The organism is Mucilaginibacter jinjuensis (assembly GCF_028596025.1).
In the GTDB taxonomy this organism is placed as follows: Bacteria; Bacteroidota; Bacteroidia; order Sphingobacteriales; family Sphingobacteriaceae; genus Mucilaginibacter; species Mucilaginibacter jinjuensis.
Genome location: NZ_CP117167.1, coordinates 5,994,322 through 6,051,992, shown reverse-complemented (window position 1 = coordinate 6,051,992; position 57,671 = coordinate 5,994,322). Strand labels below are relative to the sequence as shown.

At 42.7% G+C, this 57,671-nt stretch carries 51 protein-coding genes (2 of these 51 only partly in view); 27 read left to right on the top strand and 24 right to left on the bottom strand.

The window, feature by feature from the left end; genetic code table 11:
* Window positions 1–1,203: the end of an outer membrane beta-barrel protein gene (locus tag PQO05_RS26205; RefSeq protein ID WP_273630474.1), read on the top strand. It extends 1,761 nt beyond the left edge of the window; 1,203 of the gene's 2,964 nt are visible here — the last part of the coding sequence; its start codon lies off the left edge, out of view; the stop codon is at window positions 1,201–1,203.
* A gap of 73 nt (window positions 1,204–1,276) precedes the next feature.
* On the opposite strand, the gene PQO05_RS26200 is transcribed toward PQO05_RS26205, so the two are convergent.
* Both PQO05_RS26200 and PQO05_RS26195 read right to left on the bottom strand, forming a co-directional pair.
* Window positions 1,277–1,648, bottom strand: coding sequence for a response regulator (locus PQO05_RS26200; RefSeq protein ID WP_273630472.1), 372 nt, complete (start codon window positions 1,646–1,648; stop codon window positions 1,277–1,279).
* A gap of 154 nt (window positions 1,649–1,802) precedes the next feature.
* Window positions 1,803–2,357, bottom strand: a complete 555-nt coding sequence (locus PQO05_RS26195; RefSeq protein ID WP_273630471.1) for a biliverdin-producing heme oxygenase — start codon at window positions 2,355–2,357, stop codon at window positions 1,803–1,805.
* Between the two features lie 367 nt (window positions 2,358–2,724).
* Between PQO05_RS26195 and lspA the strand changes: the two genes are divergently transcribed.
* Window positions 2,725–3,246 (top strand): signal peptidase II, encoded by a 522-nt coding sequence (lspA, locus tag PQO05_RS26190; RefSeq protein WP_273630470.1) that lies wholly within the window; start codon window positions 2,725–2,727, stop codon window positions 3,244–3,246.
* A 152-nt stretch (window positions 3,247–3,398) separates the two neighbouring features.
* Here lspA and pdeM read toward each other — a convergent pair whose 3' ends face one another.
* Window positions 3,399–4,061: a ligase-associated DNA damage response endonuclease PdeM gene (gene pdeM, locus PQO05_RS26185; protein ID WP_273630469.1), complete on the bottom strand. Its 663-nt coding sequence runs from the start codon at window positions 4,059–4,061 to the stop codon at window positions 3,399–3,401.
* Window positions 4,062–4,576: 515 nt separating this feature from the next.
* Window positions 4,577–6,133, bottom strand: a complete 1,557-nt coding sequence (locus tag PQO05_RS26180; RefSeq protein ID WP_273630468.1) for a trypsin-like peptidase domain-containing protein — start codon at window positions 6,131–6,133, stop codon at window positions 4,577–4,579.
* Window positions 6,134–6,319: 186 nt separating this feature from the next.
* Between PQO05_RS26180 and dapF the strand changes: the two genes are divergently transcribed.
* The 4 genes from dapF to PQO05_RS26160 all read left to right on the top strand — a co-directional run bounded on the left by dapF (window position 6,320) and on the right by PQO05_RS26160 (window position 13,443).
* On the top strand, window positions 6,320–7,111 hold the full coding sequence (gene dapF / locus PQO05_RS26175; RefSeq protein ID WP_273630467.1) for a diaminopimelate epimerase: 792 nt from the start codon (window positions 6,320–6,322) through the stop codon (window positions 7,109–7,111).
* 109 nt (window positions 7,112–7,220) lie between these two features.
* Window positions 7,221–9,158, top strand: a complete 1,938-nt coding sequence (locus tag PQO05_RS26170; protein WP_273630466.1) for a T9SS type B sorting domain-containing protein — start codon at window positions 7,221–7,223, stop codon at window positions 9,156–9,158.
* Between the two features lie 96 nt (window positions 9,159–9,254).
* Window positions 9,255–11,303 (top strand): T9SS type B sorting domain-containing protein, encoded by a 2,049-nt coding sequence (locus PQO05_RS26165; RefSeq protein ID WP_273630465.1) that lies wholly within the window; start codon window positions 9,255–9,257, stop codon window positions 11,301–11,303.
* A gap of 97 nt (window positions 11,304–11,400) precedes the next feature.
* A complete protein-coding gene (locus PQO05_RS26160; protein ID WP_273630464.1) occupies window positions 11,401–13,443 on the top strand; it encodes a T9SS type B sorting domain-containing protein in 2,043 nt (680 codons plus the stop codon).
* Between the two features lie 456 nt (window positions 13,444–13,899).
* Here PQO05_RS26160 and PQO05_RS26155 read toward each other — a convergent pair whose 3' ends face one another.
* On the bottom strand, window positions 13,900–15,798 hold the full coding sequence (locus PQO05_RS26155; protein ID WP_273630463.1) for an alpha-amylase family glycosyl hydrolase: 1,899 nt from the start codon (window positions 15,796–15,798) through the stop codon (window positions 13,900–13,902).
* Between the two features lie 300 nt (window positions 15,799–16,098).
* On the opposite strand from PQO05_RS26155, the gene PQO05_RS26150 reads away from it, so the two are divergent.
* From PQO05_RS26150 to PQO05_RS26065, 18 genes are all read left to right on the top strand, one after another.
* On the top strand, window positions 16,099–18,993 hold the full coding sequence (locus PQO05_RS26150; RefSeq protein WP_273630462.1) for a DEAD/DEAH box helicase: 2,895 nt from the start codon (window positions 16,099–16,101) through the stop codon (window positions 18,991–18,993).
* Window positions 18,994–19,091: 98 nt separating this feature from the next.
* Window positions 19,092–19,370 (top strand): hypothetical protein, encoded by a 279-nt coding sequence (locus tag PQO05_RS26145; RefSeq protein WP_273630461.1) that lies wholly within the window; start codon window positions 19,092–19,094, stop codon window positions 19,368–19,370.
* A gap of 1,279 nt (window positions 19,371–20,649) precedes the next feature.
* Window positions 20,650–21,501 (top strand): dienelactone hydrolase family protein, encoded by an 852-nt coding sequence (locus PQO05_RS26140; protein WP_273630460.1) that lies wholly within the window; start codon window positions 20,650–20,652, stop codon window positions 21,499–21,501.
* Between the two features lie 78 nt (window positions 21,502–21,579).
* Window positions 21,580–22,539 carry a lysylphosphatidylglycerol synthase domain-containing protein gene (locus PQO05_RS26135; protein ID WP_273630458.1) on the top strand — a complete coding sequence of 320 codons (960 nt, stop codon included), beginning with the start codon at window positions 21,580–21,582 and terminating at the stop codon, window positions 22,537–22,539.
* Entirely contained in the window at window positions 22,536–23,669 is a 1,134-nt protein-coding gene (locus PQO05_RS26130; RefSeq protein WP_273630457.1) for a glycosyltransferase family 2 protein, read from the top strand. The genes PQO05_RS26135 and PQO05_RS26130 overlap by 4 nt, the downstream gene beginning before the upstream one ends.
* A gap of 80 nt (window positions 23,670–23,749) precedes the next feature.
* Entirely contained in the window at window positions 23,750–24,988 is a 1,239-nt protein-coding gene (locus tag PQO05_RS26125) for a PP2C family protein-serine/threonine phosphatase (RefSeq protein ID WP_273630456.1), read from the top strand.
* 44 nt (window positions 24,989–25,032) lie between these two features.
* Entirely contained in the window at window positions 25,033–25,629 is a 597-nt protein-coding gene (locus tag PQO05_RS26120; protein WP_273630455.1) for a ribonuclease HII, read from the top strand.
* Window positions 25,630–25,686: 57 nt separating this feature from the next.
* Complete coding sequence (locus PQO05_RS26115; RefSeq protein ID WP_273630454.1) at window positions 25,687–26,901, top strand: glycosyltransferase family 4 protein; 1,215 nt, start codon at window positions 25,687–25,689, stop codon at window positions 26,899–26,901.
* Between the two features lie 37 nt (window positions 26,902–26,938).
* The gene (gene gcvT, locus PQO05_RS26110) at window positions 26,939–28,015 is read left to right on the top strand and encodes a glycine cleavage system aminomethyltransferase GcvT (protein WP_273630451.1); all 1,077 of its coding nucleotides are present in this window, start codon (window positions 26,939–26,941) and stop codon (window positions 28,013–28,015) included.
* Between the two features lie 168 nt (window positions 28,016–28,183).
* Window positions 28,184–28,915: a 2-phosphosulfolactate phosphatase gene (locus tag PQO05_RS26105; RefSeq protein WP_273630450.1), complete on the top strand. Its 732-nt coding sequence runs from the start codon at window positions 28,184–28,186 to the stop codon at window positions 28,913–28,915.
* 113 nt (window positions 28,916–29,028) lie between these two features.
* Entirely contained in the window at window positions 29,029–29,520 is a 492-nt protein-coding gene (locus PQO05_RS26100) for a hypothetical protein (RefSeq protein WP_273630449.1), read from the top strand.
* A gap of 8 nt (window positions 29,521–29,528) precedes the next feature.
* Entirely contained in the window at window positions 29,529–30,428 is a 900-nt protein-coding gene (locus PQO05_RS26095; RefSeq protein WP_273630448.1) for a hypothetical protein, read from the top strand.
* A 5-nt stretch (window positions 30,429–30,433) separates the two neighbouring features.
* Window positions 30,434–31,579, top strand: a complete 1,146-nt coding sequence (darB, locus tag PQO05_RS26090) for a dialkylresorcinol biosynthesis protein DarB (RefSeq protein WP_273630447.1) — start codon at window positions 30,434–30,436, stop codon at window positions 31,577–31,579.
* Between the two features lie 17 nt (window positions 31,580–31,596).
* Window positions 31,597–32,004, top strand: coding sequence for a flexirubin biosynthesis protein DarG (DarG, locus tag PQO05_RS26085; RefSeq protein WP_273630446.1), 408 nt, complete (start codon window positions 31,597–31,599; stop codon window positions 32,002–32,004).
* Window positions 31,994–33,004 carry a BtrH-related acyltransferase DarH gene (gene darH / locus PQO05_RS26080; RefSeq protein WP_273630445.1) on the top strand — a complete coding sequence of 337 codons (1,011 nt, stop codon included), beginning with the start codon at window positions 31,994–31,996 and terminating at the stop codon, window positions 33,002–33,004. Before DarG ends, darH begins: the two co-directional genes overlap by 11 nt.
* Before the next feature lie 2 nt (window positions 33,005–33,006).
* Complete coding sequence (locus PQO05_RS26075) at window positions 33,007–33,756, top strand: ABC transporter ATP-binding protein (protein ID WP_273630444.1); 750 nt, start codon at window positions 33,007–33,009, stop codon at window positions 33,754–33,756.
* Complete coding sequence (locus tag PQO05_RS26070; protein ID WP_273630443.1) at window positions 33,756–35,033, top strand: ABC transporter permease; 1,278 nt, start codon at window positions 33,756–33,758, stop codon at window positions 35,031–35,033. Before PQO05_RS26075 ends, PQO05_RS26070 begins: the two co-directional genes overlap by 1 nt.
* Before the next feature lie 13 nt (window positions 35,034–35,046).
* Window positions 35,047–35,310: a phosphopantetheine-binding protein gene (locus PQO05_RS26065; protein WP_273630442.1), complete on the top strand. Its 264-nt coding sequence runs from the start codon at window positions 35,047–35,049 to the stop codon at window positions 35,308–35,310.
* A 563-nt stretch (window positions 35,311–35,873) separates the two neighbouring features.
* Here the strand turns inward: PQO05_RS26065 and PQO05_RS26060 are convergent.
* From PQO05_RS26060 to PQO05_RS26010, 11 genes are all read right to left on the bottom strand, one after another.
* Window positions 35,874–36,242, bottom strand: a complete 369-nt coding sequence (locus PQO05_RS26060) for an ApeI family dehydratase (RefSeq protein ID WP_273630441.1) — start codon at window positions 36,240–36,242, stop codon at window positions 35,874–35,876.
* Entirely contained in the window at window positions 36,236–37,276 is a 1,041-nt protein-coding gene (locus tag PQO05_RS26055; RefSeq protein WP_273630440.1) for a beta-ketoacyl synthase chain length factor, read from the bottom strand. Before PQO05_RS26055 ends, PQO05_RS26060 begins: the two co-directional genes overlap by 7 nt.
* On the bottom strand, window positions 37,273–38,472 hold the full coding sequence (locus PQO05_RS26050; RefSeq protein WP_273630439.1) for a beta-ketoacyl-[acyl-carrier-protein] synthase family protein: 1,200 nt from the start codon (window positions 38,470–38,472) through the stop codon (window positions 37,273–37,275). The genes PQO05_RS26055 and PQO05_RS26050 overlap by 4 nt, the downstream gene beginning before the upstream one ends.
* A 123-nt stretch (window positions 38,473–38,595) precedes the next feature.
* Complete coding sequence (locus PQO05_RS26045; RefSeq protein WP_273630438.1) at window positions 38,596–39,051, bottom strand: ATP-binding protein; 456 nt, start codon at window positions 39,049–39,051, stop codon at window positions 38,596–38,598.
* A gap of 177 nt (window positions 39,052–39,228) precedes the next feature.
* Window positions 39,229–40,365, bottom strand: coding sequence for a beta-ketoacyl-[acyl-carrier-protein] synthase family protein (locus PQO05_RS26040; RefSeq protein WP_273630437.1), 1,137 nt, complete (start codon window positions 40,363–40,365; stop codon window positions 39,229–39,231).
* Between the two features lie 7 nt (window positions 40,366–40,372).
* Complete coding sequence (locus tag PQO05_RS26035; protein WP_273630436.1) at window positions 40,373–40,795, bottom strand: hotdog family protein; 423 nt, start codon at window positions 40,793–40,795, stop codon at window positions 40,373–40,375.
* 5 nt (window positions 40,796–40,800) lie between these two features.
* A complete protein-coding gene (flxB, locus tag PQO05_RS26030) occupies window positions 40,801–41,529 on the bottom strand; it encodes a flexirubin biosynthesis SDR family reductase FlxB (RefSeq protein WP_273630435.1) in 729 nt (242 codons plus the stop codon).
* A 4-nt stretch (window positions 41,530–41,533) separates the two neighbouring features.
* Window positions 41,534–43,087: a flexirubin biosynthesis tyrosine ammonia-lyase FlxA gene (gene flxA / locus PQO05_RS26025; RefSeq protein WP_273630434.1), complete on the bottom strand. Its 1,554-nt coding sequence runs from the start codon at window positions 43,085–43,087 to the stop codon at window positions 41,534–41,536.
* 632 nt (window positions 43,088–43,719) lie between these two features.
* On the bottom strand, window positions 43,720–44,487 hold the full coding sequence (locus tag PQO05_RS26020; RefSeq protein WP_273630433.1) for a DUF1835 domain-containing protein: 768 nt from the start codon (window positions 44,485–44,487) through the stop codon (window positions 43,720–43,722).
* A gap of 173 nt (window positions 44,488–44,660) precedes the next feature.
* Window positions 44,661–46,283, bottom strand: a complete 1,623-nt coding sequence (locus PQO05_RS26015; protein ID WP_273630432.1) for an ATP-dependent DNA ligase — start codon at window positions 46,281–46,283, stop codon at window positions 44,661–44,663.
* Complete coding sequence (locus tag PQO05_RS26010) at window positions 46,280–47,374, bottom strand: ligase-associated DNA damage response exonuclease (RefSeq protein ID WP_273630431.1); 1,095 nt, start codon at window positions 47,372–47,374, stop codon at window positions 46,280–46,282. The genes PQO05_RS26015 and PQO05_RS26010 overlap by 4 nt, the downstream gene beginning before the upstream one ends.
* Before the next feature lie 123 nt (window positions 47,375–47,497).
* On the opposite strand from PQO05_RS26010, the gene PQO05_RS26005 reads away from it, so the two are divergent.
* Entirely contained in the window at window positions 47,498–48,001 is a 504-nt protein-coding gene (locus tag PQO05_RS26005; RefSeq protein ID WP_273630430.1) for a DinB family protein, read from the top strand.
* 130 nt (window positions 48,002–48,131) lie between these two features.
* Window positions 48,132–48,821 carry an outer membrane beta-barrel protein gene (locus PQO05_RS26000; protein WP_273630429.1) on the top strand — a complete coding sequence of 230 codons (690 nt, stop codon included), beginning with the start codon at window positions 48,132–48,134 and terminating at the stop codon, window positions 48,819–48,821.
* 75 nt (window positions 48,822–48,896) lie between these two features.
* Here the strand turns inward: PQO05_RS26000 and PQO05_RS25995 are convergent, their stop codons facing one another.
* The 4 genes from PQO05_RS25995 to PQO05_RS25980 form a co-directional block, all read right to left on the bottom strand.
* Window positions 48,897–51,041: a carboxy terminal-processing peptidase gene (locus PQO05_RS25995; RefSeq protein WP_273630428.1), complete on the bottom strand. Its 2,145-nt coding sequence runs from the start codon at window positions 51,039–51,041 to the stop codon at window positions 48,897–48,899.
* Between the two features lie 198 nt (window positions 51,042–51,239).
* Window positions 51,240–51,851 (bottom strand): hypothetical protein, encoded by a 612-nt coding sequence (locus PQO05_RS25990; RefSeq protein WP_273630427.1) that lies wholly within the window; start codon window positions 51,849–51,851, stop codon window positions 51,240–51,242.
* Between the two features lie 193 nt (window positions 51,852–52,044).
* Window positions 52,045–52,677 carry a DNA-3-methyladenine glycosylase family protein gene (locus PQO05_RS25985; protein WP_273630426.1) on the bottom strand — a complete coding sequence of 211 codons (633 nt, stop codon included), beginning with the start codon at window positions 52,675–52,677 and terminating at the stop codon, window positions 52,045–52,047.
* Window positions 52,678–52,912: 235 nt separating this feature from the next.
* Window positions 52,913–54,064 (bottom strand): alginate lyase family protein, encoded by a 1,152-nt coding sequence (locus PQO05_RS25980; protein ID WP_273630425.1) that lies wholly within the window; start codon window positions 54,062–54,064, stop codon window positions 52,913–52,915.
* A gap of 362 nt (window positions 54,065–54,426) precedes the next feature.
* Between PQO05_RS25980 and PQO05_RS25975 the strand changes: the two genes are divergently transcribed.
* A complete protein-coding gene (locus PQO05_RS25975; protein ID WP_273630424.1) occupies window positions 54,427–55,707 on the top strand; it encodes a replication-associated recombination protein A in 1,281 nt (426 codons plus the stop codon).
* A gap of 157 nt (window positions 55,708–55,864) precedes the next feature.
* Here PQO05_RS25975 and PQO05_RS25970 read toward each other — a convergent pair whose 3' ends face one another.
* The 4 genes in view from PQO05_RS25970 to PQO05_RS25955 are tightly spaced (at most 42 nt apart) and all read right to left on the bottom strand, a layout consistent with a single transcriptional unit that may run on beyond the window.
* On the bottom strand, window positions 55,865–56,068 hold the full coding sequence (locus PQO05_RS25970) for a KTSC domain-containing protein (protein WP_273630423.1): 204 nt from the start codon (window positions 56,066–56,068) through the stop codon (window positions 55,865–55,867).
* Window positions 56,069–56,110: 42 nt separating this feature from the next.
* Window positions 56,111–56,827: a 4'-phosphopantetheinyl transferase family protein gene (locus PQO05_RS25965; protein ID WP_273630422.1), complete on the bottom strand. Its 717-nt coding sequence runs from the start codon at window positions 56,825–56,827 to the stop codon at window positions 56,111–56,113.
* Window positions 56,824–57,084 (bottom strand): acyl carrier protein, encoded by a 261-nt coding sequence (locus PQO05_RS25960; protein ID WP_174312380.1) that lies wholly within the window; start codon window positions 57,082–57,084, stop codon window positions 56,824–56,826. Before PQO05_RS25960 ends, PQO05_RS25965 begins: the two co-directional genes overlap by 4 nt.
* On the bottom strand, window positions 57,084–57,671 hold the 3' portion of the coding sequence (locus PQO05_RS25955) for a beta-ketoacyl-[acyl-carrier-protein] synthase family protein (protein WP_273630421.1). 684 nt of this gene lie beyond the right edge of the window; the window shows 588 of its 1,272 coding nt (coding positions 685–1,272); its start codon lies beyond the right edge, outside the window — the gene reads right to left on this strand; it ends in the stop codon at window positions 57,084–57,086. The genes PQO05_RS25960 and PQO05_RS25955 overlap by 1 nt, the downstream gene beginning before the upstream one ends.

Below are 57,671 nucleotides of genomic sequence, written 5' to 3'. Positions count from 1 at the left end.
ACATTAGGTTTGGGTGTGCAGCCATCTACTTTAGATGGACACTCTGTTACCACCGGTACAGACACCCGCGTAACTACGGTTAACTTTGCACCAACCGCACGTTTTGTTTACAACTTTGCGCGAAGCAACACCTTAAGCATTAACTACAGCGGTACCAGCAACCAGCCAACATTTAGCCAGTTGCAACCGGTAACCGATTTCTCAAATGCCTTATACCCTGTAGAAGGTAACCCGGATTTAAAGCCCGAGTTTGCCAACAACATCTCTATCCGTTATAATAAGTTTAACTTCCAGACCAACGATATCATCTTTACCAACTTATCATTCACCCAAACGGATAATAAAATCTCTACAGATGTAATTACGGTTCCTAAAAGTGCAGCCTTGGCAGCAAGCCCTATTTATAACAAACTACAAAATACCATTTTAACCAGGTACCAAAATGTTGATGGTTATTATACCGCCAATGGTTTTGTTACGTACGCTAAGCCATGGGCTAATCGTAGATACACTTTGTATTTAAACGGTACTGTTACTTACACCAACAACATTAGTTATGTTGGTAGTGTAGATTCTACTACAACTGCTTTGAACCTGCAAAAGAACGTTGCGAAAAACTTAGTGTTTACGCCGGGTGCCCGTTTCAGACTTGATATAACTGATATTGTTGATGTGCAGTTTTTAACCAGCTACTCTATTAACAAAACAGATAACTCTATTAAAAACGATTTAACCAATGCCAGCTCAAATGTGCGTGCATTTACATTGGGTGTAAACGGTAAAAACTACTTCTGGAAAGATTGGACTGTTAGTTATGATTTTAGCCGCGTAATGAACTCTGGTTACACAGTTGCTGTTACTAACCCTAATATCTTGAATGGTTATGTAGAGCGTCGTTTCCTTAAAAATAACGCAGCTACAATACGTGCATCTGTCTTTGACGCATTTAACCAAAACACAGGTTATAGCAGTACAACAAGTGGTTCATCTATTACCCAAAGCAGCGTTAACAGATTAGGACGTTACTACTTGCTGACCTTTACACTTCGCTTGCAAAAATTTGCAGGTCGTGCACCAAATCAAGGTGATCAGGGTGGCGACAGAGGTTTCCGCCGTGGTAATGGTGGTGGTGGCCCGGGTGCTGGCGGCCCTCCTCCGGGTGGTGGCGGTGGCGGCTTCCCAGGCGGTGGCCCTAACGAATAAACCGAAAGATATAAAAAGAGAAAGCCTCATCGTTATGCGATGAGGCTTTCTCTTTTTATAAGTAAAAAATCTTTTATTTAACCAGTACAGTATTGATAATCTGCTCCAGGTCTTCCAGGTCAAATGGTTTGGCCAGGTAGGTTTCGGCGCCTGCATGCTCTGCCAGGAGCTGAATATCGCTATTGGCAGAAAAGTAGATGACAGGGATATGCTTTAACTCTTCAGATTTTTTGAGCGTTTGGGTGGCGATAATACCACCTGCATCCGGGATCCAGTTATCCATCAGGATAACAGCCGGATTTACGCTGCTTACCTTCTCTACAATATTATTGCAATCGGTAAATGTATGTACCTCCCAGCCTTGTTCTTCCAGAATGTAAGAACAGATAGAAAGAATATCTTCATCGTCATCAAATATGATGATCTTTTTTGTAGAAGCGTCCATTGGTGGTTTTAAGCGGAAACAAAACTAATTATTAATTATAAAAAACGTTAATTTTTTTTAGATCATGGTAAACGAAATCTAAAAGCTTAAATCATTGTTTTACTTGGTGTTTAATTGGCTTTTCCGGTTACAAATCATTGTCCGGAAAAACGCATTAATCATGTTGTTCTATCCAGTTTTTAAATTTTAAGAAAGTGTTATTAGCAGCTTCTGTTATTGCCGCTTCAATTTCTGCGGGCTGTTTGTTAAGGACAGCCTTAAAGGCATCCCACATTTGATGGGTATTTTCGCCATAGCTGTTAAAAAAGCTTAACCCGGTTGTAAGCCCCAGTTTCCCCGAAATCATTTTACTGATAATACTGCCGCCAAGTGTAGAGCCCTCAATTACATACATGGCGCCTAAAGCCTGGTCTGCATTATTTATTTCTGGCAGCGCATCACCGGTTGCTTTGGTTACAGGTTCGCCACCCAAAGCCAGTATATCATCGGCAATGGCACCCGTTTTGCGTCGCTGGGCATGGTCTGGCAAAATGTTTTGGTCTATAAATAAATTGATACGATCTTCCAATCCGCCAAAGTAACCATAAAACAACTGTAGCAGTTGCAGGTAATCTTCTTTGGTGTTAAGCCCTTTGATCTGGCTAACCAGCTTTTTTTCGAGCTGTTGGTGATACGTAAGCGTTTGTTCTTTTAAATTATCGGCAAGCATAGAAATAGATAGATGTAACACTAAAGTAGGGGAATATGTTTAATTAATAGAAAATTATTTAGAGGAGAAAGGTTTAGGCACGACATGAGAGGCTGTATTGAGTTGTAACACTAAAAGTGAGTTTCAAATTTGTCATTGCGAGGAACGAAGCAATCTCGTAGCTATACAGACCGAATAAGCATTGGCGACGAGATTATTAATGATGTATTTGTTTTCATCGGTATTAATGAGCTCCCTACGGTCGGTTGTCCACGCTATCACTCGCAATGACAAAATTTTAATAGTTTCAGAAAGTACTTTTGGGACTGCTGCTAATCATCTCAACTTTTACCCCATCTTTCGTATCATTGCAAACTGTTAAACGTGAATGAAAACAAATAAACTGGTAAGAGCGGCTATTATTATAGCTATAGTGCTGTTGAATATAGCCTGCGACCAAATATCTAAATCAATTGTGCGCAGCCATGTAGAAGCATACAGTAGTTTGCGCCTGCTAAACGGTCATTTTATGCTTACCAGGGTTGAGAACACCGGTGCGTTTTTAAGCCTGGGCGATCAGATCCACGGTATTTGGCACAACATACTGCTTTCCATTATTCCCGCCGCGTTTTTGGTGGCCGGTATCTGGTACTTAGTCCGCACTACTTCGTTATCTAACTTAACCTTAATTGGCATTTGTTTTATGATTGGCGGCGGTGCCGGAAACGTGTTCGACCGTATTATCCACGGTTCGGTAACCGACTTTTTGTACGTAGAGTTTGGCCCATTGCACTCCGGTGTATTTAATGTGGCCGATCTGTCAATATCTACAGGGGTTATTATTATTTTGATTGATATGGTGAAGCAGAGGAGGAAAGAGAAGATGGGGGTGGAGCATACAGAAGTATAAAAGTTATTTTTTTGTCATTCTGAACATAGTGAAGAATCTTCTTCGATAAGCAGAGCAGCTCAGCAGGGCGAAGAAGATATTTCGCTGTCGCTCAATATGACAAAAAGTGAAAGCCCATCTTGTTTCCTGGCTCTCGTTTCTTGCCTCTATTCTCACACCCTTATCACCCTATTCTCCAACACCCCAAACACATGATCATCGCCTTTGTGCCTGATGGCCACCTTGCCGGTAAATTTCCCGAATGAAGGTAGAATGGCTTGCCGTTCACCAAAGGTAAAGCAGGGTAGGGTTAAGCTTTGACGGCCCTTGCCCTGCAGGCGCACGCCGGGGTGGATGTGTCCGCACATTACATAACCAATTGCTGTTGCTAATTGTGCCTCTGTTTGCGGGTGATGCAGCATTAAAAACGGGCCGATACTGTATTCCATTGGAGTTTCAATATCGAGCTTATGATAGTGGGCATCGTTAATAATATCGTGATTGCCTTTTACCAAAATGATCTGAAGTTTGGGGAATTGCTCGCGCCATAAGGCAAACCAATCCCAATCGGTATTAAGTGTGCTGTGGAACAGATCGCCTAAAAAAATGAGTTTAGCGGGCTTGTACTGGGCAATAAGATCTGATAATACGGCCAGGTCTTCCTGCGCAATATTTTGCGGTATGGCAATGCCGGCTTTGCGGAAGTGGCCCGATTTACCCAAATGCACATCGGCAGCAATAAGCGCTTTTTCCTCCTGCCAGTAAATAGCTTTTTCGGGAAGTAATAAAAGGGTTTGTTCTAATAAGTTAAGCTCAGCTTCTGCACATATCTTCATTACAGCAAAGATAGTGCTTTGCTATAGAAATTAGCAAGCCGTATTGTTTCTGTTCGTCTTTTAAAAAGGCCGACTCTTAAATCTGTTTTGCACGGGTGTTGTGCAATTAGGCGTTATGCATAGCCAATGCTAATGCCATCATTACCCCAGCTGTCAAAAACTGAAGTACTAAGTATTTTAATGGTGGATATTTCATAGTGATATTCATTAGTTATATAAAGATAACGAAGAAGTGCCCATAATGGTTGTACTTGTAACATTTTTAGTATAATGTTAAAATTCTAATAACAAAAGGGTCTTCTTTTTGAAAAATCGATTTTATGGCGCATTCTTTTTAGGAATATTGCCTGCCACATAGTGTAAAAAATACACCAAAATCAAATTTAACCCCCGGGAAAAAATGTAGTTTTAAGTTAAATTTTGCCTGAAATTAAGAATGAGCTTTAAAGAATGATTGGTACAAACAAAAAGACCCGGCTTATGGCCGGGTCTTTTTATGTTATTAGTTTCCAGTTTTAGTTTTGTGCCTGAAAAGTATTGTTAAAGCTGGTACCATCCGGGTAAACACCGGTAATGGTAACCATGCCATTGTGGGTATTGGTTATGGCTTTATCAATATCAGCAATGCCGTTTATCGGCTGTTTGTTGATACTGATAATTACAGAGCCAACAGGGGTTTCGGTCTCATCAAAGAAACCACCCGCGCGAACTTGTGTTACCACCACACCGCTGCTTACATGCAGTTTGCTTTTTTCCTGAGGGCTTAGTGGTTTAAAGCTTGCACCTAGTTTGTTGTAAAGCTCTTCTGCAGATTTTGTACGGGCAACAGTAGTTTTAGCTGCTACAGCATCACCTTTCAGCGTTACGGCAATCTCTTTGGTAGAGCCATCGCGCAATACAGTAAGCTTAACTTTATCCCCGGGTTGTAAGCGGCCTACACGCTCCTGCAAGTCTGATGATTCGTAAATGGTAGTACCATCAACCTTGGTAATAATATCGCCTTTGCGGATGCCGGCCTGCTCGGCACCACCACCTGCAACTAAATCATTAACATATAAACCATTGGTTGTTTTAATGTTTAATCTTTCGGCAGCATCTTCATTTAACTCAAGGAAGTTTACACCGATGTAACCACGTTTTACACTACCATATTTCTCAATATCATCCAGCACCTTTTTAGCCAGGTTAATCGGGATGGCAAAACCATAGCCTTCGTATGATCCGGTGTGTGATGCAATGGCAGAGTTAATACCAATCAACTCGCCTTTAGTGTTTACCAATGCACCGCCGCTGTTACCTGGGTTAATGGCAGCATCCGTTTGGATAAATGATTCAATGGCTTTATTAACCTTAGGTGTAGCCGGTTGGTTACGTGTAGGGCCAAATGGGTTTTGATCCTCATCGTCGCCATTATCATCGCTGCCAATAATGCCGATGTTACGGCCTTTGGCGCTGATAATACCGGCAGTTACGGTTGATGTTAAGTTAAAAGGGTTACCTACGGCCAGTACCCACTCGCCAACGCGTGCGTCATCAGAGTTGCCCATTTTTACAATAGGAAGGTTGGTTGCGGTAATTTTAATAAGGGCTAAATCTGTATTAGGGTCTGTACCTATTACTTTGGCTTGGTAGGTACGGTGGTCATTTAAAGCCACGGTAATTTTATCGGCTTTCTCTACCACGTGGTTGTTGGTAACAATATAGCCATCCGGCGAAATAATTACACCCGAGCCCGAAGCCATTTGAGGCTGTGAAGAACGTGGACGGGCGCGCTGGCCAAACATCTGGCCAAACAGATCTTCCATTTGCTGATCGCGGCCGCTGCTTGCGGTAGCCGAATAAGTAGTACGGATGTAAACTACAGCTGGTGTTACCGCTGCTGCTGCTTGTGTAAAATCAACCTCACCGGCCGATGATGTAATGGCCGCAGATTTGTTGCTGGCGAAATATACTTTCTGGCGATCTTCGAAGCTCATGCTGTTGGCAGTTTTGTCTTCAAATACCTTATAGGTACCGATCGCCATTGCCCCGCCAACGAAGGCAGTTAACAATGTTAAACCTATCTTTCTCATATAATTATATTACTTTATTACTTTGGATGAACTAAATATTCAAATTTAATACCATTAAGACGGTATGAACAATAAGAAGTTATTCGCAAATTTGTTAAAAAATGTTAAAATCAGTTTATATGTCAAACTGCTTATTGTAAAGCATGTTTGGCCTGGCTATTGCAACGTTACTATTTTAAATTTAAAGTGAAATTACATTTCTATAAATATCAGGGAGCCGGTAACGATTTTATACTGGTTGATAACCGCCAAAATATTGTAAATCATCATAATCCGGCATTTGTAGCCGGTTTATGCGACCGCCGCTTTGGTGTTGGGGGCGATGGTGCTATGTTTCTGGAGAACGAACCCGGATACGATTTTAAGATGGTTTACTACAATGCCGATGGCCAGCCCAGTAGCATGTGCGGCAATGGCGGGCGTTGTATTGTTGCTTTTGCTAAATACCTGAATGTAATTGATACCGAAACGAACTTTTTGGCAGTGGATGGCCCGCATTATGCCAAAATTTCAGAAAGTGGCGACTGGGTAAGCCTGCAAATGATAGATGTTGATGATATTAACCGCGATGCTGAGGCGTACGTTTTAAACACAGGTTCGCCGCACTATGTAACGTTAACCACTGGTTTAAAGGATAAAGACGTTTATCACGAAGGCCACGCCATCCGCAATAATGCAACTTATGCCGAAAAAGGCATCAATGTAAACTTTGTTGAACCTGCCGATAACGGCGGGTACTTTGTACGCACCTTTGAGCGTGGGGTAGAAGACGAGACCTATGCCTGCGGTACAGGTGTTACGGCAGTTGCCCTGGCTATGGCAAAGCATAATGGGCAAACAGGTACTATCAGCACCCCGATTAAAGTTTTAGGCGGCGATTTAAACATCCGTTTTACTAACGAAGATAATCGCTTCACCAATATATTTTTAGAAGGCCCGGCTGTGAAGGTGTTTGAAGGGGATCTTGTAATAGATTAATTAGGAATAATTGGTTAAATACCAATTATTTGGTGGATAAAAATATTTCATCAACCGATGAAATTATTACATTTATGCCCGGCGTAAGATTTCTGCGCTCAACTCCTAAATGCGCCACTTATTTTTATTCTTATTATTTGCAGGCTGTACAGCTATTGCCTTAAATGTTGATGCACAAAGCCTGGGTTTACCGGTTGTTAACGAAACATTTGGCGCAGGGCCTAATCCCGGCCAACCCCTGGCTTCGGGAATTACAAACCTTACTTACACGTCTGATAGCTGTCCCGGTGATGGTTTTTATACAATAGTAAACGCATTAACTCAAAACTGCTTTAATTCCTGGTTTAATACAACAGACCATACCGGCGATCCTAACGGATACTTTATGGTTATTAATGCATCGCAAACCCCCAGCGTTTTTTATACCCAAAGAGTACCAGGCAACACACTATGCCCCGGTACAACCTATTTATTTAATGCTTATGTGATGAATATTTTAAGGCTTCAGTCCAGCACAATGGGTTACAGCCAGCCCGATATTGTATTTAGTGTAGAAAAACCCGACGGAACACCTTTGGGGAGCTTTGAAACCAACACCATTCCATCAACACCGGATGCCAGGTGGCGATCTTTTGGTTTTACGTTTGTTTCTCCGGCAGATGGAGAGGATGTTATTATTAAGATGACTAACAAAGCACCGGGTGGCAACGGTAACGATTTGGCTATTGATGACATTACTTTTAGCCCATACGGCCCGACGATAGAAAACGGATTTGCCACAGTTGGCAATGTAAGTCCACAAAGCAAGTGTGCAGGCGAGGATGTAAGTTATACTTTAACCGCCAGGCAAACGGGCTATACCAATGCTACATACCAGTGGCAGGTAAATAAAAATGATGGTAGTGGTTGGGCTAATATAGCAGGACAAACCACTACAACATTACCCGTTAATATACCCGGTGCCGCCACCGGAACATATCAATACCGTATTGGTGTTTTAGATGGTACCAAAACATCGCCAAACTGCATTATCTACTCAGATCCTTTAACTATCAACGTGTATCCTTACCCGGTTAACCCGCTTTCGGCTACTACAAGCGCCTGCGTTGGTACACCCTTGCAGCTCAGTGCTACAGGCGGCGATACTTATAGCTGGACAGGCCCTAATGGCTTTACATCTACAGACAGTAACCCTATCATTACCCAGAGTGCTACTTTAAATGATAAAGGCGAATATGATGTAATCATCACTAAAAACGGTTGCCCCACTTTTGCAAAAACAACAGTTACCATTTATTCAACCCCAACGGTAGATCCAATACAGCCTTTGTATATATGCGAGGGCTCCAGCCAGCAAATTATAATTAATGCCGCTAATGCAACACATTATAAATGGACGCCATCTATAGGATTAGATCATGATGATGTTGCTAACCCCATAGCCAGCCCAACTCAAACAACTACCTACCAGGTTACGGCAAGTAATGATGGCTGTTCGGGCGTAACGGCAACCCTGCAGGTTACTGTTACGGTTTGGAAAAAGCCGCAGGCCAACGCCGGGCAAACCATCAAAATATTTGCCGGGCAAACTGCTAAATTAAACGGCACAGCCAAGGGCGACCATGTGCATAGTTATTGGACGCCCTATTTTTATCTCGATAACTCATTATCCCTTACACCAATAACCAGTACACCGCAGGATCTTACGTATACCCTGCATGTGGTATCAGACGAAGGCTGCGGCGAAAGTACCAGCAGTGTTTTTGTGAGAGTGTACCAGCAGTTAAGTATACCTAATACTTTTTCGCCCAACGGTGATGGTGTAAATGATAAATGGAATATCAGGAACCTCAATACCTATCCTAATGCACTGGTAAGCATCTACAACAGAAATGGCCAGCCTGTGTTTCAAAGCCGGGGTTACCCATCACCATGGGATGGCACTTTTAATGGCAGCCCGCTGCCGGTAGGTACTTACTATTATGTGATAGATTTACAGGAAGACGATTTGCCCAAACCAGCCGGCTGGGTGCTGATTGTGAGATAACAATTAAATATTGACTGTTAGGTATTTAAATGATGGTTTATCTGCCGATGAAATTGCTATTTTTACAAATAGCGTATCCTTGCGCTTATAAACTTAATGCGCCAATTTGCTTCCTTTTTGTTAATAGCCGCCGGTTTGCTTAGCGTACGTATTGCTAATGCGCAGCAATGCACGGGTACGCTTGGCGGGCCTGTTTTTAGCGAAACATTTGGGCACGGCACACTTTACGAATCCGGGCCACAACCCCAGCAACTGGTTACCGAGTTAACTTATTTTAACGCCACATGTGGCGGGGGAACCGGCGGGGTGCCCAATCATCCCATAAATGGCTATTATACACTGGGATCTTTTCTTAGTGAAACATGTAATAATGGTACCTGGCAGGTTGTAAACAGTGACCATACCGGCGACCCACATGGCTACATGATGATTATTACGGCTAAAGAATACCCTCCAACCCTTTTTACAGAAAAGGTGAGCGGCGACCTGTTATGCCCCGGAACCACTTATTATATGGGCGCATTTATTATGAACCTTTTAAGGGGCGATTTACCCGGCTCGCAGGATGCTACAAAGCCCGATGTAACTTTTAATGTATGGAATGAAGATAAAACGCTGCTGTTGGGTACAGGTACAACCGGCCCAATATCTGCAGATCCGGGTACGGGGATCTGGACACCGGTTAGTGCTTTATTTATATCGCCTACAGACGGAAAAGGTGTATTAATAGAACTTGTTAATAATGTAGTTGGAGAAAAAGTGTTTCATATTGCTTTGGATGATATTACCATCAGGCCTTGTGGCCCCACAATAAAAACAGGTTTTGGGACGATTAACGGGCCGGCAACAGAAAACATTTGCGAAGCCACGAATGTCAACTACATACTTGCATCACAGGCATCGGGCTATAGTAACCCCAGCTATAAATGGCAATACCGTAATGCAACTTATGGCGATTGGCAGGATGTGACAACGCCGGGTTCGAACACAGCAAATTTGCCAGTTAATATCATCAATGCGGCCGTTGGTATCTACCAGTATAGGGTGGGGGTTTTAGGCGGGGCTACTACTAATGAAAGCTGCCGAATTTATTCAGATCCATTAACTATCAATGTTTTCCCGAACCCGGTTATTGAACTTGATGCAGTAACCGGCGGTTGCTTAGGTTACCCGGTGCAACTTAGTGCGAATGTTACAACTCTTTACCCGCCCGGTTTGAGCTTGCCTGATGATCCAACTTTTGAATGGACCGGCCCCAACGGGTTTACATCAACAGACAGCAGCCCCTTTATTAGCTATAACGGCGACCCTAGCATAAATGGCACGTACACGTTAAAGGTAACCAAGAATGGCTGCTCAAATTTTGCACATACAACGGTAAGTGTTGTACTTCCGGCTGTTATAAATTCAACCAGCGTTAATAATGTAAATGTTTGCGAGGGCGATGCAACACAATTGTCGGTTGATGCAAGTAATGCAACGCATTATAAGTGGGTACCCTCAACAGGTTTAGATCATGATGATGTAGCCAACCCGATAGCCAGCCCCAAAGAGACTACTATTTATGAGGTTACTGTTAGTAATGATGGCTGCGCCGATGTTGCTCCCTATACCAATATCACCGTAAATGTTTTAAAAAAACCGCAGGCAGATGCCGGTCAGGAAACCCGGATCTTTGCCGGGCAAAACGCCAAATTAAATGGAACTGCCCAGGGTGATGACGTGCACTATTTTTGGACACCGGCAAATTATTTGAGCGATCCTTCTTCGCTTACACCAATTGCTACTCCTCCACAGGATATAACTTATACGTTGCATGTTGCCTCAAACACAACCTGCGGCGAAAGCACCAGCAGTGTTTTTGTAAGGGTATACCAGCTATTGGGTATCCCTAACACATTTACACCCAATGGCGATGGTGTAAATGATAAGTGGGAAATTAAAAATATAAGTACTTACCCCAATGCCCTGGTAAGTATTTATAACCGTAACGGGCAGCAAGTATTTCAAAGCCGGGGTTATGCTACGGCATGGGATGGTACTTATAATGGATCGCCGCTCCCTACAGGTACTTATTATTATGTAATAGATCTGCAGGATGGTGATTTACCCAAATCATCCGGCTGGGTATTAATAGTGAGATAAACAATTAAATACTGAGTATTAGGTAGTTGGATAATGTTTCATCAATGAATGAAATTGCTATTTTTACAAACCGCGTGTCCTTACGCTTATAAACTTAATGCGCCAATTTATTACCGTTCTACTAATTGCAATATTTATTGCCTGTGCACAATTTGTTTGTGCGCAGCAATGTACAGGTAATTTGGGCGCACCTGCATTTAGTGAAACATTTGGGCATGGTACACTTTATGAGCCCGGTCCCGCTCTGCCTGATGGCGTTACAGACCTGTATTATTTTGCTGATAATTGCGGCGGTCCCGATTTAGTTCCAAATCACCCGGATGCAGGTATGTATACGCTGCAATCAGTTATGGGGCCTACTTGTAAGGGCGGCACGTGGCAATCTCTTAATCAAGACCATACCGGAGACCCGCACGGTTATATGATGATTATTAATGCCGGGGCCCAGCCTGATGTATTTTTTACAGAGAGAGTGCCTGGAAATACGTTGTGCCCTGGAACAACCTATTATTTCGGAGCTTTTATAATGAACATATTGCGCGATTTGCCCAGCACCCAGGGTTATGTAGAACCAAATATAACGTTCAATATCAGGGATGCGACGACTAAGGCCATTATCAAATCCATTAATACTGGTAATTTAAAGGCTACAGATTTACCGCAATGGATACCGGTGGGAACATTGTTTACCTCACCTGTTGATGGGGCTGACGTAATTATTGAGATTGCAAATAATTCATACGGAAATGGCAACGGGAACGACCTCGCCTTGGATGATATTACCCTCAGCCCCTGCGGGCCAATGATAACAAACGGGTTTAATGTGATAGGAGATGTTACACCAAAAAGCGTTTGCGAAAACACCAATATCAATTATACACTGGTATCTCAGCAAACAGGTTATACTAACCCAAGTTATCAATGGCAGTTTAGAAACGAAACCTATGGCGACTGGCAAAATGTGACTACTCCCGGCGCTCAAACATCCAGTTTGCCGCTTAGCATCCCCAATGCGGCTATTGGTATTTACCAGTACCGGGTTGGTGTTTTAGCCGGTACAAGCACTTCAGAGAGTTGCCGTATTTATTCAGATCCGTTAACAATTAATGTATATCCCGACCCGGTTCTTAAAATTGATGCAGTAACCAGCGGTTGTATAGGTTATCCTGTGCAGTTAAGTTTGGACGTTATTACCGTTTATCCGCAGGGTTTGAGCTTGGCCGGCGACCCCACTTTTGAATGGAGCGGCCCCAGTGGTTTTACATCAACAGAAAGCAGCCCTTTTATTAGTTATAATGGCGATCCAACCCTAAATGGTGTATATACGGTTAAGGTAACTAAAAATGGGTGTTCTACTTTTGCACATACTATCGTGAATGTTAGTTTACCGGCAACTATAAATTCAACAAGTGCCACAAATGTTGATGTTTGTGAGGGCGATGTAACCCAACTGTCGGTCGATGCAAAAAATGCAACCACCTATAAATGGGTCCCAGCAATAGGGCTCGATCATGATGATATTGCGAACCCTATTGCGAACCCGGCTGTAACCACCACCTATGAGGTAACTGTAAGTAATAGCGGCTGCCCCGATGTAGCACCCTATACACATATCACCGTAAACGTTTTAAAAAAACCACAGGCTGATGCCGGGCAAACTATCAAAATATTTGCCGGCCAAAGCGCACAGCTAAATGGAATTGCTAAAGGGGATAAGGTAAATTACTATTGGACACCAAATCTCTATTTAAACACCAGCACTTCTTTAACACCAACTGCCACACCCCCGCAGGATATAACTTATACCCTACATGTAGTATCAAACACAATCTGCGGCGAAAGTACCAGCGATGTGTTTGTAAGGGTTTATCAACTACTAACCATACCCAATACATTTACGCCCAATGGTGATGGTATTAATGATAAATGGGAGATTAAAAACCTGATCACTTACCCCAATGCTTTACTAAGTGTATATAACCGAAACGGCCAGCAGGTATTTCAAAATAAAGGTGGTTCAACTGCGTGGGATGGTACTTATAATGGCAGCCCTTTACCGGTGGGGACATATTATTATATAATAGATTTACAGGATGATAATTTACCCAAACCAGCAGGTTGGGTATTAATTGTTAGATAAAAAGAAAGCCAGGTTGCAAACAACCTGGCTTTCTTTTATATGACTTTCCGTCTCACGGACTTTCGGACTATCTTACATCTTCAACGCCGTATTACTAAACACATGGTACTCACCCGGCGCAAGTGTAATGCTGTAGGCTGTTGATGATACGTTCCTCCGCCGTTGTTGGTGTTGTCACCAACAACTTTGTTTAATTGAAATATCGTATGATTGTTGGTGACAACACCAACAATGACACAGAGAAATCTTATACTGTACACCTTAAAGCTGGGCGCAAAAGATTTCTCCTCACCCCAACTACACAATCCCCTACCGGTTCGTTCGAAATGACAAACGCTTAATTCATTTATATAATTAAACTTCTTTTCTCTCCGCCGTTGTTGGTGTTGTACCGACAACTTTGTTTAATTGAAATATTTTATGATTGTTGGTGACAACACCAACAATGGCGCAGAATTACATCTTCAGTGCAGTACTGCTATAAACATGATATTCACCCGGTGCAAGTGTTAGGCTATATGCTGTTGATGGCACATTAATAGCAGCGCCGGTAATATTATCATACCAGTTACCTGTTGACGGAAAGGTAACTGTGGCGGTTTGATTAACTACATCAAAATTACTTGCAATAACCACATTGTTATCTGTGCCGGTTAAGGCAGCCCATTTTATAGCGCCGGTTAAACTGTATTTATAGCTAGTAGTGCTAAATACTGCATTCTTGGTTTTCCATTTAATTAAATGCGAGTAGGTAGCGTATAGGTGATGGCGATTGGCATCATTCATATATTCCCAATGCGGTGGCTTATCGCCTAAACGGCCGCCATTATCAATGCTTATGTCGTAGCCGCGTTCTTCAAACTCCCAAAGCATTTTCGGTCCGGGTGATGAAATGAGCAATGCCGCTAAAGCCTCTTCGCGTTTTAGTGCGGTAGGGATATCTTTAGTACTGTAACTGCCGCTGGCATTGCCGTAAGCCTCATTTTTAAACATGGTACGCTCTTCGTCATGGCTTTCGAAATAAGCAACCAGTCCGTAAGGGTTGGTAAATCCATATTGATCATAAAACAAGCCCGACAAATCCCAGCTTGGTCCGCTTGGGTAACCCATGGTAGCTTGTTGTGCAGGTGTGCTTAAATTGGTCCAGCTCATCATGCCTTGTGCGGCCAGTTCAGATTCTTCCTGATTATTAGAAAAGTATTCGAGGATCACATAAAAATTAGGGTCGAGGCTTTTGATATAAGTATTATAGCTTTTCCATAAAGCTACACGTGTTGCATCATAAGCAGCCCAGGCATCTTCTGTAGTCGATTGTTTTTGGGTAAAGCCTTTAGCCTGGTCGAAACGGAAACCATCGATGTGATATTCCTGCATCCAGTATTTCACCACGTTTTTAAAATAATATTGTGTGGCTGCAGCTTGGTGGTTCATCTGGTAACCAACCGCATCGGGGTGCATATTCTGTGTATCGAACCAGGGGTTACTTGCTGATGGCGAACCGCTTGCAGTTGCATACATCTGCACCATTGGTGATGATCCGAACTGATCTTCCAAAACAATATCCTGAATTACCGCAATGCCTTTAGCATGGCAGGCATCAATAAAAGCTTTATAGTCGTTTTTAGTGCCATAATACTTATCGAGCGCCATACCGAAGTTGGTATTGTAACCCCATGAATCATTGCCTTCAAACTCGTTAACCGGCATTAGCTCAACAGCGTTAACACCTAAGTTGGCAATGTAATTTAAAGTATCAGTTAGAGTCTTATAGCTATGTGTGCCGATGAAATCACGAACATGCAGTTCATAGATTACCAGGTTTTTAGGATCGGGGCGGGTAATGGTTGCATTTTTCCAGCTGTAAGCTGTCGGGCTGCCCTGCATTACACTTACAATGCCGGTTGTTTTGCCAGCAGGGTAGGCCAGTAGGTTAGGGTAAACGGTTGATGGGATACTGCTGTCGTTATCCGGATCGAGTACCTTTTCGGTATAGGGGTCGGCTACCTTAATGGTATTGTCGATGTAATATTGATAAGCGTATTCTTTAGTAGGGTCGATGTTATCAACCTGTACCCACCAGCGGGTACCGTCGGTTGATTTGGTCATGGCGGTAGGCTGCCAGTTATTAAAATCACCGATTACAGATACCGAAGTTTTATTGGGTGCATACAAATTAAAAATGGCCGACTTGCCACTGTTAATAAACGTAACACCATCATTAGTTCCGGTAGGCACATCTTTGCCGGTACCGTTCCCGGTAACGTTCCCGGAAAGATCGTCAGAAGAAGATTTTTTCTTGCATCCGGTACCGCCTATTACAAGCAGTGCCATCAGCAACACGTAAATGTTTCTCATTTAATATGGGGTTTTAAGAGTATTAGAGGCCATATTTCAATTGTAAAAAGACTTTTTTGTGTGCTTTAAAATATTGATAGTATGGTTGTTTAATAATTGGTTTTAGTAAAAGTAGCGCTTAATCCGGATATTTTGCAAATGTTAAATCAAATATTTATTTGGGCGAAATAAATTTTCGACATAACAAGTTATTAACATTGTTTACAAAAAAAATGGCCTAAATGCTTTTACTTGCTATAATTTCTAACTACGTTTGAATTTTTTCTTACTTAGCTTACATAAATTTTTTACCTGAAATTTATGTTGCGCGTAGACAGTACCAAACCCTGCCAGATTATTTATTCCCTCGCCAGGCACGAGTACCTGTCTTATGTTATTGAGCCGCACATTGTTCAGCTTAATCCCAACGGCGAATTTTCGCTCACTTACCAACGCCTTTTTTCTAATACTGCATCAGAATTTGCCAACTGTTTAAACGAAAGCGATTTTAAACTGATTAAAGTCTTGGAAGATATTGAGCAAGGCAACATCATCAAAAAATACTACAAAAAGCCGATACGCCCGTATGAGTTTTTTGCCAAGGTATTTAATGAAACGATGTTTGATGTAATAAGGCCGAAGATTGAGAAGAAAATGGCTGATGTGCTCAATACCATCCGCGATAAAGAAATTTATTTGATGAGTAAGGAGGGGTACCCGGCGGGCCGTAAACTCACCATTGCCGAAGAGCCTGCCACTATACTATTCCATTTCAAACGCAACGAAACCGAGATTAGATATTACCCTACCATCAAGTACCAGAACATGAAGATAGAGTTCATGTTTAAAGGTGCCGAAATTGTTTGTAACCACCCGGCCTGGTTGCTGCTGGATGATACTTTATATTACTTCGAGAAAGATATTGAGGGTAAAAAGCTACAGCCCTTTTTAAATAAGCGGTACATCGCTATCCCGCGTACATCAGAACAATCGTACATGGAGCGTTTTGTTGCGCCACTGATTGAGAAGCACCACGTGCATGCAGAAGGCTTCACCATTAATACAGAAAAGTACGATGCCGTGCCCATGCTGAAACCCATTATTGTGGATGGCGGCACGTCGCAACTACAACTGTATTTCAGGTATGCCGGTTATATTTTCCCTTATGGCGATGGCCGTACGGTATCGGTACGGATTGAGCATCATGGCGATGACTACCTTTTTCACCGTATTAAACGCTCTGTTACCTGGGAAAAAGGTAAACTGCAGTTGTTGGAAGAAATGGGTTTAAAACCGGCATCGTCATTATTTCAGAATCTCGAAGTTGATACCAATGGAGAAGAGGGCGACCGCTCATTCTCTGTTTTAGAATGGCTAAACCAACACCACGATAAATTACAGGAAGAAGGCTTTTTGATCGAGCAGCCCGAAGGCAATAAACGCTACTTATTTGGCAGCAGCAAAATAGATGTACAGGTAAGCGAGCGTAACGACTGGTTCGATATTTATGCTGTCGTTTATTTCGGACCGTACCAGATCCCGTTCATTGATCTGCGTAATCATATCCTCAACCGCAAGAAAGAGTTCGTACTACCGTCAGGTGAGATTGCGGTGATCCCCGAAAAATGGTTTTCGCAATACAGCAACCTGCTCCATTTTAGTGATGGTAGCAAGGACCTGAAATTAAAGAAACACCACATCGGCCTCATCAATGAACTGGCCGAAGGCGAACTGGCCAGTATAACTATGAGCCGTAAGCTGCAAAAACTGACCGACTTTGACGATCTGGAAGATATGCCGATGCCCGAAAACTTTAACGGTAGCTTACGCAGTTACCAAAAGGCTGGTTATAACTGGTTCCACTTTTTGAAGAAATTCCACTTTGGCGGTTGCTTGGCCGATGACATGGGTTTGGGTAAAACCATCCAGACTTTGGCTATGCTGCAAAAAAACAAAGAAGAGGCCGAGGAAAGCGGAACCAAGAGCACATCGCTGCTTATTATGCCAACTTCGTTGATCTATAACTGGATAAATGAAGCTAAAAAGTTTACACCGCAGTTGAGGCTGATGGTGCATACAGGTATATTCCGCTACAAACATGCCGATGTGTTTGCCAATTATGATGTGATTGTAACTACCTACGGCGTAAGCCGCATTGATATTGAATTACTCAAGGGTTTCTTTTTTGATTACGTGATTTTGGACGAGAGCCAGAATATCAAAAACCCGTCATCCAAATCGTACCAGGCGGTTAAGCAGCTGAAATCGCGTTATAAACTGATATTGAGTGGTACGCCGGTAGAAAACTCGGTGAATGATTTGTGGACGCAGATGTCGTTCATTAATCCGGGATTGCTGGGTTCTCAAAAGTATTTTCTCGATGAGTTTGTAACGCCGATAGAGAAGAAGAAAGACGAAGAAAAGGCGCATAAACTGCAAACCCTTATCAAACCTTTCGTGCTCCGCCGGACTAAAGAGCAGGTAGCTACCGAGCTGCCACCTAAAACCGAAAACCTGTTCTATTGCCAGATGAGCGAGGAGCAGGCCGAGGTTTACGAAAAGGTAAAATCGGAATACCGCAATGAATTACTGCAAGGGTTGGAGAATGGTACTTTTGTACAAAGCCAGATCCAGGTGTTGCAGGGTTTAACCAAGCTGCGGCAAATCGCCAACCACCCATCTATGATTGATGATACTTACGAAGGCGATTCGGGTAAGTTTGAGGATGTGGTACATACGCTGAGCAACGTGTTGGAGGCTGGGCATAAGGTGCTCATCTTCTCACAATTTGTGAAGCAGTTAAGCATCTTCCGCGATTATATGGATAAGCATGATATTGCTTACGCCTACCTTGATGGCAGCACCCAAAACCGTGGCGATGTGGTAAAAAATTTCCAGGAAGATGAAAAAACCAGCGTGTTCCTGATCTCGATAAAAGCTGGTGGGGTCGGCCTTAACCTTACCAGCGCTGATTACGTTTTCATCCTCGACCCGTGGTGGAACCCAGCCATTGAGCAGCAAGCCATTGACCGGACGCACCGCATCGGGCAAACTAAAAATATCTTCATTTACAAATTTATCACTAAAGATACGGTTGAAGAAAAGATCCTGGCACTACAACAACGTAAGCTAAGTGTTGCCCGGGCATTGATTACCACCGAAGAAAGCTTTATTAAAACGCTTACTGCTGATGATATCAGGGAGATATTGAAATAGGGAAATTTGAGAATTAAAAAAGATAAAATATGTTTGATAAAAGCATATTTATTTGTTTCTTGGGGTAATAATTTAAACCAAATTTATTTCTTATCACAATGAAAAAATTATTCGCATTGGCGCTGTCTGGCGTTATTCTGTTAAGTGCAAATACGTTTGCGCAAAAAACTGATTCCCTGAAAAAGGAAACCAAAACAAAAACTACCACTGCTACAAAAACTGTTACCGAAGGCGTAAACAAATCGACTGATAAAGCGATTGGAAAAGACGCACAGGGAAGAACCGTATATGTTGGCCCTAAAGGCGGACAGTACACTTTGTCAGAAAGTGGTAAAAAGAGTTATCTCAAAACTGCAGATAAGATAAAAGTAAACTAAGTTTAACGATATCTTTAAAGAAAGCCCCGGGATTTATTCCGGGGCTTTCTTGTTTATTGATCTATTTGTCATTCAGAGCGATGGCGAAGAATCTTCTGTGGTATATGTCTTGAACCAGAATTTTCTGAATTAAAGAATTAACAGAATACAAATTCATGGCGTAATTACTCGCGCGCGATTATATCGCGTGCGCACACTTCCCGGCGTTTGCAACGCCACCGTATGCAAGTAACAAATTCCCCATTTCCACAACTTTTTCCCCGGTTTTTCTTTTGGGGAAATATTCCACACTCGTTAAAAATAGCTTTAATGCCTGTTTAGAGGCCATTTTTGAGATTTATTCACGATCGGCATTGATGTTGCCTTAACCTATACATCAAACATTAATTAAAACATTTAAAATATAAAAATCATGAACACTTCAATCGTAATCGCAGGTATCGTAGCACAAGCAGCACCATTATTCTTAGTGGTAAAAACTATCGCAGCAAAATTCAACAACTAATCAATTACCTATTCAAACTTTAGAAATCATGAATACTTCAATCGTAATCGCAGGTATCGTAGCACAGGCAGCTCCTTTATTCTTAGTAGTTAAAACTATCGCAGCAAAATTCAACAACTAACCAGTTAACCATTTTTACTAACCAATCAAATCTTAGAAATCATGAATACTTCAATCGTTATAGCAGGCATCGTAGCACAGGCAGCTCCATTATTTTTAGTAGTTAAAACTATCGCAGCAAAGTTTAATAACTAAAAAATCAAACACATTTACTCTGCGCCATTGTTGGTGTTTTCACCAACAATTATATAAACTACTTCAATCATCATAAAAGTTGTTGGTGACAAGACCAACAACGGCGAATAAGAAACAAGTTCGGGATGACGGATGGACGGAAGTCTTCCTCTCTCCAATTATATTATCGCTTCAATCATAAAAGTTGTTGGTGACAACACCAACAACGGCACGAGTTTAATCCTCCACTTCAATAAATAATTGTTGAAGCCCAACACACCATGCTTCGAGTAACCTCTCCGGAGGAGTCCTTTGGACAGCATGGCGCCTTTCGGGTATTCGCATATTATTCTAATCTAACTTGATCGAGCGTTGTCATCCTGAGCTCCGTCGAAGGATAAGGGCAGGCCAATATTCGTTAAGTATTCCCCTGGCATCTCGGTTCTTGTCTCTTGATTCTTTTCCCAACGATTCTTTTTCTTCGGCAACCATTAAACATCCTGCCGCGTTATTTGTATAAACATAACCTCAATCATTTTTATGAAAAAGCTATTTCTACTTACGCTATTAATTGCGGGCAGTTTAATGGGTTTTGCCCAAACCAAAAGTAAAGTGCTGTGCTGCGGCAAGCCAAGCTCTACGCAGCAATTTGCCATGCTGGCATCAAACAAAGATTTTCGAATGGCACACCTTAACCCATCTAAAATTCATTTCCAGAGCAGTATCGGGCAGGTAATTACTTACAAAACGCCTGATGGTAAAGAGTCAGCAGCTTATGAGCTGAAAGCTAAAACCCCAACTAATAACTACCTCATTGTAATCCATGAATGGTGGGGCCTTAATGATTTTGTAAAAAAGGAGTCGGAAAAACTGTATAACGACATTGGTAACGTCAACGTGATTGCCCTCGATTTGTACGATGGCAAAGTAGCCACTACACGCGAAGAAGCCGGTAAATACATGCAGGGTGTAAACGAAGATAGGGCAGAAGCCATTATTAAAGGCGCAATTGCCTATGCAGGCCCCAAAGCGCATATCGCTACATTAGGTTGGTGCTTTGGTGGTGGCTGGAGTTTGCAAAGCGCTTTGCTGGCCGGCAACCAAACTGTAGCCTGTGTAATGTACTATGGCATGCCCGAGCAGGATCTGGCCAAATTGAAAACGCTGCACGGCGATGTGCTGGGTAATTTTGCCAATAAAGACCAATGGATTAACCCTAAAGTGGTTGCCAAATTTGAAGCCGATATGAAAACTGACGGTAAAAAATTATACGTACACCAGTATGATGCCGACCATGGTTTTGCCAATCCAAGCAGCCCTATTTATGATAGTGCTGCCACTAAAGAAGCTTACGGTTATACACTAACTTTCCTGAAGGCACGTTTAAAATAATGTCATAAAAATATAGAACTGGTAGAGCAGGCCTTAGGGCTTGCTCTATTTTTGTAACATTGTACCAAAATTCAGCATTTGACCCGCGCCGCAAAAAAAATATTCTCATACCTCATAAAGGCTGCTATTCTGATACTGGCGTTTACCTTCATTTATCGTAAGGTAAACAACAATGCTAATTTAACCCAGTTTAGAAGGCTTATTGAAGCGCTAAACCGCAACGAGGTAGTTTTTGTACTGGTATTGGTGGTGCTGCTGATGTTGCTTAACTGGTTTCTGGAATCCTTAAAATGGCGGTACATTACCCGCGTAATATCGCCAATTACAGTCTACCAGGCTGTCGAATCTGTATTCTGCGGTTTAACCTGGGCTATTTTTACACCCAATCGCCTGGGCGAGTATGGTGGCCGTGTTATGTTTTTACCGCCACGTAAACGCATCCACGGCGTGTTCTCTATGGCTGTGGGTTCAATAGGGCAAATGGTTATTACCAATGTGCTGGGTATTATTGCCCTGCTTTGGTTCGGTAATACGTTTTTACACATGCAAATCTGGATGTACCTGGCTGCGGTATGTTTGGGCGCATTGGTTATCAGCCTTTTGCTTATCTTCTATTTTAATATCAGCTGGCTGGTATCGGTGCTTAATAGCGTTAAATTTCTGAAACAATATCACCGTTTCTTCGAAATTATGAACCGGTACAAAGTGGCCGAGCTTGACCGGATCATGCTGTATTGCCTGGCCCGTTTCGCTGTTTTTACCTTTCAATATTACCTGATACTTCATTTATTAGTGCCCGAAATGCAGCCGCTGCCGATGGTAATGATGGTGCTTATTTTATTCTTTGTTCAGTCTATTTTACCATCTTTGGACTTGCTTGATGTGGGGGTTCGCGGGGCAACCGCTACCATGTTTTTCGCCTATATTACTAATCAGCAGGTAGCCGTAATTGCAGCCGTTTCCTCAATCTGGTTTATCAACCTTATTGTTCCGGCTATATTAGGGTCTATATTTGTTTTTAAAATGAAGTTCTTTTGATCGCTTTTTACACTTTCATTTCTTTTCTTTTAACCGGGTTGTATCTGCTGGTTTTGGCCTATCTTATTAAAGGATGGAGTGCCCTAAAACGTCCGCAATTATCTGATCCATCTCCATTTAAAACAAAAGTAACCGTACTTATTGCTGCCCGTAATGAGGAAGATAACATAGCCGAAACCATTGATGACTTACTGGCGCAGGATTACCCGCACGAGCTGACTGAAATTATAATTGTCGACGATCACTCTACCGACAATACCGCCCATATTATTTTAAGCTATGCCAACCGGGGCGTAAAGTTGCTGCAATTAAAGGAAGACCAGGCATTAAATTCATATAAAAAGAAAGCTATAACAGAGGCCATTGCCCGCTCCACAGGCGATCTGCTGGTAGCTACAGATGCCGATTGCCGCATGGGCAGCAAGTGGCTCTCCACAGTGGTGGGTTATTACGAAACCTATAACCTGGTTATGATCTCTTCGCCTGTTACTTATTTTCATGAGAAAACTTTTTTTGAGCGATTACAAACACTGGAGTTCTCATTCCTGATTGGTATTGGCGCCGCCTTTATTGGCAACGGCCGGGCATCAACCTGTAATGGCGCAAACCTTGCTTATCGTAAAGATGTGTTTTACGAAGTAGGCGGCTTTAAAGGCATAGATAACCTGGCATCGGGCGATGACGAATTGTTATTGCAAAAAGTAGCTAAGGTATACCCGGGCCGTATTGGTTTTTTAAAAGATATTGAGGCTGTGGTTTATACTTATGCCAAGCCAGATTTAAGCGCATTTATACAGCAAAGGCGCAGGTGGGCATCAAAATCAACCCATTATAAAGATAAAAAGATAGTAGCGCTGGCAGTTGGCATCTGGCTGTTTAATCTTTCGCTATTATTTAATGTGGTAGGCGGTATTTTTTACAGCGGATTTTATAAGATTTTAGGGCTTGAGCTTTTGTTGAAAATTTTGTTTGAGGGTATATTTTTAATGTTAGTCACTTCATTTTTCAACAGAAAGTCGCTGGTTAAATGGCTGCTGCTTTTATCGCCAATACACATATTTTATGTAGTTTACGTAGGCTTAATTGGCAACTCGCGCACGTATGCCTGGAAGGGGCGGATGGTTAGATAAATTAACCAGACTGATAAATGAAAAAACTCTTCTGCTTACAATAATTAATTTTCTATTTTAGACGGTATTGCTAATGCTTAATGGAACCAGTTGATCAAAGTTCGGGCGAAGATGAGTTAATACGATTATTGCTTAAAAGGCAATCAGAGTTAAACTCACTTTTAGAGGTAACCCGGGCTATCAATAAAAACACGTCTACGCCCGTTCTTATCCAAATGTTGGAGGTGATTTTAAAGAATTACCTGCAGGTTGGTAAGCTGCGCTTCTTAATTGAGAAGGGTAACACGTTTGTGTGCGTATCTAAATACGGAGGCGAAAGTGAGAATGCATCGGCATTGGTTAAGGCTTGCCAAAAGCTAAGCAAGGTAAAATCGCCCATGGTGCTTACCGGCCACCGCGACCCTATTTTAAAAGAATACTACTATTTTATCCCTTTCCATCATAAAAACAAACCATTAGCCTACGCACTCATCGGCGATTTTAATACCTCGGGCGATATGGTGAGCAATGACCTTAACTTTATCCAAACGCTTATCAACGTAATTGTGGTAGCATTAGAGAATAAGAAGCTGTTTCGGGAACGTTTACAAACCGAACGTTTTCAGCGCGAAATGGAACTTGCTGTTGAGGTGCAAAGTATGCTGATCCCGCTGCGTTTGCATAAAGACAAGGCGGTTGAAATTGGCGCTAAATACCTGCCACACCAAGATATTGGTGGCGATTATTTCGACTTTATCCGCCTTAACGAACACGAAATTTTATGGTGCGTGGCCGATGTATCAGGCAAAGGTATTTCAGCAGCTTTGCTGATGGCAAACTTCCAGGCAAGTTTGCGCGCCTGGGCAACTGTGGAGAATGATTTAAGTATGGTGGTTGAGCGCTTAAATAAAATTGTGATCCGCAATACCAAAGGCGAGCGTTTTATTACCATGTTCATCGCCAAGTATAATGAACAAACCCGCAAGCTAAGTTATATCAATGCCGGGCATAACCCACCAATTTTATATGCCAACGGCGAAGCCTCGTCATTAAAATTGGGTACAACCATGTTGGGTGTGTTTGAGGAACTGCCGTTTATAAACCAGGGCGAAGTTGATGTTGAGCCAGCTTCACTGGTATTTAATTATACCGATGGGTTGATGGATTACGAACTGCGTAACAACACTAACTGGAAGGATGAGCAGTTGATGGAGTTTGTAATTAACAACGGACACCTAAACCCCGATAGATTCAATCAGACTTTGATGGACCACCTAAATCTGGTGATAAAAGGCAAAGCGATTGACGATATTACCCTGTTGACGTTGAGAATTTTTTAAAAAACTTTCGATCATAAGTGGGATATTTGCATCAGAATTAAAAGATGTTATTAGCCAGGTATCAATACGAATTTTTGGAGGCAGGGTGTGACGAAGCCGGTCGTGGTTGCCTGGCCGGGCCTGTATTTGCCGCTGCTGTAATTCTCCCTGATGATTTTGAACATGATTTGCTGAATGATTCAAAGATACTGGACGAAGCAACCCGTTATGCACTACGTACAGAGATTGAGGAAAAAGCCATTGCACACGCCGTTGGGGTTGTAGATAATAACGAGATCGACAAGATCAATATCCTCAATGCATCATTCCTGGCCATGCATCGTGCTATCGAAAAACTACATTTGCAGCCGCAGTTTTTAATTATTGATGGCAACCGCTTTAACAAATTTGGCACCACACCGCATAAATGTATCATCAAAGGCGATTCTTTATATTTCAGCATCGCAGCTGCATCCATCTTAGCCAAAACTTACCGCGATGATTTTATGAAGCAAATTGCCGATGAGCATCCCGAATACGATTGGCATAGCAACAAAGGCTATCCTACTATTAAACACCGTAATGCCGTAATGGAGTTAGGCTTTACGCCATACCATCGCCGCACTTTCCGCGTTACAGACCCGCAGCTAACTATTTTTTAAAGAAGCTTTGTTTGGGTGGGTTTGGATGTTATTTTTGCTACAAACCAACAAAACCAAGTGAAGGTACTTATTCTTACACACCGCATCCCATTTCCGCAGAATGGCGGATACCCTATTGTGGTATGTAATACAATTAAAGGCCTTTTAGATCTGGGTCACGAGGTTTCGCTCTTCGCCCTCAATGCCAAACAGCATGCCCATTACCAGGAAGATGATGGCTATGAATCGAAGGCATTAATCAGCCGCATCAATTATAAAACATATCCTATTAATATCGGCATCTCTATGTATGAGGCTGCGCTCAACCTGTTTAACAGCCAGGCGCAGTATGTAGACCGCTTTTTTAATCACGGTTTCGAAAAAATGCTGATCGAAGAACTGAAAATCCATCAGTACGATATTATCCAGTTCGAAGGTTTATTTGTTGCGCCGTATTTAAATGCGGCAAGTAAACATAGCAAGGCTAAACTCATCTATCGTTCACACAATGTAGAACACCAGGTTTGGCAACGCCTCGCCGTACAAAAAGGCGACCCGTTTAAAAAATGGTACTTGAAACTGATGGCATCGCGCATTAAAAAATACGAGCTGCACCAGTTAAACCGTTTTGATGCCATTGCCGTGTTTACCGATCAGGATAAAAAAACAATGCTCGAGTGCGATATTAAGCAACAGGTAAACGTATTGCCGGTTGGCTTGGATATGGCACGATACCATCCTGATTATAGCCGTACCGAATTCCCGAGCCTTTTCTTTTTAGGTTCGCTGGATTGGATGCCTAACCGCGAAGGCATCCAATGGTTTCTGAATACATTCTACCACGATCTAACTACCGGCGATTTAAACGTACGCTTCTACGTAGCCGGAAACGATATCCCCGAGCAGTTTGATGATTACGATGTGATGGGTAAAATTTATATCCAGGGCGAGGTTGACGATGCACTGGAGTTTGTAAACAGCAAGTCTATCATGATTGTGCCGCTGCTCTCGAGTGGTGGTATGCGGGTAAAAATTGTGGAAGGTATGGCGATGCAAAAATGCATTATCTCTACCTCGCTTGGTGCCGAAGGTATTAACTATACCCACGGCGAAAATATTATGATAGCCAACACCCGCGAAGAATTTTATAACTGCATCAGCAAATGTATTAAGGATGAGGAGTTTTGCAAACAAATTGGTGCTAACGCCCGCAAATTGGTTGAAGACACCCACGATGTTAAGGTTGTTACAAATAAGCTGGTGGCTTTTTATCAGCAGGTATTAAACCACTAACTTATAAATGTTACTTTTGCGTTTTATTAAATAACGCATGAAGAATACAGCTTTAACCCATATACATAGTAGTTTAGGCGCTAAAATGGTGCCCTTTGCAGGTTACAACATGCCCGTGCAATACGCAGGCATTAACGCTGAGCACGAAACCGTGCGTAAAGCGGTAGGTGTGTTTGATGTAAGCCACATGGGCGAGTTTATTTTGAAAGGTGAAAACGCCTTAGACCTCATCCAGCGTGTTACCAGTAATGATGCTGCCAAACTGTATGATGGTAAAGTGCAATATTCTTGCCTGCCAAATGAAACCGGCGGTATTGTTGATGACCTTTTGGTTTACAAAATCGACGATAAAACCTACATGCTGGTGGTTAACGCATCAAACATTGAGAAAGATTGGAACTGGATCTCTAAATTCAACACCAATGGTGTGGATATGAAAGATATCTCAGATCGTACTTCACTACTGGCCGTACAAGGCCCTAAAGCTGCCGAAGCATTACAATCATTAACTGATATCGATTTAGGTTCTATGGAATATTACACCTTTAACAAAGGCAAATTTGCCGGTGTTGATAATGTAATTGTATCTGCAACCGGCTATACCGGCGCCGGTGGTTTCGAGATCTACTGTGATAACGCCAATGCAGAGCACATCTGGAACGAAGTATTTAAAGCAGGTGAGCCATTCGGTATTAAACCAATTGGTTTAGGTGCCCGCGATACCCTGCGTCTGGAAATGGGTTTCTGCCTGTACGGTAATGATATCGACGATACTACTTCGCCTCTGGAAGCAGGCTTAGGCTGGGTAACCAAGTTCAATAAAGAATTTACCAATTCTGCAGCTTTGCAGGAGCAAAAAACTTCAGGCGTTACCAAAAAACTGGTTGGCTTTAAAATGATAGAACGCGGTATCCCCCGCCACGATTACGAAATTGTTGATGCAGAAGGTAATAACATTGGTAAAGTAACTTCGGGCACGCAATCACCATCACTGCAAATTGCAATTGGTATGGGCTATGTGCAAAATAAATTTGCCAAAGAAGGTTCTGAGATTTATATCAAGATCCGCGATAATAAAGTAAAGGCTGAGGTTGTGAAGCCGCCTTTTAAATAGAGAGTCAAGAGTCGAGAATCAGGAATCGAAACTAAAACATATCCTATTTGTCATTGCGAGCGATAGCGTGGCAATCTCGTCGCCAATGCTTACACGAATTGTATAGCTACGAGATTGCTTCGTTCCTCGCAATGACAAATTTTTCATTTACATCAAATAAATTCGAAATTGAACATTCGAAATCCGAAATCCCTTGAGGTTTGCCTTTCACCAGCCTTACTATCCCTTTATAGTGTCGAAAACTACATCGTAGTCATCATCGATATATTTCGTGCAACCTCATCAATTTGCTACGGAATTGAAAATGGTGCCGAAGCAATAATCCCGGTTGCACAGGTTGAAGAGTGTGTAGCTTACCGCGAAAAAGGTACCGGCTACTTACTCGCCGCCGAGCGCGACGGAAGTGTGGTTGATGGCTTCGACTTTGGTAACTCGCCGTTCTCGTACACTGCCGAAAAGGTTGCTGGGAAGACTGTGGTTTTAACCACTACAAACGGCACACAAGCGCTGCATTTATCACGAAAAGCTAAAAAAGTAGTGATTGGGTCGTTTTTAAACCTTACTTCTTTAAGTAACTTTTTAAAGACCCAAAATGAGAACATTTTGCTGGTTTGTGCCGGTTGGAAGAACAATTTTAACCTCGAAGACACCACTTTTGCAGGTGCAGTAATTGATCATCTCATAGCAGATGGAAATTATACCCTGGATGATCCGGCACTTGCTGCTTTCGATCTTTACCAGTTAGCCAAAGGAGATATTTCGGCCTACCTCAGCAAAACTTCGCACGGCGAACGGATGCGCAAATTGGGTATCGAAAAAGATATTGCGTTCTGCCTTAATGTGGACATTACCACAGCCATCCCGATTCTACAGGGAGAGAAATTGGTGAAACTAATTTAAACCAAACTAAATTCAACTTGTCGTACTAATTAAATGCGGCCTTGCAACGTGTAATAAACGGTTGTGAGGTCGTTTATATTTTATTATGTTTGGTACGCCCCTGAATTGACTTTATGAGAATAAGAACCACCTTTTTATTGTTTTTAATAACGTTGGCCGGGTTTGCAAAAGCCGGAAACCTTTTCCAGAAATTCGAAAAATCGGCCTTTTATCAAGCCATGGCCTCGGGCACATTAGATGATATTAATAGCCAGTTGGATGCCGTTGTTAATGCTCCAGCCAATGAACGTGAGGCTTATGAAGGCGTTTTACTGATGCGTAAAGGCGGGCTGCTACAAAAGCCAAAAGATAAACTACGGTCTTTTAAAAGCGGCCGTATTAAGTTTCAAACCGCATTTATGGCCGATAGCAATAATACCGAATTCCGTTTTCTGCGCCTTGGTATCCAGGAGCATGCCCCTAAAATTGTGAAATACAGCAGCAACATCAACGTAGATAAAGCTTATATTAAAGAACACTTTAAAAGCTTGTCGCCCGTGGTGCAGCACGCGGTGTTAGAGTATAGCAAAACTTCTAAAGTACTTCACCCCGAAGATTTTAACTAAGAGCTGTAATGGGCAAAAAGATTTTAGCAATATACTACAGTCAATCCGGCCAAATGGGCGATATCATCGACTCGTTTACAGCGCCTATGGCTGTAGGCGGTGCATCTGTAGAAAAAGTACGGATTTACCCCGAAACTAATTTCGATTTCCCCTGGACCGGCAGCCGCTTCTTCAGCGTAATGCCCGATTGCGTAATGGGCATCCCACGACCGTTGCAGCCTTATACTTTACAGGAAGAAAAATATGATCTGGTAGTGTTGGCCTATCAGCCCTGGTTTTTATCACCCAGTATCCCGTCAAGTACTTTATTACAGGACGAGAAGTTTAAGGCCATCATCAAAGATACCCCGGTGGTAACCATTAGCGCGGGCCGTAACATGTGGCTCAACGCTTTCGATAAAATAAAGAAACTGCTAAGCGATGCCGGTGCAAACCATGTGGGCAATGTTGCGTTAGTAGATAGGCATTCTAATCCGGTTAGTTTTGTAACCATTTTTTACTGGATGCTAAGCGGTAAAAAAGAGCGTTACTTAAACATTTTCCCCAAGCCAGGTGTTAGCGATGCAGATATTGAACGTACTAAAATTTATGGTGAAACCGTTATACAACACCTGAACAGCGGAAACTGGGACGGTATGCAACAGCAACTGGTTGATGACGGCGCGGTGAAGATCAAATACCCGCTGATGGTAATTGAGGGCAAAGCCCGGGTTATTTTTGGCGTATGGGCCAAGGTAATTATCAAACGTAAAAACCAATTGCCATGGACAACTGCTTTTAAGTATTACCTTTTTATTGCCCTGTTTTTGGGCGCGCCGGTACTGCTTATATTAGACAATATTTTACTGAGACCATTTACGGGTAAACGAATACGAAACAAAAAACTACACTACTTACTACTAAATTAAAACCGATGTCTAATCAGGTATATATTAATGCCACTTCTGCTTTTTTTCCGAATGAGCCTGTCGCTAACGACGATATGGAGGCCTATTTGGGTTATATCGATAATAAACCATCCAAATCAAAAAAAATAGTACTGCGCAATAATGCGATCACTAATCGCTATTATGCTTTAGAAAAAGGTGGCAAATCAACGCATACCAATGCCGAGATGACTGCCCTTGCGGTTAAGGAATTATTTAAAAATGACCCTGAAAAGTTAAAAGAAATAGAACTGCTTTCATGCGGTACTTCATCGCCCGACCAGATGATGCCGAGCCACGGTGTTATGACGCATGGCTGGTTACCGGAGATCGGCCCGATTGAGGTGGTATCGCCATCGGGTGTATGCTGCGCCGGGATGCATGCTTTAAAATATGCTTACCTGGCTATTAAGGCAGGCGAAGTGAAAAATGCCATTGCTACAGGCTCAGAGCGTTTTTCTGGTCTGTTGGTTTCTGATGTTTTTGAAGAAGAGGTTCAGAAAATTAAAGAACTGAGCGAAAACCCATATATCGCTTTCCAGAAAGATTTTTTACGCTGGATGTTGTCAGATGGAGCTTCGGCATTTTTGATGAGTGATACGCCTAACCCCGATGGCCTGAGTTTACGTGTGGAGTGGATAGAAGGTGTATCGTATGCCAACGAAATGGAAACCTGTATGTACATGGGCGCCGAAAAAGAAGCCGATGGTACGCTGAAAGGCTTTATGGACTTTACACCGGAAGAAGTGATGAATAAATCGATCTTCAGTGTAAAACAGGATATCGGTTTGCTGAGCGATAATATTGTACCCCTGGGCGGACAAAAAATTAAAGAGATTTTTGAAAGACGTGGTTTAACGGTTGATGATATTGACCACTTCTTGCCGCACATTTCGAGCAATTTCTTCAAGAGTAAAATTTACGACCTGATCCAGATCTATGGCGGCGGTATCCCTTACGAGAAATGGTTTATCAATTTGTATACCGTTGGTAACGTGGGTGCTGCATCCATCTATCTCATGATTAACGAAATGTTTAATACAGGTAAACTGAAAAAAGGCGAGAAGTTGTTACTACTGGTACCAGAAAGCTCACGCTTCTCATATATGTATGCAATGCTTACTGTGGTGTAAGCTTTAAGAGTGTTTAAATGAAAAAGGAAGATGTTCCGCAGGATCTGGGTTCGCTGGGTAAAATTACCCGCGAGGTTTGCTATGCTACCGATAAGGATGGCAAGTACACCACCCAACTAAGCAGCGGCTGGGAGGTTAAAGCCCAGGCCCTTGACTTAGCCTGGCAGGATATTGACCAGCGTATAGCCACCGCCAAACAAAGAGTGTTAAATAAGGAAGCAAGCCCCCTTTTGTTTTTTATGGAATACAGGCTGATGGATGCATCCATACTGGCCGATTATACGGGCTTTTGGCAATGGCAAATTAAACGCCATTTAAAGCCCGAAGTGTTCGATAGTTTATCAGACAAAAAATTACAAAAATACGCCGAGGCGTTTAATGTTAAGGTCGCCGATCTTAAAAGCATGAATGTGCATGAAAGTTGATTTTGTACACCGCCAGTCTGCACATTGCGAATCAGGTGTTACTTCGAGTTTATTACAAAATATTGGTGCTGCAAAAATAACCGAGCCGCTGGCCTTTGGCATGGGTGCCGGTTTGTTTTTCGCCTACATCCCGCTCATAAAAGTTAATAACGGCCCGGCTATTGCATTCCGCACATTTCCGGGGTTGATATTTAAACGTACCTGCAAGGCGCTGGGTATTCCCATCGTTCGCAAAAAATTCAATTCGAAAGCTGAAGCCGAGAAATATTTGCAGGATGCCTTAGTCGCTGGAAGCCCTGTGGGTTGCCAGGTTGGTGTTTATTACCTTTCGTATTTCCCGCGCGAGTACCGTTTTCATTTCAATGCCCATAACTTAATTGTTTTTGGCAAGGAAGATGACAATTACCTCATCAGTGACCCGATTATGGAGTTCCCGACCACGTTGACCACTTACGAGTTGGAACGGGTACGTTTTGCCAAAGGCGCATTGGCGCCTAAAGGGCAAATCTATTACCCGGCTAAACATGTAGATATTACGGACGATACTATCCGCAAGGCTATTAAAAATGGCATCAAGCTCAACGTAAATAATATGCTGAACATACCCGGCTGGTTTGCCGGTGTTGATGGAATTAAGTTTACCGGAGGCCGCATTAAAAAATGGCGCAACAGTTTAGGGTTAGAGAAAGCAGGCTTGTATTTAGCCCAGTTGGTGCGTATGCAGGAAGAGATTGGTACAGGTGGCGGCGGTTTCCGTTATATGTATGGTGCCTTTTTGCAGGAAGCACATGCTTTTCTACCAAACGACGAATTATTAAAAAGTTCAGAAAAATTTACAGAGACAGGTGACCTTTGGCGCACTTCGGCCGTATTAGCTGCAGGGATCTATAAAGGGCGATTAGGTTCGCAGGCAGATTTTAACCAGATGGGCGACTATCTGATGGAGATTGCCGAAATTGAACGTAAAGCTTTTACTGAACTGAAAAATATAAAATGGTAAGCATGGCAGATTTAGCGGTAGATATACAAAACCTCAACTTCAGTTATACTGAAGATGCAGGGGTGCATTTTGCCGGGCTGAATCTGCAAATACCCAAAGGCGAACGCTTTGGCATCTTCGGCCCAAATGGTGCCGGTAAAACTACCTTGATGAGTTTGATGACCGGTTTGATATCTGCCGAAAGCGGAAGTATTAAGTTACTGGGTCAACCCATTGGGATTAAAAAAGATAAGGCAGTTAATAAGCTGTTTGGCTTCGTTCCACAGGATTTTTCTTTTTACCAGGAACTGAGTCCGGCCGAAAATTTAGAGTTTTTCGGTGCATGGGCAGGCCTGACTAAAAAACAAACCGACCAACGGACTACCGAATTACTGGAAGTGCTGGGCTTGCAGGATGTACGGAACCAACCCGTAGAGAAATTTTCGGGCGGGATGAAACGCCGCGTAAACCTGGCGATAGGCGTAATCCATAACCCGGCTATTTTGATTCTGGATGAACCTACGGTAGGAGTGGACGTGCAAACCCGCCATGCCATTATCGATTATCTGCATAAAATTAATGATGCCGGTACTACACTGGTTTATACCTCGCACCAGTTAAGCGAAGCCGAAGATTTGTGTAATGAAGTAGCCTTGATAGACGACGGCCAGATCATTGCCCAGGGCGGCTTGGATAGCTTGATGGAAAAATACAGTCAGCCAACTTTAGAAGGCTTGTTTTTAAATTTAACCGGCAAACAATACCGCGATTGATGTATAAATTAAAGGCAACCATTATTAAAGACATCAGGATCTTGCTTCGCGATAAAGTAGGGATTGCGCTGATGTTTGTGATGCCGATTATATTGGTGGTTATTGTTACCAGTATCCAGAACAGCACCTTTCAACTGGTAAATAAGAACCGCATTGCCATGATGGTTTGCAACCGGGATACCGGCAAGCTGAGTACGCAGCTGATCAAATCGATCGATAAGATCGGGATGTTCAAGATGATCAGCATTCCAAAGAGTGAATCGGAAGAAGCCATCAAAAACCGCATGCGAGGCAAAGATGCATTGCTGGCTATCGTGATCCCGGCTGATTATACACAGAAGATTACAGCTAAAGCTAAAAACGTATCGGGCAAAGCGCTAAACAGTTTCGGCTTGCAGGGTGATACTGCAAGTAAGAAGATTTCGGTGAACCCGCTGACGATGTACTTCCAGCCGATTTTGCAGCAATCGTACAGATTCTCAATCAATGGCGCTTTACGCAGTGCATTGCAAATTGTTGAAAGCCGCGAAACACTGCGCCAACTCTACTTCGCCATTAACGAAAAGCCTTTGCCCGAAGCTTTAGAGAAAGACCTGCTGAATAACCAGACCAATATTAACGAGGTTCCTGTGTCTATCAGCGGAGGTACTATTATGCCTAATGCCTCGCAACACAATGTACCCGCCTGGACGATATTTGCCATGTTCTTCATCATTATTTCGCTTGGTGGTAGTGTAGTTAGGGAGAAGTTAAGCGGCAGCTTTATCCGCCTTAAAACGCTACCAACCGATTTTATGGTGGCACTCATCTCTAAACAAATTACCTACCTGGGCGTTACTGTGCTGCAAGCCGCGGTCATATTTTCGATGGGGATCTGGTTGTTCCCTTTAATTGGATTACCAGCTTTAAATCTGCCGAGCGATTATTTTGCGCTGTTGGTGGTAACCTTAGTTTGTGGTTGGTGCGCGGTAAGCTATGCGATATGTATGGGGGTTTATGCACATACGCAGGAGCAGGCCAACGGTTTCGGCGCGGTATCTATCGTCATACTGGCAGCCATTGGTGGTTTGTTAGTGCCAAGTTTTGCCATGCCGGATGGTTTTAAAACGATTGCTGTGATTTCGCCATTACACTGGAGCATTGAGGCTTACTACCGCTTATTTTTAGAAGGCGGAAAACTAAAAGATGTAATCCCAAATCTGCTACCTTTGCTGGGCATTACCGTGCTGATACAACTGGCAGCATACATTGGATTAAAAAAGAAGAACCTGATTTAGGAGAATATATATAATGGAAAAAGAAGCGCTGAAAGAACAGCTAAAAGGTCAGATCATCAAATTCTTAAACTTAACAGACCTTAGCCCGGCCGATATTAAAGATGATGAGCCGCTATTCGGCGATGGTTTAGGTTTAGATTCTATCGATTCATTAGAGCTAATCGTATTATTGAAAAAAGAATACGGCATTACCATTAAAGATCCTAAAGATGGGCGTAAGGTTTTGGTTGATGTAAATTCAATGGCTGATTATATTTTAGAGCATTCGAGTAAATAAGTCGAAGCTTTTTTCCTTGTGTCATTGCGAGCGATAGCGTGGCAATCTCGTCGTATATAGAGTCTCCCACCGCGTCATTGCGAGGAACGAAGCAATCCCCGACCTACAGAGTGGTAACTTACATATCGCAGAAATCCGTTTTCCATTAGGAAGGGTAGAATAATATATGAATCGTCAGTGGATGTCACTTTCTTTTTCCGCAAAAGAAAGTAACCAAAGAAAACTCGTGGCTGCTCAATTTTCTATGAAAGGGTGTGCTGAAGCAATTGCGGTGCTGCCCGAAAATTAAGAGGCCACAATTATTAGGTTATGTTTGGTTCTCCTGTTCAGATTTCCCGATCATATCAATCTTGTCATTGCGAGCGATAGCGTGGCAATCTCGTCGTATACAGAGCCATCTACTACGTCATTGTGAGATAAGAAACAATGACGATACTATTCAAATCCTTCTGAAATTTTGTGTTTTTGTCATTTCGACGATAGGAGAAATCTTCTGCTTGCGATAAGTCCTATTATACAAGATTTCTCCTATCGTCCTAAATGACAAAGTGGGAAAGGTATATTCAAAACTTCCTAAAACTTCCCTGAAACTTAAAACAAGCCTTTTCGTCAAAATGCAACGAGGCAGTAACCTTTAAAAACTGTTCATCAACTTCCTGATAAGTCAATTTAAAAGCTAATGCTGGCATTAAGCCAGGGTCTATCATTAAAAGAAACTTCAAGTTATTTGCAATGACAAGCAGAACCTCGCTTTCAATGACAGATGATAAAACTTCTTTCACAATCTGCAAAATACATGCCCCTGGTAACACTGGTTGCCCCGGATAATGCCCTTTAAATATAGGATGAGTAGAATTGAGTAATAGGGTAGCAGTTGCAGAGCCATCACCACATGCAAAATCCTCTAACGTATATAAATCGCCCCTTAACATGCCGAAACCAGCATTAGCGACCAGTATTTATTCTGATAATGGGTACAGATCAACACCTTTTTAATAACGACCGGACTATCGGGCAGCGTACCATTTTTTACCACATTTGCAGCCATCCATAAAGCAAAAGAGGAAGCCGTTGGGTACTCGCCGCATAAGTGTTTATAATGCGCGATTTGATTGTTTTGGAATAAGCTGTTTTCCAACTGATCGAGCGGAGGGTCTGTTTCCACATCTCCGTTTTTGCCCGAAATAATAAGATCGATGTCGGCTAATGAAACAGCGTTCGCAGCTAAGAAGCTGGTAACATCCTTTTCAATATCAACAGGCTTGTAAAAGGTTTGAAATGCATCGAGACAAGCAATATCGCCCGCAGAGGCTTCATTCGATAACACAAAGAATGCAGCACCTTCACCTGCAATAGTACCCGGTGAGTCAACAGAAAATAAATCTGTGTTAGTAAAGTCGCCTTTTTTGTAGGTATCGAAGCGGCCAAAAATGGCATAATTGGCATCGGTAATTTCATCAATGCCGCCTACCAGAATGGTTGATGCCTCGTTTTCTGCAAACAACATCGCGGCATCCATTAAAGCGCTTTCGAACGAAAAACTTTTATGTACAAACGTATTGTTATAAGCATGGCATTGCAGCATCAATGCAATTTGCGCAGCTACGGTGTTATGGGTAGATTGAATGAAAGCCGTAGGTGGCAGCATCTCCTCTTCCTGCTCAATAATGCGGGTGAGGAAAATGGTGGTATCTTCTACGCAACCGTAGGCCGTACCGGTGATAATAGCATCGGGCATGGTTACATTAGCCTGTTGCAGGGAATCCTTTGCCGCAGCTACGCCCATCTTGATAACCCGGCTCATACGTCGGCTTAACTTGGGATCGAGGAAGGGTTTATAGTCCGGCTCAATAGCTGCCAAGCGCGGCGTATCGTAAACAATTGTTTCTGCTAAAAACGGCACATCGCCAAAAGTTTGCTGAGGCGATATTGCTGATGCCGATCTGATATATAATTTCATCATCATGCTTTCGAAAATATTAATGATGAACAATTACCGCCGAAGCCAAAAGAGTTTGACAGGACGTGATTGATGGCTTGGTCAGTCAGCAATTCTGTCTGCGGTGCAAATGGCAGTTCTTTCATCTGGGTCTCAAAACGCAGGTTAGGGAATACCAAGCCGTGTTTTAAAGCCAGCAAGGAGAACACAGCCTCAATACCACCACTTGCCCCAAGTGTATGCCCGGTAAATGATTTGGTTGAGCTCATGGGCGGATAATTGCCATTGAATAATCGCATTACAGCTGTGCCTTCACTTTGGTCGTTATTGGGAGTTCCGGTGCCGTGAAGGTTAATGTAGCCAATATCTGATGGCTGTAACCCTGCGCGTTTCAATGCACCCTGCATGGCCATGTATGGGCCATCACCTTCGGGTGAGGTTGCGGTTTGGTGATAGGCATCATTGCTGTTATCATAACCACTTAATTTACCGTAAAATTCTTTATTGAGTTGTTGAGCTACTTTATCTGATACCAAAACCACGTATCCTGCGCCTTCGCCCAGGTTAAGGCCTTCGCGGTTTTCATCAAATGGTTTGCAGAACTCACGATCAAGGATCATGAGCGTGTTAAAGCCATTCAATGTAAACTTAGTGAAAGCGTCTGTTCCTCCTGCTACAACTGCATCCAGTATCCCGGCGCGAATCAATCTCGCCCCAAAAAATATCGCATTTGCCGATGAGGAGCAGGCTGTGCTAATGGTAGTTACATAACTGTTGATACCCAGCTGATCGGCTACCAGTTCGGTAATATTACCACAGCCGTGGTTTACTACATCGAGTAAATCGCCGGTTTGGTTGTCTTTTAAAAAATCTTCGTAAAAATGCTCGCTTTTATCCATACCACCAACGGTATTGGCTGAGATAAAGCCGATACGCAGGCCTTCGAGGTTTTTAACCCCTGAATCGTCCAGTGCTTCTTTCGCTGCAATGCTGCTCAATAATGCTGTGCGACTGATATGTGCTGCAAACCCGGCTTTCTCAGCCAGCTCCTGATTGCTAAATTTTACTTCGGCAGCAGGGATTTCATGCTCATGTCTCGTTTTAAGGTAAGTAATATCGGCCATGCCCGCCTTGCCGCTTTTAAGCGCAGCCAGGTTCTCGGCCACATTGTTTCCAATGGCAGATATAACGCCTAAGCCTGCAACGTAAACCGGTGAACTCATTTTTGTTATTATCCTTTATTTCATTTTGTCATTGCGAGGAACGAAGCAATCTCGTAGCTGTACAGATCAAATATACTTGCGACGAGATTGCCACGTCGTTCCTCCTCGCAATGACAAATTATATTATTGTGCCGTAAATATCTTATTCAACTCCTCAACACTAAACTCAATCCCATTATCACTCTTCTCTACCAAAAATAACGCCGATTTATAATCATCTCCAACTACATCTACCCAGCCACAAATGCAGGCTTTCAAAATGTCGTTATCCAACAAATAACTTACCTGCTGCTGCAAAAATGCGGCATCAAATAGCGGGGTGAGGTAAAGCGCATCTTCGCCTTTAAAACCGTTGCGGATACATATCTCGCCAATTACAATATTAGGCAAGGTATACACAAACAACGAAGGGCTTGCCATATCCTGTACCGAATCCCAATATTTTAGATCTGCATCGAGGCTCGAGTTGGCATTGGTTAAAACAATGCCGATTTCTTCGGGCTGATACTTCGATTTGTCGAAACCGTCCTTCAACAAAACTTCTGATGCCAGCCAGCCCAGTTTACTCAGATTATCCATTTTATAAAATTTTGGATAGTTGAGTTCGAAATGCTGATAAACTGATAGCAAGAATGAAGCAGGGTCTGAGCCCTGAGCTCTGAACACCGGCTCCCCGCTCTTGTACACTGCATTGTTGCTAATGATACAGCTGCTTGTAATATGTTGTTTCTGTGCCGACAATCTCTTTCTGCTAATTTATTTACTCAATACCAAAGCCCCATTACAACCACCAAAGCCCGACGCTGTTTTTACACCGTGTTTAATTTCTACGTGGTTTACAGCGGTGGTTATGTTTAATGGTGCAGTGCCCGTTTCCTTAAAACCTAAAGTAGGTAAAAGCGTGTTTTGTTCCATACACTGTTTAGCCAGTACAGTTTCAATCAAGCCTGCAGCACCCAATGTATGGCCGTAAAAGGCTTTTAAGCCGTTTACGGGGGCGTTCTGCAAGCCGGCGAGTGTTATGGCCTTGGCTTCCATTTCATCATTGTATGGAGTTGCTGTGCCGTGTGCTGAGACTAAACCGATATCCTCTGCCTTGACTCCGGCATTGTTTATTGCTTTAATTATCGCACCACCCAGTTCCTGCCCGGTACGTGATGGGCCCGAGATATGGTTAGCATCATTACTAATGCCACCGCCTGTTACCCTGATATTTCCTTTATATTTTTCATCGCCCGATAAAATTACCGTGGCTGCACCTTCACCTAAGTTTAAGCCTGTACGGTTTTTATCAAAAGGCTTACACCTTTCCGAGCTTAAGGCCTGGAACGATTGAAATCCTGACACCACAAATTTTGAAATAACATCGGCACCCGTAACTACTACCTGATTGTATTGGCCTGATTGGATCATTCGCATACCCGTCACAATCGCCATAACGCCGGAAATACAAGCATTGGAAATAATGATGGGTTGATTAACGAATCCAAAATGCCCGGCAATTAATTGTGCCGAAGTATTCAGGCTGATGCGCTTTTGTAAAGTTTCGTTATTTTCTTCAGTTTCCAGCAGACTAATGTTGCCTTTGGTTGATGAAATAATCAATCCCGTTTTAGGATCATCAATCTTAATATCGGTATAGCTTAATGCATCTGTGACAGAGGCAATAAGCAACTGTTCAAACTTGGTGTAATTATGTTCACCGGAAATAAAAACCTGGTCTTTGTTGAAGATAGAAGCAGAGATCGAAACATCGGATAAATCAGGTCGATCATGTTTTTGAACGCCCGAAACGCCGTTTTTTACTTGCTCAAAATTTTGCTGCGTAGTAATGCCTATAGGGGAGTAGACGTTATCTGCTATAATAAATACATCTTTATTGTTGGTTCCCATTGGCGGCTCACACGTTATTTTGCTGTATAAATATTTTCATTTCGCAGCTGGCCAGTAGTTTAGCGCTGTGCCAAACTTTACCCGATATTACCGTTACATCGAAAACCTGATCTTCTACCGTAATCTCAGTTATAAGTTCATCACCAGTTTTTGGCAGTGCGAAAACTTCGAAATCTCTTACTGAACCGATAAACCCGGCAGCAACCGGTTTGTTTTCGGCTTGTGCTTTATAGCCTGCTTGTGCAGCTGCGGTTTGGGCTATGTTTTCGAGCAGGCCGCCTTCCTGAAAAATGCCTTGATCCACTAATGGGTTATCTTTTCGAATGATAAAGCTGCACTTTGCCGTAGTTTCATCGGCATGCAACAACTCATCAACCATTACAAATGGCGCCTTTTGCGGGATGAGTGGAATTGCAGATTGCGGTAGCATACTAATTAAGAATATAAACCACCGTTAATAGATAAAACCTGACCGGTGATATAACCCGATTCTGCCGAAGCAAGGAAAGCCGCTGCATGCGCTACTTCTTCCGGCAAACCAAAACGACGAACCGGGATTTGGTTGCGGAGTTCTTTTTCGTCCAAACCTTCTGTCATATCGGTTTTAATAAAGCCGGGTGCCAGTGCGTTTACGGTAATGCCTTGACGGCCAACCTCCTGCGCGAGTGCTTTGGTAGCACCAATTAGCCCAGCTTTAGCGGCCGAATAATTGGTTTGGCCCGGTAAGCCCTTAATGCCAGACAACGAGACCACATTGATGATGCGACCGAAACGGTTCATCATCATGCTGTTTAGCACTAAACGGGTGGTGTAAAAAAAACTGTCGAGATTAGTGCTTATTACGTTGTCCCACTGCTCGTCGGTCATCCAGGCCAACAGGCTATCGTCGCGAATGCCTGCGTTGTTTACCAGCACTTCGATGGGTTTGGCTTCGTTGGCTTCGATCCAAAGCCCTAAAACCTGCTGCACCTGCTCTTTGGCAGATACATCAAAAGGCAGCAGTTCGCCATCACCGTTATTATCTTTAATCAGCCGAAGTGTTTCTTCAGCCTCGGCCGTATTGCTTTTATAATTAATGAGTACATAATAACCCAGCGCGGCCATTTTAAGGCAAATTGCCCTGCCAATGCCACGAGATCCGCCGGTAATTAGTGCGCACTTCATATATTTAGTTTGCCTGTGCAGGGATAAATGAACCTGCCGTTTCTAAAAACTCCCTGATCTTTTTCTGCGTTTTGTATTGCGGCACATCTTCCACAAACGCCGGGAATATCTCGCGCACCTGGCTATAAACCGAGGCAGATGCAGACGATAACCTATCCTGACAACCCATATACTCAATCGCCTGAATGATGGTCATCAATTGAATGGTTAATACTTCGAACGAGTTATCGATCACTTTCTTGGTCATCAAAGCTGCATTGCAACCCATGCTCACCATATCCTGGTTGTCGTTATTATTTGGGATGCTGTGTACATACATCGGAAACGATAGCGTTTGGTTCTCAGCCACAGTTGATACTGCCGTAAACTGCACACCTTGCATACCAAAGTTTAAGCCCAATACACCCAGGTTTACAAACGGCGGAAATTTTTGGTTCAGCTTTTGGTTCAGCAGGTAATTCAATTGTCTTTCTGACAACATGGAAAGCTTGGTGATGGCAATCTTCAGCTTATCCATTTCCAGCGATACATAATCGCCATGGAAGTTACCACCGTGGAAAACATTATTGTTCTCGTGGTCGATCACCGGGTTGTCGTTTACCGAGTTCAGCTCGTTTTCTAAAACATCACCCGCATACTGGATGGTATCATAAATCGGACCCAGGATTTGGGTTACACAGCGAAGCGAATAATACTCCTGTACCTTATCCTCAAATACTTCCTGATCTAAATTATCAGGGTTATATAAATGTTCCGAACGGTCGCGGATCAGTTTGCTGTCTTTTAGTATCTCCCGCATTTGCGTGCCGATCTCGTTCTGGCCGCGGTGGCGTTTAACAATATTCAGTTCATAACTGAAGTGATCGTCATAAGCTTCTACAATTTCGTTCACCATTGATGACAGCATAACCGACCAATCCAGCAGCTTTTGTGCGCGGATCACGTTAGTCATTCCGATACCCGTCATAGCCGAAGTACCGTTAATAATGGCCAAGCCTTCACGGCCGTGAATAGTTAAGGCTTTAACACCCTGCTCTGCAAATACCTCTGCAGTTGGCCTAACTTCGCCTTCAAAAATTACTTCGCCTTCGCCAATCAGCACCAAGCCTAAGTGAGCTAATTGCACTAAATCGCCGCTTGCACCAACACCACCATGTTCAAAAATACAAGGTGCGATGTTTTTGTTGATGAGATCAGCCAGCAAATGAACCACATCCGGGTGCACGCCAGAGCGGGCTTGCATAAAGCTATTCAATCGTGCCACCATCAGGGCTTTCACCAAATGGGCAGGCAGCAAATTGCCGCTGCCAGATGAGTGGCTGCGGATTAAGTTATATTGAAGTTGTAAAAGGCTATCGTCGCTTATTTTGTACTGCGCCATTGGGCCAAAACCGGTATTGATACCGTAAATCAGCTTGTTTGACGAGAACTTGGTAAGAAAATTATAGTTAGTGGTAACATTATCTAAAGCCGTTTTATCCAGCTCAACCTGCTGGTTATTGAAAATAACTTCTGCAAAATCATTTAAGGGCAACGTGCTTTGTCCAACACTTATCATGGGCAAGTTTTTTGTAATATGATAGATATTTAAACGGGTAAATTTAGGAAAATATAATGAGGGATAGGGTGAGGAATTTAGGATTATTAAAAGCGCATCATCGCGAGGTACGAAGTAATCTAAGATTGATAAATACGGTCTTTAATATATAAGACAGAAATCCGTTTTTCATTAGGGAGGGTAGTGTACTTTATGAAACGTCAGTGGATGTCACTTTTCTTTTCTCTCAAAAGAAAAGTAACCAAAAGAAAAGTCGCAGCCGGGCCCTGTTGCTATGAACTACCTGTGGTTGAGCAGGGACAGTGGTTGCCGCAACATTGCCAATGCTGCCTGAGGAGAGGTTATGTTAATGTAGTGGTTGCGTCGGCTTGTAGAATGGTTCTAAACCTTGCGAGCGGTGGCCCCGACGCAAAAGCGTGGCCGTGAAGTGGGATTGTGCGGTGGAGCTTTTTTGCGTCTTGATCTTTTGGTTACTTTTGGATCAAGCCAAAAGTAACAGCCCAACCCGCGGCGATTGAGCGGGACTGACGATAATAGTAGTACAATCCATTTATAATAGCGTTTGCGTTAATCAAGCACTGTCCCTATAAGCCAGGTATGCTTCGTACCTCGCAATAACAAAGGAGGCAATTTTATAAACCTAATTTATCCAAATAAATATCCAATTCCCTATCACCCATACCATAAATCTTTTCGTCAGCCCAGAAATGCTTATAAATCTCAATCCTGTCAGCCACACCGCTTTGCTGAATACCTAATAACTTTTGCTCGATATAACCCAAACCATCTGCATTTACGGTTAAACGTTTAACATGGGCCTGCATGGCGGCTTTAAGTAGGTGCAGGCTACCCCAGAAAGGGTTGGTATCTATCCAGTTTTGTAATTCGGTAATATCGCCTTTTACATATAAGCTCCAGGCTTCTTCAGCCAGGCGGAAATCGTATTCGGTAAGGCGCAGGCGGCCATCGAAAAGGTATTCCAGTTGTTCACCGTCGAGTTGGCCCATACCACGGAAATCTTCTATGCCGGGATAGCTATCGGGAGAAATTAAATAGATGGCTTTTTCGCTCAGGTCAACCTGCTGTTCTATCAGTTGCATGGCTGCCAGCATATTGATTTGGCAATGCAGATCGAACTCGAACCAAAGGTTAATTTCTTCATGCGGGCAATTAAATTGGGCGAGCTTATCAACCTGCCGTTCAAAATAATATTCGGGCGTAACTTTAAAAGTTTCGCTGATCCATTTAGCACGCATTTTCCAAAATTCACTGTCGATAGTTTTACACACCGGGCCTTCTGAAAGTACCTCGCGCCAAACAATAACATCGCCATCGAGGCCGCTATCGTTAAAACCTTTTAAAGTATCGTCGCCGTTGAGGATGTGGAGTGCTTTTTCCATAGGGATAAAGGTATGTTATTGGACGATTTGTTGGTTAGATGTTTTGGATATGTGACATGGGGAAGATGAAACGTTTGTTTGTAGGTGTAAGCCTGTCATCCTGAGCTCCGTCGAAGGATCGTGCGCAGAGGCCTGCCCACCATGCTTCGAGTGCCTCAGCATGACAGCCCGTTTTACTCTCCTCCCAACAATGCTTTCAACGTCTCAATACTATCCGCCTCTTCTTTCGATTTATCATGCCGCCAGCGCAGTATCCTTGGGAAGCGCAATGCTACGCCTGATTTATGCCGGGTTGATTTATTGATCCCTTCGAAGCCAATCTCAAAAACCAGTTCGGGTTTAACGGTGCGTACCGGGCCAAATTTTTCGAGCGTGTTGCGCTTCACAAAGTAATCTACCTTATTAATCTCGGCATCGGTTAGGCCAGAGTAGGCTTTGACGAAGGGGACTAACTTATCGCCATCCCAAACAGCGAAGGTATAGTCGGTGTATAAATCGGCCCGGCGGCCGTGGCCTTTCTGGGCATAGATCATTACTGCGTCGATGGAGAGCGGGTCTATTTTCCATTTCCACCAATCGCCCCGGCGACGGCCAACCTGATAGGTAGCGTTTTTGCGTTTCAGCATAATACCTTCGGCAATCATTTCGCGCGATTGCCCGCGGGTTTCGCTGAGTTCGTTCCAACTGTTAAAATTAATTAATGGTGAGATGTTGAAGATTTCGGGGTAAGTATTATCCCGATGCAAATCTTCCAAAATCGCCCTGCGTTCTGTCTGTGTTTTATAACGGATGTCTTCGCCATTATACTCCAGACAATCATAAGCAATGAGCGAAACCGGGCTGTCTTCGAGAATTTTTTTCGTCAGGTTCTTTCGCCCGATACGGGTTTGCAGCACATTAAAGGGTAGAGGCAAACCGTTACGAAAACTAAGTATCTCGCCATCGAGTACTGTACCGTCGGGCAAATCCTTCATAAAAGGATGCAATTCAGGAAATTTATCTGTTGAAAGATCTTCGCCCCGGCTCCATATAAAAAGCTGGCCATCGCGTTTAATTAATTGCGCACGGATGCCATCCCATTTCCATTCGGCTTGCCACTCAGATGCATCGCCTAATGCTGACTGTAAATCCTCCACAGATTTTTGTACAGTAGAGGTTTCCTGGATAGGATAAGCAAGGAAAAAGGGGTAGGGGCGCGATATATCTTCCGCGTCCTGTTTGGGTTGAATAAGCTGCGCGAAAGTATATTCCTCGGGAGCCCAGCTGCCCATAATACGGTGTGTAAGTACATTGGCATCCAGATTGGCAATGTCGGCAACGGCTTTTACCACCAGATTTTGCGATACGCCTACGCGGAAGCTGCCCGTCATTAACTTGTTAAATACAAAACGTTCCTGGGTATCCAGGATAGACCAGGAGTATTGCAGCCAGGTTTTCTTTTCCTCCTCAGTAAAAGTAGATAGTCCATTAATTTCTGCTATCCATTCCGTTAATGTTTTGCTGCTGCTTTGCTCCGTATTTTGAGGGAAGAGCAACGCAATGGTTTCGGCCAGATCACCAACTACGTGGTAACTTTCTTCAAACAGCCATGCCGGTAAGTGCAAGGCTTCCAGAGCCCATAGTTTAAACAAAGTGCTGTTGATTTGCCTTTTGGGTTTGCGCCCGGTAAACAAGGCCAGCATGTGCATTTTGTCGGTATCGGGTACGGCATTGAAATATTCTTTCAGTATGCGAACCTTCTCGTTGGTTTTATTAGTCTCATCGAGCGAGAGGAAAAGTTGGGCAAATGCTTTCATAGAATAGCCCCCTCTAAATCTCCCCCCGGAGGGGAGACTTTATTTAATTGTTCATCCAGACCTCTCCCTTCCAGGGAGGGTTGGGAAGGGGCAACTTCTTCTTCCTCACCACCATATAATGTATGCACTTCATGCGCATCGAAACCAATTTCACTTAAATAACGGGTAAAACTGGCGGTATAACCATGGGTGAGATAAACACTCTCGCAACCCGTCGCGTCGATGGCGCTGATGAGTCCGTTCCAGTCGGCATGGTCTGAAAGTACAAAGCCACGATCTGCGGCGCGGCGGCGTTTGGCCCCGCGAATAGCCATCCAGCCTGAGCAATAACCAAAACTATAAGGTTGAAACTTACGCATCCAGGGCGAACCTACTGCTGATGGCGGGGCTATGATAATGCCTTTACGAACTTCATCCTTGTTAGAATCTACCGTAATGCGTGTGGTAGGGTTCAGTATTACACCGTTACGACGCAGGGCTTCGTTCGTGTTTTCGATCACTCCATGTGTATATATTTTACCGATAGATAGGTCGAGGTTCTGAATGATGCGCTGTGCTTTGCCTAAAGAATAACCTACAACAACGGTGGCCTGGTTATTTTCGAGGTTGTGTTGCCACCAGTTATTCATATCAGCAAATAATTGTGTCTGTGGTTTCCATTGATAAACGGGCATCCCAAAGGTGCATTCTGATATAAAGTGATGGCAAGCTACCGGTTCAAAGGGCGCACATACACCATCATCTTCGGTTTTGTAATCGCCTGATACTACCCAGATCTCGCCTTGGCTAACTACCCTGATTTGCGCAGAGCCAATTACGTGCCCGGCAGGAAAGAGGGTAACTTCAACACCGTTCTTCATTACGGTTTCGCCGTACTCCACGGTTTGTAAATTGATTTCGCCCAAACGGTAGTACAATACCTCGCGCGATAGGTGATGCGCAAGGTAGTGTTTATGACCAACGTAAGCATGATCGGCATGGGCATGGGTAATCACGGCATCATCCACAGGTTTCCAGGGGTCAATGTAAAATTTCCCTTTGGCGCAGTAAATGCCTTTATCAGTAAACTCGAGCAGTGGTTTGCGGGGCATGGTTATATAACTTCGGCTGTAGTTAAATGTTTGGTTGTCGCAATCAGCCCCTTACATTGTCGCTTATACACACCGGGTGCTACATATATGTGCCTAATTTTGTGTTAGTTAATACACAATACTATGAATACAATTGCAAATAATATTGAAAACACATCAAAAGCATTACTGGAAGTAATTTTATCGATCCCTAAAGAAAAGTTCGATACCATACCGTTTGAGGGCAGCTGGACCGCAGGCCAGGTGACAGAACATGTGCTGAAATCATGCGCAGGATTCGTAGATGTTTTAGAAGGAAATGTAAAACCTGCAGATAGGAATGCTGAAGAGCATGTGCAAATGTTAAGGGATATATTCCTGGACTTTGATCATAAAATGAAATCGCTCGAATTTATTTTACCAACGCATAATACACACGATAGGCAGGTTATTGCTGCTGATCTGGCAAACACATTAGCCGGTATTGCCGCAGTTGCTAAAGTTGAAGACCTAAACCTGCTTTGCACTGATTTTGAAATGCCTAACCTGGGCCACCTTACCCGTATAGAGTTAATTAATTTTGTTGATGTGCATACACAAAGGCATATCCATCAGCTAAAAAACATCAGGACTTATCTCGTTAATTAAATAGTTTTTTAAACAATAAATTAAATTATCTCACAGTCAGTAGATTAACTAAAGAATTAGTAGTGGTGGGTGAAATTAACGCAGGGTTTAACTTAAAAGTAATAGTTTAGCCTCAACTTAATTTTATCACATGAATAAAAAAATTGTTCTGATGCTGCTTGCATTAAGCAGCGCTGCTACTACCTTAAAAGCCCAAACAGAAAAAGGAACCCAAACATTAGGCGGTACTATTGGCGTATCTACAAGTAAAAACACGGTTGATATGGCCCCTCCAAGTAGTTATACCCCATATAGCTACATACTTAAAACAACCACGTTTTCGATAGGGCCCAACTATAGTTATTTTGTGGCCAATAAGCTTGATCTGGGTGCCAGTTTGGGTTACAGTTATCAAAACATGAAGTTTTTTGACGAGGACGTACTTGCCGATAATCCTGAAAAAGTTAAAACGCAATCATTTTTGGCTGAAGTTTATTTAAGAAAGTATTTTTTATATGATAATAAGATAGGGATAAGAACTGGGCCTTTTGTTGCTTACCAATATGGTAAAAGCACCAATAGTTTATCAGACATTCCTAATGTACCAAATGTACCTTATTCTGTACCCCAAAAATCTACCACAGTAGCTGGTGGTGTACTGTTAGATTTTGTTTACTTCCCGTACAAAAAAGTGGGCCTGGCAGCATCAATGGGTTCGCTAAGTTATACCCACCAGGATTCTAAAGAACCGTCGTATAATTATAAATCAACTACCGATAGTTTTGGCTTTAATTTCTTTTCGAGTGTTAATTTCTCGGTATTCTATGCTTTTGGCAAATAGTTAAATAGTATTCACCACCAATAACAAAGGCCTTAAGTATACTTAAGGCCTTTGTTATTGGTAATAAATTTTTATTTATGGGTTGCTTTTAACCGGCGCAGCGGTTAATTTGTTGCCCAGGCTAATGTAATCTGTCAATATCTGGCCGGCTTCAATTTTCAGGAAGTCGAGGTCTTCTTTCTTAGGGCGGCTTTCACCTTTTTTCAATGCAGGTAGGCCTAAAGCTACGCGGCGCAGGTTGTTGCGTTCGAAGGCTTTTTCTTCATCGGCATCGCGTTGTTTTTTCAATTGCTCTTCGTTTAAGGTTACGCTTTTTTCGTTGTCGTGTTTCTTAAAGTCGGCAATGTCTTCCTGCAGGTATTTATAGTTAGGGCTGGCGTTCATGCGGTCGTCGTGCATTTTACGCAATTGCGGTAATACTGCACTAAAATCGCCAACCTTGGTATACTCGCTTTGTTTAATCATATCATAAGGCAAAGCAGATGGCTCGGTATCTTCGCCGTATTTATCCAATGGGATAATAGCCGGGAAGGTAATATCTGGTGTTACACCTTTATGTTGGGTAGAACCACCGCTGATGCGATAGAACTTGGCCATAGTTAAATTTAGCTGGCCGAATTTAGACATGCTGCCGATCGCTTTTTTAGCGCCGCCTTTGGTAGTGATATTGGCCACCATGTCTCTGATAGATGGACTGATCACCTGGTCTAAATCGATAACGCTTTGTACAGTGCCCTTACCATAAGTTTGGGTGCCGATAACCATACCGCGGCCATAATCCTGGATCGCACCAGAGAAGATCTCAGAGGCCGAAGCACTGAAACGGTCAACCAGTACAGCCATAGGGCCTGTCCAGGCAATAGCTGGGTCTTCGTCTTCGTCAACTTCTACGCGGTTTTTAGTATCACGAACCTGTACAACAGGGCCGGTTTTAATAAACAAGCCGGTAAGGTCTACCGCTTCTACCAATGAACCACCACCATTTTGGCGTAAATCCATTACTACACCATCAACGTTTTCGCGTTTCAGGGTATCGAGAATTAATTTTACGTCGCGGGTTGTGCTTTTGTAGTTAGGGTCGCCGGCTTTGTAGGCGTTAAAATCGAGATAAAAAGCAGGCACATAAATGATACCTATTTTAACAGTTTTGCCGTTTTCGTTATAAGTACGGATTTCTTTTTTAGCTGATTGATCTTGCAGAATGATCTTTTCACGAACCATTTCTACAATCTTAGGCTTGTCTGAAGCATTTTTACCTTTAGGTAATATCTTCAATTTTACCACAGTGCCTTTAGCGCCGCGGATCAGGGTGATGGCATTATCAACCCTCCAACCTACGATATCCTGAAACTCGCCTGTTTTACCTTGCGCTACGCCAATAATACGGTCATCAATATTAATCTGATGGCTTTTATCAGCAGGGCCGCCCGGTACAATGGTTTTAATGGTTACATACTCGTTCTCAGAGATCAGTGATGCACCGATACCTTCCAGTGAGCGCGACATATCAATATTAAACTCAGCTGCATTGGCCGGGTTAAAATAGTTGGTGTGTGGGTCAATGGCGTTGGTTAACGCATCCATAAACAATTGCAATACATCGGTATTGGCCAGTTTGTTAGATTGGGTTAACAGGTTTTCGTAACGTTTTCTAAGCGTTTCTTTGTTTTTAGCCATGTCTGCATTAGCCAGTTTAAGGTTAAGCAGATCGTATTTTACGCGTTGCGACCATTGCGCATCCATCTCGGCCTGGGTGGCAATAAATGGCAGGCTATCACGGTCGTAAGTAAAGTTTTCGTTTTTGGTGAAATCGAAGTTCTTGTCAAGCTGTGCTAAAGAGTATTTGATATGCTCGTTATAACGCTTTTTGTAAGTGTTAAAAATGAAGAAAACATCATCGAGGTTACCGTTTTTAATATCCTCATCCAACACGTTTTGATATGGTTCGAAACTTTTGATATCCGCAGCCAGGAAGTAATTGTGGTTTTCGTCCAGTGATTTTAAATAGCGATCAAAAATCACTTTCGAAATAGAATCGTTCAGTTCAACCTTTTTATAGTTGTATTTTGATATCAGTTCGGCAACTTCTTTTAAAACAACACTCTGTTGCTCATCGGGGTGTAAATCGCCGGGGCCTGCAGGTACTGGCGGGTGGCCTGGCGCAGCTTTACATGCCAATGCTGTGCCCAGAACAAGTAGGATATATAGTTTCTTAAACATGTCTTTAGCAGTTATTAAATCAAATCGGTTACCAAACATCAAAATATATAAGTATTTATTTGCTAATGTAAATAAAAAGAGACAGCTGCAAAGCCGTCTCAATATGTTACTAATAAAATATTACTAAATAATGTTTGAACCAGTTTTACAATATGACAAACGTGGTATTATAAAATATAGTATTTCAATACTTTGTACTTAGTCAACGGCAGGTTGGCTAAGCATGGCATTGCTGGCATAACGCAGCTCGGCACGGGTTGAAGTAATGCGGGAATTCTGGATCGATTTTAATTTCTTTTCTACCGATATCAGGTCTATCAGCCAGCCATGGGCTGATGCCATATCGCGGGCTTCGAACAGGTCTTGCTGGGCTAAACTAAAATCACCGATATCAGCTTTTACACCGGCCAGGTTAATGAGGTTATTGATGGTAAGCTTATCGTTATTTTGCTGGCGCGATAAAAAGTTACTTTGCAAAAAGTACCATTTGGCTTCAGAAAAACGGTTTTGCTGTACATACAGGCGTGCCAGATCGCTAAAATTGTAGCTGGCCAGGTTGTATATCCTGAAACGCATATTATGCTGGGCGGTCTTCATCACAAAGTCTTCAGACACCTCAAGGTTGTACTGGCTTGGGGCAATAGTTTTATTTCTGATCTTTTGATCTTTACGCAGGTCTGCTTTAGCAAAACGGCTGACAGAATGATCCTGGATTTGTGGTAACTGTGCGAAACGCTCGTGTTTGGTGAACCATTGCGCCGAAGCGGACATACTGATGGCGCATAATACGACAAGTAGGGTTAATCTCATTTGGATTTTGCCTTTGGGTTTAATTAAATTAATTAGTACGCAAATATACGGTTATATAACTGAAACTAATTATCATCAGTACGTAAATATAAGTGTTTAATGAATAAGTTGTATGTATTTTATAAAATGATATTCTTTTGATTATCAGTGTGGTAAATACGTGCACTTAACGTAAACTTTTTAGGTTTGTGGTTTAAACGGAATTTTTTCTCCTGCTCAGATAATCGTGCCATAGCAACATCGTAGCCACAGTTCTGTAAGGTTGCCATTGCTGGGCAAGCAACACCATTTCTTCACGGCTAATGTTGGGCGATAATTTTTTTACTTTTTTCATCGATTGTACAGCAGCCAGATCGCCAATGGGGAAGATGTCTGCCCGGTGCAGCACAAACATCAGGTAAACATCCACCGTCCAGTTGCCAATGCCTTTGAGGGCAGTAAGCTGGGCACGGATCTCATCATCAGGCAGATCTTCGAATGCCTTTAAATTAATTTGGCCGCATAATAATGCCTCGGCCAGGTAGCGTACATAAGCCGTTTTTTGTCGACTGAAGTAACATGCTTTTAATTCTTCATCAGTAAGCAACAGTACACGGCCGGGTGTAATTTCCTGTATGGCCTCTTTTAATTTGTTTAAGGCTGATAAAGCAGAAGCCAGTGAAACCTGCTGCTCTAGAATAATATGCACCAACGACTCAAACGAATTAGGGCGTGACCATAATAGAGGATAGCCATAATTATTGATGATCAAAGCTAAATCGGTATCTGCTGCGGCCAGCTGATCGCAGATATGATGAAAATTATCGTGGTTAAAACTGGCAAACATGTACCTGTAAAGGTAGGCTTTTATACAAAAAAGAGGTCCTGCTCTCACACAGAACCTCAAGCTCAATCAATCGTAATAAATCAATAGCTGTTTTTAAAGCAGCCACCTCAACCAGGAATGATATTCAAAATTATTTACCCTGCGGGAGAGATTGATGTATTTGGACTTATTTATTCACGCAATCGTTTTCGTAACGGCTTGCCTTACAATGGTTAATAAGACAATTAATTATAATTTATAGGTTGTAGTGTGTGTAAGTAGTGAAGCCTAAAAAGGTATTATCATTAGGTACACCAAAAGGTGCTTGCATATTGCGTAATGATAGCATGTTATTTGTGCCATAATGTTTGTAAGCTACTTCTACACCTGGAAATATAGGGCTTGATGTTGTACAATAGTTACAGCCGGTGCTTTGGTTGTAAGCGCTGCGCTCAAAATCATAACCCTGGCTAATGCGGTTTGATAATGCCGTATAAAGTGAATTATCGCCCTGTATACTGGCAATCTCGGCTGCGTAGGTTAAGCCGGTTAGTGAATATTGGTAATGTACACAATCCTGACGAACACAAAGTTCTGGCATGGTACCGCCTGATTGGATAACACTGTTCATTACATTGTTCAGGATAGTTTCGCCATCGTTAAATACACTGGCACTGTTTAAGAAAACGCCAATAGCTATTTTTGCATAGCCGGCAGAAACATTCCAGTTATTGTTATAACCTAGGCCAGGTACATTGTTAATATAGTTGTTTTTAACATTGTTAAGATAGGCATTAAACTGATTGATATCGGCAGCCGACCAATTAGCAGAAACGCCGTTTGGTTTATAATAACGGATAATTTCGGCAGCGGCAACAAAACTTGGGGTAGTCCATGATGCTTCTAATCCGGGTTGGTTAGGGTTGTCGGTAGCATCAATAGGTGCGTAGTTTTGAAATGTATATGACCAACCGTTTAATATGGCAATACATTGGTTAGCATAGGTAATGTTGCCGGTTTTTGCAAAACGAAGCGCCAGGGCATAAGAGAGTTCGGCATCCTTACGGATCTGGCTTTTAGACGGACTGGTGTGCCCGTTTGAACCCACGTAAACGGTGCTGTAAAATTGGGTTGGTAATGGGTTATTAGCGATAAAATCCAACACCTTTTGGTATGATGTGGTGCGGCCTGCATCGCCGCCGTTAACCTGCCCGGCAATAAAATCCAGATTGGCGGCTGTATTAAGTACGCCAGGATGCACAAATGTAGTTACAGAACGGGGTACTGTGGCAGTTGAGGTGTTTGCATCTTTGTTGGCTGTTTCTGATTTTTTACACTCGTAAAAAAACAGGGTTAACGCTAACAACAGGGCACAGCTTAACCAGTAAGAAAGTTTGTTTCTTTTCATGATTTAGAAAAATTGGTTTGTTATTGGTTTTTGTTAATTAATTAAGATTTTGGCATTACGTACCAATTGAGCTTCTCTTCTCAATTTGGCAAATTGATTTTACTGCACTAATCAAAACAACGTTGGAGCGTTGAATCAAAACTATTTAACTAAAACAAAAATGTGTAACAAAAATGTGAATTTATTTGCGAAAACGATTTCGTAATTATTTGTAATACAGTTAATTATATTGATTTAGATATTGATTGAAACCGCGTCTACTCGCTTTAAACCAATGCTAAATGCATGCAGCTAAAAACTCTATTGCTAAAAATTATAGCTAAATTTCGTTTCTTTCATTTACTTTCACGAAATTTACTTTCATGAATAATTTACCGCCGCTGGCCGAGCGCATGCGCCCAAAAACACTGGATGACTATGTTGGGCAGAAACATTTGGTAGGCCCCGGTGCCGTTTTAAGAAAGGCGATAGAGGCCGGTACTTTGCCTTCTATGATTTTCTGGGGGCCGCCGGGCGTTGGTAAAACTACGCTGGCGTATATTATTTCGCAAAGTTTGTACCGGCCGTTTTTTGCTTTAAGTGCAATAAATTCAGGGGTGAAGGATGTGCGCGAGGTGATAGAAAAAGCTTCGTTGTTGAAAGAAGAGGGTGGAACTTTGCCGATTTTATTTATCGATGAGATCCACCGTTTCTCTAAATCGCAGCAAGATTCATTGCTGGGCGCGGTTGAACGGGGTATTGTTACGCTGATTGGTGCTACTACAGAAAATCCTTCTTTCGAAGTAATCTCGGCTTTGCTTTCGCGCTGCCAGGTTTATATACTGAAAGCACTTGAGGAAGATGACCTGGTAAGTATGCTGAAGAAAGCACAGAAAGAAGATGTAGTGCTCAGCAAAAAGAAGATCACCATTAAGGAACACGAAGCTTTGCTGCGCCTTTCAGGTGGTGACGGCCGCAAGTTGCTCAATATCTTCGAATTACTGGTGAATGCATTCGATACCAAAAATATCACCATCACCAACCAGATTGTATTGGAACATGTGCAGCAAAACATGGCCTTGTATGATAAGGCCGGTGAGCAGCACTATGATATTATTTCGGCCTTCATTAAATCTATGCGCGGCAGCGACCCTAATGGTGCGGTTTACTGGCTGGCCCGCATGCTGGTTGGAGGAGAAGACCCGCTATTTATTGCCCGCCGAATGCTGATACTGGCATCGGAAGACATTGGCAATGCCAACCCAAATGCTTTGCTGTTGGCACAAAGTTGTTTTGAAGCGGTGAATAAGATTGGTATGCCAGAATCGCAACTCATCCTTTCGCAAACTTGTATATACCTGGCGACTTCGCCTAAAAGTAATTCGGCAACAACGGCTATAGGCGCTGCTATGGAATTGGTGCGCCGCACAGGAGATCTGCCAGTGCCGCTGCACTTGCGTAATGCACCAACCAAGTTGATGAAAAACATAGGCTATGGTAAAGATTACAAATACGCCCACAGCTACGAAAACAATTTTGTTGACCTAGATTTCTTACCACTCGAAATAAAGGGCACTAAAATATACGAGCCCGGCAACAATGCCCGTGAGCATGAGGCGAAAGAAAAATTGAAGAAGCAGTGGGGTAACAGGTATGGGTATTGAGCCCCCCGGCCCCCTAAAAGGGGAGTTAGCGCATTATCAATAAACAATTTGTCATTTCGACGATAGGAGAATCTTGTGCGTTTTGCTTCTCTCTTGTTAATGAATGAATCTCGTATAAGATTTCTCCTATCGTCGAAACGACAAAGCAGATATTTAACTAAACAGCCTTAACCTTTTTATACCTGTATTTCCCTTTAATACTATAATTAAGATACTGGCCTTTAGAATCTGCAGCTTTCATTTCATCATAAGCCTGCTGCGGAACGGCCAAATAGTCATACACTTTTCCCGAGGTATAAGTGATCCTTAATACCTTGCGCTTTTCGTCATATTCCATATTGGCTACTACAGATGATGGCATAAAACAATAATGCCGGAAAAGGAAGAAGTGTTTTATCTGAAATTAAGTTGCGAAGGCGTAAGCCACATAATTGCCGTGATGTGCAAAGGAAACCTTAAAATCTGTTTCGACTTGCTCTTTTAGAATGGTAGGGCCGCCAACCGGGTTTTTGCCAATGCTGAAATTGGCTTCGTTGGGAAACACTTCATTTATTCTTTTCAGTGTAAATGATCTTACTACAGAAGCTTGAGATTCGTAATCGTTTTGATCAATATATTTTATACCCCAATTTATCTTGGTAAAATCTGAAGATTGTGAAGCAATAGTTGCAATGAATTTATCGGAAATAAGAGAGAGCAGATGATAGGTTTTCGAAAGATAGTTTATTTGGTAGTTGTATTCTGAAAATTTTTCTGGAGCAGAATTTACAGAATTAAAGAATTCCCCGGATTCAAATGATAAGTCGAATCCACTTCCTTTTGAATTTACATTCTGAAAATTCTTGAATTCCGAAAATTCTGATTCAAAGACAGGTTCAGAAACAATCTCAATCCTTGCCGGAGAAAATATCAGCTCGGGATTGAGCCGTTTGGCAAACTTATATACAGACTCTTTAGCCGACCATAGCAACCATACGTAGATTTCGAATGGCATTTGTGATGATCGGCTATAGAGCTGCTGTTCTTTATCTGAAAGTATTTTGGAGTAAAATGCTTTTTGCTGGGTGCGATTTTTATCAATCGCGCTAAGGTCTACAATATCGTTGCCGATACTGATCATACCTGGCCCTGGCCCATTTTTTCTGAGATTACATCAATGCAGCTGCCTACATTGGTCATGCGGTCGGCCGAATCGTAGTCGATCTCGATGTTGTATTTCGATTCGGCGTCAATGATAATATCAACAAGATTAGCAGAATTTATCTTCAGGTCTTTTATCAGGTCCGTGTTCTCATCCACTTTTGCAAGTGCTTCTTTATCTGCCGTGTAAGGCGTAAGTACCTTTTTTAATTCGTCTAAAATTTCTTGTCTGGTCATTAGTTATTAAATTTTGAAAATATTAAACAGCTGTTAACGTCGCCGAAACCAAAGTTAGCTTTTGCTACAATATTAACATCAGTTTTCACTATAGTAGTAGGTAAACAATTATTACCGATAATGTTTGTTATTTCGGGATTTGGATCCTCTAAATTAATGTTTGGATGCACAAAACCATGCACAATCTGTAAAATTGATGCAACAGATTCAATCGATCCTGCCGCACTGAGGCTATGCCCGATCATCGATTTCAGCGAATTTACATAAGGAAAATCATCTCCCGATCTTCCCAATACGGTGCTCCAGTTCTGTATCTCGAACTTATCAGCCAAAGTGGCTGTTAAGTGCCCGCTGATCAGATCAATCTGATTAGCCTCTATGCCCGATAATTTAACCGCATCTTCAATACACCGTATTACACCTGCCGGTGCTGGAGCCGTCATTGAGCCTCCCCCACGCTGGCCCCCGCTATTGGTTGATCCACCTAAAACTTCGGCATAAATTTTTGCGCCGCGAGCAAGTGCGTAATCCAAATCTTCTAAAACCAAAGCTGCTGAGCCCGACCCCGGTACAAAGCCGCCTGCAGT

What these genes read in the sequence shown, in the direction of transcription:
- PQO05_RS25990 (WP_273630427.1), bottom strand. Translation starts at nt 51,851, where the DNA reads ATGAGATTAACCCTACTTGTCGTATTATGCGCCATCAGTATGTCCGCT.
- PQO05_RS26040 (WP_273630437.1), bottom strand. Translation starts at nt 40,365, where the DNA reads ATGGGAACCAACAATAAAGATGTATTTATTATAGCAGATAACGTCTAC.
- PQO05_RS26195 (WP_273630471.1), bottom strand. Translation starts at nt 2,357, where the DNA reads ATGCTTGCCGATAATTTAAAAGAACAAACGCTTACGTATCACCAACAG.
- PQO05_RS26150 (WP_273630462.1), top strand. Translation starts at nt 16,099, where the DNA reads ATGTTGCGCGTAGACAGTACCAAACCCTGCCAGATTATTTATTCCCTC.
- PQO05_RS26170 (WP_273630466.1), top strand. Translation starts at nt 7,221, where the DNA reads ATGCGCCACTTATTTTTATTCTTATTATTTGCAGGCTGTACAGCTATT.
- PQO05_RS26155 (WP_273630463.1), bottom strand. Translation starts at nt 15,798, where the DNA reads ATGAGAAACATTTACGTGTTGCTGATGGCACTGCTTGTAATAGGCGGT.
- PQO05_RS26050 (WP_273630439.1), bottom strand. Translation starts at nt 38,472, where the DNA reads ATGAGTTCACCGGTTTACGTTGCAGGCTTAGGCGTTATATCTGCCATT.
- PQO05_RS26045 (WP_273630438.1), bottom strand. Translation starts at nt 39,051, where the DNA reads ATGGATAATCTGAGTAAACTGGGCTGGCTGGCATCAGAAGTTTTGTTG.
- DarG (WP_273630446.1), top strand. Translation starts at nt 31,597, where the DNA reads ATGAAAAAGGAAGATGTTCCGCAGGATCTGGGTTCGCTGGGTAAAATT.
- PQO05_RS25960 (WP_174312380.1), bottom strand. Translation starts at nt 57,084, where the DNA reads ATGACCAGACAAGAAATTTTAGACGAATTAAAAAAGGTACTTACGCCT.
- PQO05_RS26145 (WP_273630461.1), top strand. Translation starts at nt 19,092, where the DNA reads ATGAAAAAATTATTCGCATTGGCGCTGTCTGGCGTTATTCTGTTAAGT.
- PQO05_RS26125 (WP_273630456.1), top strand. Translation starts at nt 23,750, where the DNA reads ATGGAACCAGTTGATCAAAGTTCGGGCGAAGATGAGTTAATACGATTA.
- PQO05_RS26035 (WP_273630436.1), bottom strand. Translation starts at nt 40,795, where the DNA reads ATGCTACCGCAATCTGCAATTCCACTCATCCCGCAAAAGGCGCCATTT.
- PQO05_RS26010 (WP_273630431.1), bottom strand. Translation starts at nt 47,374, where the DNA reads ATGCCCCGCAAACCACTGCTCGAGTTTACTGATAAAGGCATTTACTGC.
- PQO05_RS26075 (WP_273630444.1), top strand. Translation starts at nt 33,007, where the DNA reads ATGGCAGATTTAGCGGTAGATATACAAAACCTCAACTTCAGTTATACT.
- PQO05_RS25980 (WP_273630425.1), bottom strand. Translation starts at nt 54,064, where the DNA reads ATGAAAAGAAACAAACTTTCTTACTGGTTAAGCTGTGCCCTGTTGTTA.
- PQO05_RS26055 (WP_273630440.1), bottom strand. Translation starts at nt 37,276, where the DNA reads ATGATGATGAAATTATATATCAGATCGGCATCAGCAATATCGCCTCAG.
- pdeM (WP_273630469.1), bottom strand. Translation starts at nt 4,061, where the DNA reads ATGAAGATATGTGCAGAAGCTGAGCTTAACTTATTAGAACAAACCCTT.
- PQO05_RS25975 (WP_273630424.1), top strand. Translation starts at nt 54,427, where the DNA reads ATGAATAATTTACCGCCGCTGGCCGAGCGCATGCGCCCAAAAACACTG.
- PQO05_RS26140 (WP_273630460.1), top strand. Translation starts at nt 20,650, where the DNA reads ATGAAAAAGCTATTTCTACTTACGCTATTAATTGCGGGCAGTTTAATG.
- PQO05_RS26020 (WP_273630433.1), bottom strand. Translation starts at nt 44,487, where the DNA reads ATGGAAAAAGCACTCCACATCCTCAACGGCGACGATACTTTAAAAGGT.
- PQO05_RS25965 (WP_273630422.1), bottom strand. Translation starts at nt 56,827, where the DNA reads ATGATCAGTATCGGCAACGATATTGTAGACCTTAGCGCGATTGATAAA.
- PQO05_RS26200 (WP_273630472.1), bottom strand. Translation starts at nt 1,648, where the DNA reads ATGGACGCTTCTACAAAAAAGATCATCATATTTGATGACGATGAAGAT.
- PQO05_RS26095 (WP_273630448.1), top strand. Translation starts at nt 29,529, where the DNA reads ATGGGCAAAAAGATTTTAGCAATATACTACAGTCAATCCGGCCAAATG.
- darH (WP_273630445.1), top strand. Translation starts at nt 31,994, where the DNA reads ATGAAAGTTGATTTTGTACACCGCCAGTCTGCACATTGCGAATCAGGT.
- PQO05_RS26015 (WP_273630432.1), bottom strand. Translation starts at nt 46,283, where the DNA reads ATGAAAGCATTTGCCCAACTTTTCCTCTCGCTCGATGAGACTAATAAA.
- PQO05_RS26120 (WP_273630455.1), top strand. Translation starts at nt 25,033, where the DNA reads ATGTTATTAGCCAGGTATCAATACGAATTTTTGGAGGCAGGGTGTGAC.
- darB (WP_273630447.1), top strand. Translation starts at nt 30,434, where the DNA reads ATGTCTAATCAGGTATATATTAATGCCACTTCTGCTTTTTTTCCGAAT.
- PQO05_RS26060 (WP_273630441.1), bottom strand. Translation starts at nt 36,242, where the DNA reads ATGTTAAGGGGCGATTTATATACGTTAGAGGATTTTGCATGTGGTGAT.
- PQO05_RS25970 (WP_273630423.1), bottom strand. Translation starts at nt 56,068, where the DNA reads ATGCCATCATCTGTAGTAGCCAATATGGAATATGACGAAAAGCGCAAG.
- PQO05_RS25995 (WP_273630428.1), bottom strand. Translation starts at nt 51,041, where the DNA reads ATGTTTAAGAAACTATATATCCTACTTGTTCTGGGCACAGCATTGGCA.
- gcvT (WP_273630451.1), top strand. Translation starts at nt 26,939, where the DNA reads ATGAAGAATACAGCTTTAACCCATATACATAGTAGTTTAGGCGCTAAA.
- PQO05_RS26005 (WP_273630430.1), top strand. Translation starts at nt 47,498, where the DNA reads ATGAATACAATTGCAAATAATATTGAAAACACATCAAAAGCATTACTG.
- flxA (WP_273630434.1), bottom strand. Translation starts at nt 43,087, where the DNA reads ATGATAAGTGTTGGACAAAGCACGTTGCCCTTAAATGATTTTGCAGAA.
- PQO05_RS26070 (WP_273630443.1), top strand. Translation starts at nt 33,756, where the DNA reads ATGTATAAATTAAAGGCAACCATTATTAAAGACATCAGGATCTTGCTT.
- PQO05_RS26180 (WP_273630468.1), bottom strand. Translation starts at nt 6,133, where the DNA reads ATGAGAAAGATAGGTTTAACATTGTTAACTGCCTTCGTTGGCGGGGCA.
- PQO05_RS25985 (WP_273630426.1), bottom strand. Translation starts at nt 52,677, where the DNA reads ATGTTTGCCAGTTTTAACCACGATAATTTTCATCATATCTGCGATCAG.
- flxB (WP_273630435.1), bottom strand. Translation starts at nt 41,529, where the DNA reads ATGAAGTGCGCACTAATTACCGGCGGATCTCGTGGCATTGGCAGGGCA.
- lspA (WP_273630470.1), top strand. Translation starts at nt 2,725, where the DNA reads ATGAAAACAAATAAACTGGTAAGAGCGGCTATTATTATAGCTATAGTG.
- PQO05_RS26065 (WP_273630442.1), top strand. Translation starts at nt 35,047, where the DNA reads ATGGAAAAAGAAGCGCTGAAAGAACAGCTAAAAGGTCAGATCATCAAA.
- PQO05_RS26165 (WP_273630465.1), top strand. Translation starts at nt 9,255, where the DNA reads ATGCGCCAATTTGCTTCCTTTTTGTTAATAGCCGCCGGTTTGCTTAGC.
- PQO05_RS26160 (WP_273630464.1), top strand. Translation starts at nt 11,401, where the DNA reads ATGCGCCAATTTATTACCGTTCTACTAATTGCAATATTTATTGCCTGT.
- PQO05_RS26100 (WP_273630449.1), top strand. Translation starts at nt 29,029, where the DNA reads ATGAGAATAAGAACCACCTTTTTATTGTTTTTAATAACGTTGGCCGGG.
- PQO05_RS26000 (WP_273630429.1), top strand. Translation starts at nt 48,132, where the DNA reads ATGAATAAAAAAATTGTTCTGATGCTGCTTGCATTAAGCAGCGCTGCT.